The sequence below is a fragment of the Faecalibacterium sp. OF03-6AC genome (assembly GCF_003478175.1).
GTDB lineage: Bacteria > Bacillota > Clostridia > Oscillospirales > Ruminococcaceae > Faecalibacterium > Faecalibacterium taiwanense.
Genome location: NZ_QUEN01000001.1, coordinates 57,672 through 115,342 on the forward strand (window position 1 = coordinate 57,672; position 57,671 = coordinate 115,342).

Consider the following 57,671-nt stretch of genomic DNA (forward strand, 5'->3'; position numbering starts at 1 on the left):
TGTGGCAAAATACCATGCCCGCATCATATTGATATAGTATTCCGTGCTGCGCACATCGGCCACCCATTCCAGATATTCCAGCCGGAATGCATCGTCCAGATAATAGCGCATCAGCATCTCCATGCCATAGCGCACGGTGTACACCTCGCCCGAATCCAGCCAGCGGCGAATGGGCACCAGCAGTTTCTTCTTGTGCTTTGCAAACACTTTGGGGCAAAAGCAGTCACAGGTGGCCCAGTTGTTGATGTAGGGCAGGAACGCTTCCGTTTCAGCCAGCGCCCTGTCGTAGTCCCGGATAAGTTCGATCAGAAACGCGTGGAGGTTGTTCTCTTCGTAGTATCCATGCGGCAGGGCCTGTAAAAACACTTCTGCCTGCGCTGTGCCCGCGAGCTGTTTTGCCAGCCTGCGCAGAGCCGGAACGCGCACGCCAATCACCGTTTCCGGCGGCACGGTGGGCATCAACGCACTGTGAAAGGTGCGGTATGCTTCATCCTGCAAGGCAAACAGCCGCGCACGAATGATCTCTGCTTCCGGCTCCATCCTCTCTCCCTCCGTTCTTTTCTATTGTAGCAGAGCCGTATGGAAAAGCAAGGCCGTTCCGGCATTCTTTTCCGGTGCTTTAAGGAACACACAAAAATTGGGCTGGACATTTGTGCCAGAACATGCTATAATATCGTTCGTAAATGCGGGCATCGTACATCGGCTAGTATATCAGCCTTCCAAGCTGAGGAGGTGGGTTCGATTCCCATTGCCCGCTCCATGCAAAAAAGCGCCGTGGCCTTTTGGGTCACGGTGCTTTTGTTTTGCTTTATCGGTCCCACTTATCGCACAGGGCATTGATCTGGTCGGCAAACCTGGCAAGGTCTTTGTTTGCGCCGCCCTCGTTGTGCTCGATGACCCGCAGCAGGCGCTTGCCGGCGCTGACCAGCCGCTGGAACACACTGGCGGCACGGCTCTGGCCTTCATTCGCCTTGTGCTCAATGCGGACGCGCATGCCCTCCTGCAGGCAGACGGCCCCTTCGGCTCCGATGGCCCACTGTGCGCCGTTGTAGGGTGCGCAGGCAGTGAAGCCCTGTTCCGTCAAGGTCTCCACAAAGTGGTCCTCGGTCTCATCTTCGCCGTGCATCACGAACACGCGCTTTGGTTTCTGCTCAAAGGAGTTCACCCACCGCAGCAGGCCTTCTCTGTCCGCATGGCCGGACATGCCGGTGAGCTGGCACAGCTCTGCCTGCACCTCAATGGGTTCACCGAACAGCTTTACCGTCGTGGCACCTTCCAGCAGGGTGCGGCCCAGTGTGCCCACCGCCTGATAGCCCACGAACAGGATGGTGCACTCCGGCCGCCACAGATTATGCTTGAGGTGGTGGCGGATGCGGCCCGCTTCGCACATGCCGCTGGCCGAGAGGATGACCTTTGGCACGCGGTCTGCATTGATCATGCGGGATTCATCGCTGGTCACCGTGACGCGCAGCCCCGGGAAGGTGATCGGATCAATGCCTTTTTCCAGCAGAGCGCGGGTGTCCGCATCAAAGCAGTCCGGATCGGTATCTTTAAAGATGCGGGTCGCCTCGATGGCAAGCGGGCTGTCAATGTACACCGGGAAGTTGCCGTGCCCCTTCACAAGGCCCTTTTCCTTGATCTCACGGATAAAGTAGAGCATCTCCTGCGTGCGGCCCACCGCAAAGCTGGGAATGACCACATTGCCGCCCCGGTCAAAGGTGCGCTGCAGGATCTTCGTCAGCTCGCTCACATAGTCCGGCTTCGGGCCGTGGCTGCGGTCGCCGTAGGTAGATTCCATAAAGGCGTAGTCCGCCTCTTTGATGTAAGCAGGATCCTTGATGATGGGCTGATCCAGATTGCCGATATCACCGGAGAATACCAGCTTGGTCGTGGTCTCACCCTCGGTGATCCAAAGCTCTATGCTGGCCGAGCCAAGCAGATGGCCCACATCCACAAAGCGGGCTTCAATGCCCGGTGCAAGCTGGAAGCGCTGCTCATAGGCCTTGCCCACAAACAGCTTCATGGCTGCTTCAGCATCCTGCACAGTATACATCGGTTCCACCGGTTCTGCGCCGGAGCGCTGGCCCTTGCGGTTTTTCCACTCCGCTTCAAATTCCTGAATATGGGCCGAGTCCCGCAGCATGATGCCGCACAGCTCCACCGTGGGGTTCGTGGCATAGATCTTGCCGCGGAAGCCGTTGCGCACCAGCAGCGGCAGCATACCGGTATGGTCGATGTGTGCATGGGTGGCCAGCACCCAGTCGATCTCGCCGGGTGCCACCGGGATGGGCTGGTTCTCGTATACGTCCTTGCCCTGCTCCATGCCGCAGTCGATCAAAAAGCGCTGTCCAGCCGCTTCGATCAAAGTGCAGCTGCCGGTGACCTCATGGTTCGCGCCCAGAAATGTGATCTTCATAAAAACACCTCCGGCTTTATTTCTTCTGTACCCTTAGTATAGCATATTTTAAAGGTACACGCCGCACAAATTGCATGGCTTTTCTCAGGCATTCTGCCGAAAGGTTGAAAAAATTTTTATACAATCTTGACAAACCACCCCTTCCTGTTATAAACTTAAACTTGTATGACGTTCGTTCGTATTTTATGAGTTTTAATAATAGAGAGGTTGAATTTTATGGTTCGTAACGATTTGCGCAACGTTGCCATTATCGCTCACGTTGACCACGGCAAGACCACCCTGGTGGATGCAATGCTGCGTCAGAGCGGCGCATTCCGCGATAATCAGGTCGTGGCTGAGCGCGTCATGGACAGCGGCGATATCGAGCGTGAGCGCGGCATTACCATTCTGGCCAAGAACTGCTCCTGCACCTACAAGGGTGTCAAGATCAATATTGTCGATACTCCGGGCCATGCCGACTTTGGCGGCGAGGTGGAGCGCGTTTTGAAAATGGTCAACGGCGTTCTGCTGCTGGTGGATGCCGCCGAGGGCTGCATGCCCCAGACCCGTTTTGTGCTGCAGAAGGCTCTGCAGCAGAACCTGAGCCTGGTGGTGGCCATCAACAAGATCGACCGCCCCGATGCCCGCATCAAGGAAGTCATCGATGAGGTGCTGTACCTGCTGATGGATCTGGGTGCCACCGATGAGCAGCTGGACTGCCCCATGCTGTTCTGCTGCGGCCGTGATGGCACCGCAAGCCTGGACCCGGATGTGCCCGGCACCGACCTGATCCCCCTGTTCGATACTCTGCTGAGCACCATCAAGCCGCCTGAGGGCGACCCCGAGGCTCCCTTCCAGATGCTGGTGTCCTCTGTGGACTATAACGACTTCGTGGGCCGCATCGGCATTGGCCGCATCCAGAACGGCGTTGCCAAGGTGGGCGAGGAAGTTGTCGTCTGTGACTGGCACAATCAGGATCTGAAGATGCGCGGCCGTCTGACCAAGCTGTACGACTTTCAGGCCAATGGCCGTCAGCCGTGCGATAACATTACCGCCGGCGATATCGTGGCCTTCTCCGGCCTGCCCGACGTGACCATCGGCAATACCCTGTGCAGCCCCTCCAATGTGGAGCCGCTGCCCTTCGTGAAAATCAACGATCCTACTGTTGAAATGACCTTCTCCGTCAACGACAGCCCGCTGGCCGGCCGCGAGGGCAAGTACGTCACCAGCCGCCAGATTCGTGACCGTTTGCAGAAGGAACTGCTGAAGGATGTCGCTTTGAAGGTGGAGGATTCCGCCACCACCGATTCCTTCCGCGTTATGGGCCGTGGTGAGATGCACCTGTCCATCCTGATCGAGACCATGCGCCGTGAAGGTTATGAGCTGCAGGTCTCTCCCCCGCACGTTCTGACCAAGGTCATCGACGGCAAGACCTATGAGCCTATGGAGCATGTCGTCATCGATGTGCCCACCCAGTATCAGGGCGCTGTCATGACCGGCCTGGGCCAGCGCAAGGCTATCCTGCAGCAGATGGAATCTCTGGGCACCGACCGTGTGCGTCTGGAGTTCCGTATGCCCAGCCGCGGCCTGTTCGGCTACCGCAACCAGTTCCTGACCGATACCCACGGCGAAGGCATCATCAACCAGATCTTCGACGGTTACGATGTCTGGGCTGGCATGATTGCCAACCGCTCCACCGGTTCTCTGGTCAGCTTTGAGACCGGCGAGGCTGTCACCTACGGTCTGTTCAATGCTCAGCAGCGCGGCACCCTTCTGGTGGGCGCTGGTGAAAAGGTCTACGAGGGCATGGTCATTGGCTACACCGCTTCCGGCGAGGACGTGGATGTCAACGTCTGCAAGACCAAGCACCTGACCAATACCCGTGCATCTGGCTCCGATGATGCTCTGCGCCTGATCCCCATTAGCAAGCTCAGTCTGGAAGGCTGCCTGGAATTCCTTGCACAGGACGAGCTGCTGGAGGTCACTCCTGAAAATCTGCGCATCCGCAAGCAGATCCTGAACCACGAGCAGCGCATGAAGGCCAAGAGCAAGCTGAAATAAGCCTTTCCTTCTTTTATAATATGTACTTTACCGTCCTGCAGCGTTTCAAAACGCTGCAGGACGGTTTTATTTTGCCAAAAATGATTCATTTTTTAAAAAAGGCTTGCAAAAGGCATTCTTATGCGGTATAATATCTCTCGCAGTCACAAATGTGATCTGCCTCTTTAGCTCAGTCGGTTAGAGCACCTGACTGTTAATCAGGGTGTCGCCTGTTCGAGTCAGGCAAGAGGCGCCAGAAGAAAAGGCAATGTTCCACGGAACATTGCCTTTTTTGTTTGTCCCATACTACACCCTTTTTCTGTACAGCCATGCAGTCGTGTTTCTCCTCTGTTTTTGGGCTTCTCTGTCCCAAAAACACAGCATTCATGCGAAAAAAGCATCAAGCATAATGATTTCTTAAAATTTGACTACTTGAAGAAGATGTCACATTGTGGTATACTGCTTATAAGCTTTGGGAATTTGTATCTGTTTTTCCAAAGTCCGGCACACAGATCAAAGGGTAGGTGCTCCCTTCTTTTGATAGCAGCCGACCGGTGTTTTGTCATGGTTCTCCGCAGGACAGGACAAAGCACCGGTTTCTGTGCTGCTGTTTCAGGCTCCGGCTCTTTTCACGTTGTCAGATCTGCGGCAGGCCGCTTCTTCAAAACGCCTGCCGCTGTTTGAATAAATTTGTATATGATCAAAGGAAGCATCTATGCGTTATACCTATGTCCGGCAGCACGACACCACTGACTGTGCGGCTGCCTGCCTCGCAATGGTGTGCCTCCATTACAAAAAGGAAGTTACCATCACCCGCCTGCGCGATATGATGGGTACCGACCTGAAAGGCACGAACCTTGTTGGTTTGCAGAAAGCCGCTAATGAGTTGGGTTTCACCACTGCAGCGGTTCGCGTAGACCGTGAAAATTTCCTCAGCGATTTCTCGCTGCCCTGCATTGCGCAGGTCATCACCGATCAGGGTCTGGCCCACTTTGTGGTCGTCTTTAAAAAGACCACCATCAAAGATGACGGTGAGCGTCGTCGGCACATGCTGAAAGAAGCCGAATCCGCCAAGGAAGATGAGAAGAACGGCAGAAAACACAAGTGCAAGGATTATGTCGTGATCGGCGACCCCGGCAGTGAGCTGAAAAAGATCTCTCTGGATGAGTTCTACAAGAACTTTACCGGTGTTCTGCTGCTGATGAACCCCACCTCGGAGTTCAAGGGCGGTAAGATCGAAAAGGGCGGCATGTTCAAGCGTTACATCGACCTGTTGCTGCCCCAGAAAAAACTCTTTGCCTATGCGATCCTGAGTTCTCTGATCGTTACGATCCTGGGCATCGCCTCCTCCATGTTCAACAAGATCCTGATGGACGAGGTCTTGCCATATGGCTTGGACAATCTGCTGGTCACACTGATTCTCGTGTTCAGCATGGTCAGCATCACCAATACGCTGGTGGGCTTTGTCCGGCAGTGGGTTCTGATCCACCTATCCATCAAGATCGATATTCCGCTGATGCTGGGCTACTTCGGGCATATCTTCCATCTGCCCATGAAGTTCTTTGCCACCCGCAAGACTGGTGATATCACCACCCGTTATTCGGATGCAAACACCATCAAATCCATCTTTACCAGCATTGCGCTGAGCTTGATCATGGATATCTCGATGGCCATTATCACCGGTATTATCCTGTTCCGCATGAATGCGATGCTCTTCTCGATCTCGCTGTTCATGGCTCTGGTCAGCATTCTGCTGGTGCTGATCTACAAGCAGCCTTACAAAAAGATCAACGAAGAGACCATGGTGCAGTCCGCTGCACTGAACAGCCAGATGATCGAAAGCCTGCGCGGCATTGAGACGGTCAAGTGCAACGCCAACGAGGATACCGAAATGGAGAACCTCGAGCGTGAGTACATCAAGAGCCTGAAGATCAGCCTGCGCTCCAGCAAGATCAGCACCACGCAGGGCCTGATTTCCTCCTTCATTTCCACCGGTTTCAGCATGTTGACCACCTATGTGGGTATCAGTCAGGTTCTGAAGGGTGAAATGACACTGGGCGGATTCATGGCCTTCAGCACGCTGTCCTCTTACTTTACTTCCCCGCTGAGCAACCTGATCGGTCTACAGATGCAGATTCAGGAGGCCAGCATTTCCATGAAGCGTCTGGGCGAGATCATGGATTATCCCTCCGAGACGGTCGGCGACGAAGACCGCACCGATCTGGACAAGGTGGAGGGCGATATCGAGTTCAAGGATGTCACTTTCCGTTATGGCAACCGTGCCCCTGCACTGGATCACATCAGCTTTACCATTCCGGCCGGTAAAAAGGTCGCGCTGGTGGGCAGCAGCGGCAGTGGCAAATCCACGATCACCAAGCTTCTGCTCAAGTATTATGAGCCGGAAGATGGCGAGATCGACTTGAACGGTGTGAATCTGGCTGAATACACCAATGACTCTGTCCGCCGCGCAATTTCTTATGTGCCGCAGAACGTTGAGCTGTTCAGCAAGACCATTTATGATAACATCCGCGTTTCCCGTATGGACGCTACGATGGACGAAGTCAAGGAAGCTGCCAAGAAGGCAGATGCTCACGACTTTATCCGTCATCTGCCCCTGCAGTATAACACCTATCTGGAAGAAGCAGGCAACGGCCTGTCCGGCGGTGAAAAGCAGCGCATTGCGCTGGCACGCGCTTTCCTGAAAGATTCCAACCTCTACATTCTGGATGAATCCACCAGTAATCTGGACTTTGCTACGGAAAATCTGATCTTCAACATGATCTACGATCAGCTTGCAGATCGTTCCATGCTGATCGTAGCTCACCGCCTGTCCACCGTTCGTGACTGTGATCTGATCCTTGTGATGGATCACGGCAAGATCGTGGAACGCGGCACGCACGATGAGCTGCTTGCCAAGGAAGGCAAGTACTACGAGCTGTGGAACATGCAGCAGGGTATCTACCGCAGCAAAAAGGCAGAGCCCAAGCAGTCTGTCATGCAGGCCGTGGTGGAAGAGGATGACGACGGTGAGTCGATCACCTATTGATGTGTTGCAGCCGGGTGCGCACCCGGTTACATATGAAAGAGAGTAATTCATGATGGATAGCTTGATTTGACATAGTTTTGCTGTGTCAGATAAAAAAGAGCTAGAAAGACTTTCTGTTTAGTAGAAGTAGATGGTGTTATCCTGAACAGGCCCTGCCTGCTCAGGTGACTATGCCTCACTATGGTGTGCCCGGAGGCAAAACGCCTCCGGGCACATTTTATTCGCAAGATCCCTATTACTTTTATAAGTAGTAGGCGATCGGGAGCGGAGAGGAAGCTACTCTCTGCAGCGGTTTTCTCCCCTTTCTCGATTGCCTATTACTGCCTCTTCTGAGGTAAATCTGAAAAGGAACCGAGGTATTCAACATGAAAGAGATCAAAGTAGCCGAGAACAAGACCCTGAAGCTCACCAATGTGCTCTCCCGTGAGATCCATCCGGAAGAGATGGCCAGCCTGCCCGTGGTGCTGACCCAGATGCACAACTTTATCAAGAGCAACAACGCACAGCCCATTGGCCCCATTGTGCAGGCCATGGTGGTTGGTGAGGACCGTCAGATGCACCTGTACATGATGCAGCAGGCTACCCAGTTCATCGGCCAGATGGAGCAGGACTACCATATGGATGCTATTCTGCGCGTGAAGAACTGCCTGTATGCCCACTACACCGGCCCCATGCCCGAAAGCCAGCTGGCTTCCTACAAGCTGCAGGTCCACGCTTTTGAGAATGAGCAGAAACTGACCGGCACATCCTATACCATCTATGTCAATCAGGATGAGGATGATGCCGTGGTCGATGTCTTTATGGAGACCAAGTAATTATGACGATTAAAGTTCAGAACCTTTCGGATCTGCAGGACCGCCGCATCATGATGGAAAAAAAGCTGCCGCCTTATGGCTACGCTTTTGTCATTCTGGTGGGCATCTTCATGCTGTTTCTGGTGGTGTGGAGCACCCATACCAACCGCATTTATGTCAGCCAGAACGCAGGCACCGTGCAGGCCAGCAATAAAACCTATATCATGTCCAGTTATTCCGGCTCCATTACCGAGATGTATATTTCGGAGGGCAGCTATGTGAACGAGGGCGACCTCGTGGCCCACATCAAGAGCACGGATATCGACATGCAGCAGGATAACCTGGAAAGCCAGCTCAAGATCTACCAGACCCAGCTGGACCAGTACAACAAGCTGCTGCAGTGCGTGCAGGATGATACCAACTACTTCAGCGAGACAAACCCCGAAGATCAGCCCTACTACTATCAGTACGAGACCTACAAGAGCCAGGTCTCCCAGAAGACCTTTGATGCCACGGCCTATCAGGCTGCCGGTTACTCCGATGCTCAGATCAAGACCATGATGGAGCAGAGCCAGAGCGAAGTAGAAGCTCTGTACTACTCCACCATGCAGTCCATCTCCCAGAGCATTACCAGCGCACAGAGCAACGTGGACAACATTCAGGCTCAGCTCGATGCCTTGAACACCGGTGCCAACGATTACTATATCTACGCCCCAACCTCCGGTGTGATCCACATGGATACTCCTTACAAAGAGGGCATGGTGCTGAGCGCAGGCTCCCCGCTGGCCACTGTTGCCAGCGAGAACGACGATCTGGAGATCGTTGCCATGGTCACCGTGAATGACCGCCCGCTGCTTCATGTGGGTGACTCGTGCAAGATCGCTATTACCGGCCTTTCGGAGTATTCCTATGGCACCCTGACCGGCACTGTAACGGCCATTGACAGTGACGTGACGGCCAGCTCCAACGCTTCCTACTATAAGATGACCATTAAGCCCGATGCCACTTATGTGGTGAGCCGCAGCGGCGACAAGGTGGATCTTTCCAACGGCATGAGCGTTACTGCCCGTGTGGAGTACGATCAGGTCACCTATTTCGAGTACGCAATGGAAGCCCTGGGCGTTCTGTTCCGCTAAACCGGAGCTGTGCTGACTGCCAGCCGCCGTTATATCACCCAAAGAGGTACACTTACTATGAAATCAACCGCAAAAAAACTGGCCGTCTGTGCGGCAGCGCTCTGCCTGCTGGCCTGCGGCACAGCTGTGTCTGCGGCCGCAGCAAGCCCTGTCTCCGGCCTTGCCCTGAGCGGCGTTGCCATGCCGTGGGATCAGGACGTGCCTGCCGAAAGCATTGAGGCCGGCAGCTATACCGCCAACATGCTGCTGGGTTCCTCTCAGCAGCTGTCTCCTGTGGTGCGTCCGCGCAACTCTACCGACTCGGTTGTCTTTATCTCGGACGATACTTCCATCCTGACCGTGAGCAACTCCGGTGTCGTGCAGGCTGTGGGCGTAGGCACCACCCGCATCACCGCTGCCGCAGGCAACCAGATCTGTGCCTACACCATCGTTGTCTCCATGGATTCTTCCATGATCGTTACTGAGATGGACCTTTCCCTTTCCTCCAACACCATCTATGTTGGCAACTCGGTCTCGGCACAGCTGCAGGTGCGGCCTACTTCGGCTTCCAACTATGCCACCGTCACCCTGACCTCTTCCAATGAGAAGGTCGCCACGGTCAACAATTTCGGCCGTGTTACCGGCATTGCCCCCGGCACCGCCACCATTACCGCTACCTGCGGTTCGGTGACTGCTACCACCAATGTCACGGTCATGAGTATTCCCAACTCCGGCACCGGCACCGGCACCGCCAGCACTGGTTCTTCCAACAGCGGTCAGGTCGTCACGGTGAATCCTTCCTACGTTGTGCTCAAGCCCGGTGCCACCCGCACCCTGACCGCCAGTGTCAAGCCTTCTTCCGCTTCCCAGAAGTTCACCTATAAGTCCGCCAACAGCAACATTGCCACGGTCAGCCCCAGCGGCGTGATCACGGCTGTGGGCACCGGCGCTACTTCCATTACCGTTTCCAATGGCACTGCATCCGCCATGGTCACGGTCATCGTCAACCGTTCGGCTGCATCTTCTTCCGATAATTCTTCGGACAGCAGCTCCACCGAACCGGATAACGATACTCCCATCGAGATCGATCCCGTTGTGCAGGCCATTCAGGACAGTGAGGACAACGAGATCGTTTTCACACAGGCCGAGGTGCCTACCGTGACCGGTGATATCCTCAATGCGCTGCGCACCACCGGCAAGACCCTGTGCGTGGTGGGCGATGGCTACACCATGCAGATTGCAGGCAGCGGTGTCAAGAGCACCACCAGTGAGCTGGACACCATGCTCATCCTGACTGAGTCCGATCAGGGCATCGAGTTCGAGCTGGACAAGGGCAAGGCTCTTCCCTGCTCGGTGCGCATCGATCTGGATGTGAGCACCTATACCCGCCTGTATCTGTACAACGCCGTCTCCAACAAGTGGCAGTACCTGAACAGCTACACCGACGGCATCATCACTGCCGATACTGCAGGCCGTTATCTGCTGACCAACCAGAACCTGAAATTTGCCAATATCAACTGGACCTTCTTCATTGCCGGTGGTGTTGTAGTGGTTCTGATCGGCATTGCATATGTTGTGCTGAAAAAGCGCTACTGGTTCTGGTAATTTTCAAAACCACTCTTTCATGAAACAGCAAGACCCTCTCTGAGTGTGATATGCTCCCCCTAGAGTAGACAGAGTAAAACAAAAACTCTGCGTACTCTGGGGGTATTTTCATGTCAAGGAAGAACAATCACTTTTGCACAAAAAATTCGCCGTCTCCTTGTGGAAACGGCGAACAAAAACTGATATTATTTCTCTGTCTACTTGACGGAGCGCACTTCAATGGAACGCCTGGACTTTGTTTGCGTTATGATGTCTGCCTTCGTTACTTTTCAATGGGCTGCGAGGGCTTCCAGTCCTTGTAGTTCTCGTAGCGGCTCTCGCGGATCTTGGTGTGGGACCAGATCTCGTCCGCCGTGGGCTGCCAGTTGGCCGCATAGTTCTTGCACTTCTCGCACAGGTGCTCCACGCTTTCCGGGGACTGCAGGTCGGTGCTGTGGGCACCAGTCTCGTGCACCATCTTCTGCAGCAGTTCGGGGTTTTCCAGCATCGGGCAGGGACGCAGATGGTTCTTGTTGAAGGGCTGGCCGTTGTGATAAGCCATGAACAGCGGGCTGTGCAGGATCTCCAGGATGCTCTGGTCGTGGATGTTGGCGTTGGAATAGTGGATGAACACGCACGGCTCTGCGTCACCGGCAGAGTTGATGTGGAAGTAGTTGCGTCCGCCGGCAATACAGCCGCCCACAAACTCACCGTCGTTCTGGAAATCCATCGGGTAGAACGGGATATCGCACTCTTCCGAGCGCAGATAGCGGATGCGGTCGATCATATATTTGCGCTGCTCCGGGGTAGGCATCAGTTCCGGTGCTGCCTCGTTGCCCACGGGCATGTAGTGGAAGTAGAAGCCGAAGTGTGCGCCCTTCTCACACAGGAAACGCATGAACTCATCGTTGGTAACAGCTTCGATATTATCGCGGGTGTAGCAGATGGACGTGCCGAACACGATGCCGTGCTCCTTGAGCAGATCCATAGCATGCATAACAGCGGCATAGTGCCCCTCACCGCGGCGGGCATCGTTGGTCTCCGGGGTGCCCTCGATGGACAGCATGAAGGCAATGTTGCCCAGACGCACCACCTCTTTGCAGAAGGGCTCATCGATGAGGGTGGAGTTGGTGTAGATGGCAAACTGCACATCATTGTGCTTCTCGGCCAGCTTGAGGATATCAGCCTTACGCACCAGCGGCTCGCCGCCGGTCAGCATGTACAGGTACACGCCCAGCTCCTTGCCCTCGGTAACGATCTTGTCCATATCCTCAAAGCTGAGGTTATTCTTGTGACCATACTCGCCGGCCCAGCAGCCCACGCAGTGCATATTGCAGGCGGAAGTGGGGTCGAACAGGATCAGCCAGGGGATGTTGCACTGGTACTTCACACGGTTCTCGCGGATGGTCTTGGTGCCGCGGAAGAAAGCCTCGTAGCCCAGATTCAGCGCCATGGTGCGGGCCACATTGGGGTCGGTCTGATCCAGCACACAGTTGATGAGCTTGGACCACTTGCTGTCGGGGTCGGTCAGGGTCTGTCTGGCGTGTTCGTAGGCTTCAGCGCTGAACGAACTGCCATAGAACTGCTTTGCGACATCCACCAGTTGTCCCACGGTTTTCTGACGGTCTTTATCGGCATGAGAAAGCACCACGTCCACCATTTTACCAACGGCAGCACGCTGCATTTTATGAGTCAGGCTCTCAACAGAAGTATTCATTATCCTTTTCCTCCAAACGGTATTTTTCGGAGATCTCTTTTTCTATTTCTATGCCATTACTCTACCATTTTATCCCACAAGTTGCCATAAACAGAAAAAGCGCCGTGATAGAAAACCCATCACGGCGCGGATTATGATAAAATTTTGTCGCTCTTCCGGTTCAACCGTCCTGTTCCAGATGGATCTTATTGCTGGCAAGGCGGCATAACGCGCGGCGCAGATCGCCCTGCAGCATCCGTCCCGTACGTTCTACCATCACAGCAGGATCCGTTTTCATATCCCGGCGGATCCATTCCAGCACCACGCCCACCAGCGCATATTTGTAAAAATCCACCACAAACTGCTTGTCATCGTCCTGCACGGTGATGTCGCGGCATTCGCGATCCGCAAATTCCTTCAGCATAGGGTCCAGAAGCTTGTACAGATACTGCTCCACCTGTTCACGACCCACAGAGCGGTATACGTTCAGTACCAGTGCTTTGTTATCCCGGATCTGGTGCAGGATGTCCAGAAATGCTTCGGTCCATGTATCAAAGCTCTGGCGGCCTTCCATCGTCTTGGCCGCATCTTCCATCAGGATCCAATCCACCAGATCGTAAATATCCTTAAAGTGGTAGTAGAAGGTCATGCGGTTCACGCCGCAGTCCTCGGTGATATCGTTGATCGTGATCTTATTGAGGGGCTTTTCCAGCAGCAGCTTTTTCAGCGATGCTTCCAGTGCCCGCTTCGTTGTTTGTGACACAAAAACCTTCCTTTCCCGACCGTAGAAATTTTTCCCGCTGCGTACGGCGATTGGCAGCTTCGTACATTATAATACCGCAAAAGTCGTTCCGATTGCAAGCATTGATTCCGTCCATTTTGTAAACAATGAATGACTTCCTGCGTTTTCACTCCGGCAGTTTCTCGCTTCAAAAGCCGTTTCTCAGCCCCAAACCCCTTCCGGCGGTGCACAATGCCTGCAAAAGCGGCTTCTTCCGGCAAAAAAGCGGAAAAGGCCCTTGATTTTATATTCCTCTACGCTTAGAATGGGAGCAGACGGCTGTGATTGAAGTGCCGTTTTGAGGGAGGGTACAAACTATGATGGATACCATTGGTTTTCTGGGCTGCGGCAACATGGGTGGAGCCATCGCCCGTGCCGTTTGCAAAGCTGTTGACCCTAAGAAGGTTTTTCTGGCAAACCGCACTGCGGCCAAGGCACAGGCACTGGCCAAAGAACTGGGCTGCAAAACAGCCACCAATGCTGAGGTGGCCGGTGACTGCGGCCTGATCTTTCTGGCGGTAAAGCCCCAGATGATGGAAGCTCTGCTCCAGCCGCTCAAGTTCACCTTTGACGAGCGCCCCAGCCGTTTTGTGCTGTGCAGCATGGCAGCGGGCCTTTCGATCGCCCGTATTCAGGAGCTGGCCGGTGAGGACTTTCCTGTGATCCGCATCATGCCCAACACCCCGGCTTCGGTGGGTGAGGGTATGATCCAGTACTGTTCCAGTAATGTCACCGCTGAGGAAGAAGAAGCCTTCCTCAAGATCATGGCTCCTGCGGGCCGTCTGGATGCCGTGCCGGAAAGTCTGATCGATGCCGCCAGCTGCGTTTCCGGCTGCGGCCCGGCATGGGTGTACCAGTTTATTGAGTCTCTGGCTGATGGCGGCGTGGCCTGCGGCCTGCCCCGCGCCAAAGCGCAGGAATATGCCGCGCAGATGGTTCTGGGCAGCGCAAAGCTGGTGCTGGAAAGCGGAAAGCATCCCGGCGAACTCAAGGATGCTGTATGCAGCCCCGGCGGCAGCACCATTCAGGGCGTGCGCGTGCTGGAAGAGCACGGCCTGCGCGGTGCGGTGATGGATGCCGTGATCGCCTCGTACAATAAGACAAAGGAAATGGGAAAGGGTTAAGGATATCATGCGCATCGTTGTAAAAGTAGGTACTTCTACTCTGGCATACGCCACCGGACGGCTGAACATCCGCCACACGGAACAGCTGGTCAAGGTGCTCAGCGACCTGAAAAACGAGGGCCATGAGGTCATTCTGGTGTCCTCCGGTGCCATTGGCATGGGCGTGGGCAAGCTCTCACTGCCAACCCGCCCAAAGGACACCACCACCAAGCAGGCCTGCGCCGCTGTGGGCCAGTGTGAGCTGATGTACACCTACGACCGGCTGTTCAACGCCTACAATCACACCGTGGCGCAGATCCTGCTCACCGGCGTGGACGTGGAGCACACCGAACGCCGCGTGAACTTTCAGAACACCCTGTCCCGCCTGCTGGAGCTGGGTGCCCTGCCCATCATCAACGAAAACGACACCGTTGCCACCGATGAGATCACCTCCATTGGCGACAACGACACGCTGGCGGCCATCGTGGCCTGCTGCGCCAAGGCTGACATGCTGGTGCTGCTGAGTGACATCGACGGCCTGTACACCGCCAACCCCCACACCCACACGGATGCAAAGCTCATCCCGCTGGTGGAGGAGATCACCCCCGAGGTGATGGCTCTGGCCGATGGTGCCGGTTCGGCCCTTGGCACCGGCGGCATGGCCACCAAGCTGCGCGCTGCCCGCATGGTAACTGGCAGCGGTGCCGATATGGTCATTGCTAACGGCGCACACCCGGAGCTTTTGTACGACATTGCCGCAGGCAGATCCGCAGGCACCCGCTTTGCGGCCTGCAAGGAGGACTGAACACATGACCACACAGGAAATTCTGGAAGCCGCCCGCAGCGCCAAAAGTGCCCTTGCGCTGGCCGATAACACCGCCCGCAACGCGGCCCTGCTGGGCATGGCAGATGCGCTGTGCAGCGCAGACGATCAGGCGGCCATCCTTGCTGCCAACGCTGAGGACATGGCTGCTGCCAAAGGGCACATCAGCGATGTGATGCTGGATCGTTTGGCCCTGACCGCACCGCGCATTGAAGCCATGGCGCAGGGCATCCGCGAGGTTGCCGCTCTGCCCGACCCGGTGGGCCGGGTGCTGAACCGGGTGGAGCGCCCCAACGGCCTTGTCATTGAAAAGACGGCTGTGCCCATGGGCGTGATCGCCATTATCTACGAGAGCCGCCCCAATGTGACCAGCGATGCCGCTGCCCTTGCCATCAAAAGCGGCAACGCCTGCATCCTGCGCTGCGGCAAGGAGGCCTGGCGCAGTGCCAACGCCATCGTCACCGTTCTGCGGCAGGGCCTGAAAAAGGCCGGTCTGCCCGAGACTTCGGTCTGCCTGATCGAGGACACCACACACGCTTCTGCCAATGCTCTGATGACCGCTGTAGGCTATGTGGATCTGCTGATCCCGCGCGGCGGTGCCGGGCTGATCCGTGCCTGCGTTCAGAACGCCAAGGTTCCCTGCATCCAGACCGGCACCGGCATCTGCCATGTGTACGTAGACGACACCGCCGATCTGGACAAAGCTCTGGACATCATCGAGAACGCAAAAGCCAGCCGCCCCAGCGTGTGCAACGCTGAGGAGGTGTGCCTTGTGCACTCTGCCATTGCCGGGGAGTTTCTTCCCCGTCTGGCCCAGCGCCTTGGCCCGGACCGCGCGGCAAAGGGCCTGCACCCGGTGGAACTGCGGCTGGATAAGCGCGCAGCCGCCATCATCTCCGGCACCCCTGCCGGAGAAAAGGACTTTGACACCGAATTTCTGGACTACATCCTCGCGGTCAAGGTCGTGGACAGCGTAGAGGAGGCCATCGGGCATATTGCTGAGCACTCCACCGGCCACAGCGAGGCCATCCTGACCCAGACACAGGCCCATGCCGATCTGTTCACTGCCGCAGTGGACAGCGCCGCCGTGTATGTGAACTGTTCCACCCGCTTTACGGATGGCGGTGAATTCGGCCTTGGGTGCGAAATGGGCATTTCCACCCAGAAACTCCACGCCCGTGGCCCCATGGGACTGGCCGAGCTGTGCAGCTACAAGTATATCATCCACGGCAATGGTCAGATCCGCTAAAGCCCGCTGAACCCACCTTTCCAGTGCGGAAATCGGGAGTGAGCGTTTTCTCCATAATATTCATAATTTAGAAACGAAACTGAAAAGCTTTTTCCGAAACAGGCTGGTGCGATTTGCGCCAGCCTGTTTTTTTGTTTTATTCCCATGGAATGTTCTTTCAATAAAGGCAAAAAGCTGAATTATGTTTTCAATCTGCCTTTCCTATTCGCTCACTGATATAGATGATTGTATCCCAGTTTTCTCCAATTCATACAAAGCAATAATCTCACTTTCTCTATTTTATCTGGTAAAAAGTATAAAAAACTCTTGACAAGCACAGTTTTGTTGCGGTAAAACTATATTGGAAATTTTGATAACGATTTCACGGTGTTTCATTTTCCGTCTATGAATTGTTCGCCGTATACAGTACTATACTGACAGCAAAGGAGAGAGTACTATGACGATTGCCATTCTTGCACACGATTCCCGCAAAGAGCTTGCACTGCAGTTCTGCACTGCTTACAGCGCCATTTTGTCCAAAAACACAATCATCGCTACCGGTACCACCGGACGGATGCTGGCGCAGACTACCGGCCTGCCCGTGCACTGTTATCTCTCCGGGCGCTTGGGCGGTGTGCAGCAGATCACTTCCCGCATTGCGTGCGACGAAGTGGATCTGGTGTTGTTCTTCCGTGACCCGCTGAAAGCAGATGCCGCCAGCATCACCGAGCAGAATCTGCTCCGCCTGTGCGATATGCACAGCGTACCCATTGCCACCAACATTGCCACCGCCGAGGTCTTGCTGCGCGGTATGGATCAGGGCGACCTGGACTACCGCGAGGGGATGCATCCCGCTCTTGTGGAGCCAATGCCCACCGTGCAGCGCCACGCCGTGTGATGAATTGTGTATAGAGTATCGGGAAAGAGACAACGCCGCAGGAAACTTCCTGCGGCGTTGTTGTTTTTTGTTTTGCTTTTATTTCAGGAATGCCTGCAGCTTTTCCAGCCGGCGGACGGCTTCGTCCAGCACATCGGTGCCGCGGGCAAAGTGCATCCGGATCAGGTGGTTCACCGGCTCCCGGAAGAAGCTGGAGCCAGGCACAGCGGCCACGCCCACTTTCCGGATCATCCACTCACAGAACTGCAGATCGGTCCAGCCCTTGAACTGGGGCAGCGCCAGAGAATCGGAAATATCGATCATCACAAAATAGGTGCCCTGCGGAACATTGTGCTTCAGCCCCACACGGTCACTTAAAAGCGGCATGCGCTCTCCCCTTTTCAGTCCTTAAAATAAGCCTTCTGGATGGCCAGCAGCACGCCTGCACGGCTGGCAGCAAAGTTCAGACCGCCCTGCAGGTAGCAGGTGTACGGCTCACGCAGCGGGCCGTCGCAGGAAAGCTCGATGGTGCTGCCCTGTGTAAAGCTGCCGCTTGCCATGACCACCTCGTCGGTATAGCCCGGCTCCGGAGAAGGTTCCGGGGCGGCATAGCTGTCCACGGGGCTTGCAGCCTGAATGCCCTGACAGAAGCCGATGAGCGCATCCGCAGTGCCTGCATCAAAGCAGGTGACGATGTCGTTGTGGTCGTCGCAGTAGCGCGGCACTGGATTCTTGCCCAGCAGCTCCAGCATACACTGGGCGTAAATGGCGGTCTTGATGGCCTCGCACACCACGCCGGGCGCATAGTAGAAGCCCAGATACATATCACGGGGCGTTTCCAGCGTGCAGCCCAGATCCTTGCCGAGACCGGGCGCATTCAGGCGGTAAGCGCACAGCTCCACAAGGTCTTTGCGGCCCGCAATGTAGCCGCCGGTGGGAGCGATGCCGCCGCCGGGGTTCTTGATCAGGCTGCCCACCACAAGGTCTGCGCCCATCTGACAGGGTTCCTGCGTCTGGGTGAACTCGCCGTAGCAGTTATCCACAAAAATAATGATGTCCGGGTTTGCGGCGCGGGCGGTATCCGCAATTTTTCGGATCGTTTCCAAATCAAAGGCATTGCGCTGCAGATAGCCGCGGCTGCGCTGGATGTGGCACACCTTTGCACCGGGGGCCTTTTGGGCGATCAGGTCATAATCCGGGGTGAAGTCGGCTTTCAGCGGAGCTTCATCGTACCGGATGCCGTAATCCATCAGGGTGCCGGTGCCCCTGCCCTTGCCGTCCAGACCGATCACACCTTCCAGCGTATCGTAGGGACGGCCGGTGGCAGCCAGCAGGGTGTCCCCTGCCCGCAACAGGCCGAACAGCGCCACAGCCAGCGTGTGGGTGCCGCTCTGGAACTGGCTGCGCACGAGGGCATCCTCTGCGCCCATCACCTCGGCAAAGATCTGCTCCAGCTTTGCGCGGCCGGTATCCCACAGGCCGTAGCCGGTGGTGCCCAGCATATCGGTGGAGGACATCTGGGTATCCGCAAAGGCTTTCAGCATTTTGAGCTGGTTAAAATCGCGGATCTCCTCCATATGGCGGAAGTAGGGCTGGCACAGCTCCATAGCCTTTTCGTCCAGCGCCAGAACTTCGGGTCTGTAATTGAAAAAGTGGTTCAGCATTGACATTATAACGGTTCCTTAATTTTATAGATTTTATAGAGCGCAGGCTTTCTGTCGGAATGACTCCTTCAGCCGCACTTTGTGCGCCAGCTCCCTCAGGGAGGGAGCTCCTGACGAAACCAGAACGTTTCACTTATGCAGAAAGCTTTTCCGTCCTGCCAAAGGCTCCCTCATTGAGGGAGCTGGCAAAACCGTCAGGTTTTGACTGAAGGAGTTTGTTCATATCTTGCATATTCCCCCAGCTTTTCAAAGCCAAGCCGGGTATAAAAGTGCACCCGCTCCGGGCTGCAGAGAAACACCGGGTGCTCCCCCTTGGCGGCAAGCTTGTTCGCCATCTGCACAATGAGCCGCCCGCCGATGCCCTTGCCCCGCAAAGGCTGGGCTGTCTGCCCGCAGGCCATGTAGGCCTGCCTGTTCGCAAGGGCATAGGCCCCTACCGTGCAGATCGTTTCACTTCCCTGCCGCAGCGCCCACACAAAGGCTTTGCCGCGGGTGCGCTTTGTGCAAAGCTCGGAGTAAAAGTCCTCCTGCTTTGCCGTATCCGCCGGGTAGAGCGCCCGTGCCACATCCATGGCAGAGGGTTTTCTGTCAAGGGTCAGTCCGGCCCAGAGCGTCTCGCCTGCAGCGGGCAGCGGCAGAGCCTTGCCGGGTGCAAGGCCGAATACGGTCAGCGTTTCAGCTTTGCACCACCCGGCAGGCGGTGGGCATTCGTTTTCGTCTAAAATGATGCTCTCACACCCGCAGAAAGCCAGAAAGCTGGCCAGCTCTTCCGGGTTTGCGTGCCCTGCTGCCCATGCGGTGCTGCCGCTGAGTTCCAGCGCCAGTGTAGGCCCTGCATAGAATCGCCACGGCTGGCTTTTGCTAAAAAGGGCAAGATCCAGCGGCAGGGTCGCCCCCAGCACCCATTTCCCCCGGCAGGCATTTAAAAAGCGGGCGCGGTGGGCTTTTGTGCTGACCTGCGCGATCACTTCAGCTCGTTGACGATCTTCTTGAACTCGCGGCCGCGCACCTCAAAGTTGGGGTACAAATCAAACGATGCGCTGGCCGGGGACAGGATGATGATGTCACCGGGCTTTGCGCAGGCACGGGCCAGCTCCACAGCGTGCTGCATGTTGTCGGCATGCTGGATGGGCAGCTCTGCTTCGTTGAAGTTCGGGTCCTCGCGCACAGCCTTTTCGATGCGGGGGCCGGTGGCACCCATCAGCACAAGGTTCTTCACGTGGGCCACCACTTCCGGTGCCAGCGGCTCATAGGGAATGTGCTTGTCGTAGCCGCCAGCGATCAGAATGACCTTCTGGTTAAAGCTGCGCAGACCGGCAATGGTGCGCGTCGGACTGGTGCCGATGGAGTCGTTGTAGTACAGCACGCCGTCCAGCGTGCGCACCGGCTCAATGCGGTGCTCCACACCGGTAAAGGTGCTGCCCACCTTCTGGATGGCTTCCACGGGCACCTCGCCCCACACGGCAGCGGCAGCAGCCAGCAGGTTTTCAATGTTGTGCAGGCCGCGCAGCTTCACGTCCTTCTGGGCCAGGAAGGGGGTCACAACGCCATCCTCGGCCATGCAGAGCATGTTGTCCTCCTTGCGCAGGAAGGCACCGTTGTCGGTATCGTGCAGGCGGGTGAACCACACCTGCTTGCCCTTGCAGTCGGACTGCATGGAACGGCTGATCTCGTTCTCATAGCCCAGCACAGCGCGGCAGGGCTGCTTCTGGTACAGCAGGATGTTGCGCTTGGCATCAATGTACTCCTGCATGTCCTTGTGGTGGTCCAGATGGTTGGGGGTAACATTGGTCACCACGGCAATGTTGGGGCTGGAATGCATGCTGATGAGCTGGAAGCTGGAAAGCTCCACCACAGCTACATCCTCGGGAGCCACCTCGGGCAGCATGGGCAGCAGAGCTGCGCCGATGTTGCCGCCCAGATGCACCTTGCGGCCTGCGGCCTCGTAGAACTTGGAGATCAGGGTGGTGGTGGTGGTCTTGCCGTCGGAGCCGGTCACGGCTACGATCTCGCAGGGGCAGAAGTCGAAGAACAGCTCCACCTCACTGGTGACCATGGTGCCTGCGGCCATGGCATCCTGCAGGGGCTTTTCAAAGTAGCCCACAAAGCCCGGGGTGCGCATGATGATATCCTGACCCTTGAAGCCATCCAGATAGTTTTCGCCCAGACTCAGGTCGATGCCCAGCTCCTTGATGGTGGCAGCGTAATCGCCAAAGTCCTCCACGCTCTTTTTCTGGTCGCACAGGGTCACATGGGCACCCAGCTCCACAAACTCCTTGATCAGGGTCTTGTGGCTGACACCGGCACCAATGAAGGCCACTTTTTTGCCTTTGATGAGTTCAATCAGTTTCTGCTGATCCTTCTGCATAAAAACAGTTCCTCCTCCATAATATCGTATTCAGAACGCACCTCAAAACGGGTGCAGAGATGTTTCGCTGTACCATTATAGTCCATTTAGTCGCAATTGGCAACGGAAAAACGCCCTTTTTGCCCCAAAAAGCAAGGTAAATTCACAATTCTGCAATTGTATTTTGCCGCTGTTTCTGCTACACTTGTCGAAGCAGAGTACTTTTTGTATACAAGAAGCCTTTTTTCGCAAATACCATAGAATGAGGTCATCCCCTTGAAACAGTTCTTCCGTATTACCGCAGCAGTGCTTGCTGCTGCGTTCCTGCTTGCGCTCACCGGCTGCGGCAGCAGTTCCAGTGCGCCAAGCTTTACATGGTTCGTGGATACCATTCCCGCAAACCTCGACCCGCAGGTGGCTTCTGCTGCCCCGGACGTGATCGCCTGCGAGAACCTTTACAGCGGGCTTGTCCGCAAAAAAGCGGATGGCGAGATCGTGCCCGATCTGTCCGAGAGCTGGACGATCTCCTCCGATGGCAAGACCTATACCTTCCAGATCAAGGACGGCCTGACCTACAAGGCCGTCAAGGGCGCTTCCACGGATCACACCATCACTGCCGAGGACTTTGTGTTTGCATTCCGGCGCATCTTTCAGGCACAGACGGGCTCTCCCTATGCGGTAGAGTTTTCTGCCCTTGAGAACAGTGCTGCCGTGCTGGCTGGCACAGCCGATGCCAGCACGCTGGGCGTTTCGGCCGCCGGCCCGCTGACGCTGGTGTTCCGCCTGAGTGAAAAGGACGACAACTTCCTTGCCAAGCTCACCCTGCCCGGTGCCATGCCCTGCGATGAAGCATTTTTTGAGAGCACCCGCGGCACCTACGGCCTGACCGCCAAGACCACCCTTTCCAGTGGCAGCTTCTATCTTTACAACTGGACGGCCAGCGGCCTGTTCCTGCGCCGGGATGTCTCCTCCCCCATGATCGGCAGCCTGCGTCTGGTGCAGAACACCGGCAGCACCGGCAAGAGCGCCGCCCAGCTCATTGCAGACGAAAAATGCTCCGCCGCGCTGGACGACACCGGCGAGGATACCTCGCTGCAGTCGGTGGATTACTCCGACACCACCTGGGCACTGCTGTTCAACAGCGCCGAAGGTTCTGTGTTTGCCGATCAGGAACTGCGGCAGGCGCTTGCCGGCATCGCCCGGGAGAATGTGGAGGTACCCTCTCCCGGTCTGTACACCGCTGCCGAGGGTCTTGTGCCCACCGGCCTTTCCGTGGACGGCATCGATTACCGCAAGTCTGCCGGGAACCCGCTGCCCACCATCACCGACCCCCGTACATTGTACCTGAATGCACGGCAGGGCATGGCCAGCTCGGATTTTTCCGGCGTGACCATCCTGCTGCCGAAGGAAGCCGGCCTGACCGAACTGGCCGAACAGATCAACGGCGCATGGCAGAAGGACTGCTCCCTTTTCTTCTCAGTGGAAGAGGTTCCGCAGGAGGAGTTCGACAAACGCCTTGCAGCGGGCAGCTACACCATTGCGCTGGCTCCCATCCGCGCCGAAGGCGGCAGCGTATACCAGATGCTGCAGCAGTTCACGGCCGAGGGCGGCGGCCTGACCGGCTGGTCCGACCCCATCTACTCTCAGCGTCTGGCCGAGAGTGCCCAGCAGACCGGCAGCGCCCGCTGTGCCCTGCTGGCCGATTGTGAGCGCCAGCTGCTGGAAGGCTGCGCCGTGGTGCCGCTGCTGGGCCAGAACAGGCGTCTGCTGGTGGCGGACGGCATCACCGGCCTTGTGTTCGACCCCTTCACGCCGGTGCTGGACCTGACCGATGCCCAGAAAAACTGACATTCTCCGGCCCTTGACAATCCCGTCCCTCTTTGCTACAATAAATGAGCAACTTGCAGGGTTAGCTCATCCGGTAGAGCGGCTGCTTCCCAAGCAGCAGGCGGCGGGTTCGGGTCCCGTACCCTGCTCCAAAAACAAACGGCAAACCGTGGAATATCGGTTTGCCGTTTTTGCTTACAGCCGCTCCCTGCAAAATACGAAAGGACTCTGCCATGATCTTTGTTCCCCTGCTGCATTACTTCAAATGCAAAAATTCCTACAGCGGCAACGAATACGGCCTGCGATACCGGATGATCCCCGGCAAGCGCACCGTGCCGGACCCGGACGGCGGCGAGGGTGCCGTAAAGGAGGAAAGCATCCTCACCGTGGACTACTGGCCGGACCCCTGGACCATTGAAAAGACCGACCCTGCCCTGCGGGTGCAGAAGGTGTTTCCGCTCACCGACGAGGGCCGGGAGGCCACAGCCGCTTTTTTGCAGGACGCGTTCAATGCCGATCCTGACCGCTGGAAAAACTGCCCCAGCATGATGGACAGCGACCCGTGGGAGCCGCCTGCCGCCGAAGCCGAGCCGGACAAGCCGAAGGAATAAAACATGATCTATCGTTTAAAAGAACTCAAGGGCGATACCATTGCAGTGCCGCAGCTGGTGTTTTCCAAACTGGGCATCGCCGAAGAATACAATGTGCGCGTGGCTCTGTATGTGCTGGCGACCGGCATCACCGACCCGGACAAGATCTGTGCCGACCTCAAGCTGCGCAGCCGCATCAGCGCCGAGAGCGCCCTCTCCTTCTGGGCAGGCGCTGGCCTGCTGGAGCGGTACGAAGAGAACGCTGCACCGGGCGAGGAACCCAGCGCCCCCGCACCCATGACCTGGGCCGAGATCGCTGCGGCCAGCCGCACCGACCCCATGATCTCCAGCCTGATCGACTGCGCACAGACCGGCTTTGCCCGTCCGCTGACCCACAGGGAGATGGAAAAGCTGGTCAACCTTTATATGCAGGAGGGCTTTGCGCCGGAGACCGTGATGCTGTGCACCGCCTACGTTGCCAGCACCGGCCGTAGCACCATGGCCGCCGTAGTGCATGAGCTGAAGGTGTGGCGCACCGAGGGCGTGGAGACCGGTGAGCAGGCCGATGCCCACCTCAAACTGCTGGCACTGCGCCAGAGCCGCGAGCAGTATGTCAGCGGCCTTCTGAACATCCCGGAAAGCGAGCTGACCCTTGGCGGGCGCAAGGCCATTGCACGCTGGTACGAGGTTTACGGCTACGACGATGCCATGGTGCAGGAAGCTGCCGTGCAGGCCGGGGCCAAGCGCGACCTGTGGTACTGGAACAGTATCCTCAAAACATGGAACGCCAAGGGCCTGCGCACCGTGCACGATGTGCGCAGCCCGGTGGCCATTGCGGGTGCCAGCCGAAACCTCCGGGTAGACCGCGAAGCCCCCAGCGGCAACGATTTTCTCAAGAACGCTGCCCGCCGCCGTCCGTTGAAAAAGAAGCCGGAATAAGGAGGAGCCATGCGTACCAAAAATGAACTGTATCAGGAAGCCATGCGCACCGTGGCCGCCCGGCGGCAGATGGCCAGAGCCAGAGCCGAGGATGCCCGCGCCGAAGCCGAAGCCGCCATTCCCGCCCTGCGCCATGCAGAAGAAGAGGTGCGGGTGCGGGGCATCCGCTGCGCACTGGCCGGTGCTGCGGGCAAGGACCGCACCGAAGCTGCCGCCGCCCTTGCCGATGCAAAGCAGAAGCTGACCGCCCTGCTGGCACAAAGCGGACGGCCCGCTGATGCACTGGAGCCGCGCTTTGTCTGCCCCAAATGTCAGGACACCGGCAGCGTGAATGGCCGCACCTGTGAGTGCGTGCACAAGGTGATGCAGCAGCTGCGCCGCAAGGAGATCGAGGCGCTGTCCAGCCTGTCCATTGCAAGCTTTGACACCATGGAGCTGCGCTATTACCCGAACCGTGCCGATGAAAAGGTGGGCGGTTCCATCCGCCCTTACATGGCCGATATGCTGGCAGACCTGCGCAGCTACGCGGAAGAGTTTGACCACCACAGCGAGAGCCTGATGCTGTTTGGCAATGCGGGCCTTGGCAAGACCCATGCGGCCCTTGCCATTGCGGGCATCGTGCTGGAAAAGGGCTACGATGTGATCTATGTTTCCAGCCCGGACTTTTTCTCCAAGCTGGAAGGGCTGCACTTTGGTGCAGACCCGGCAGGCGAGGAGGAAACGCTGATGCAGACCGCTGCCGGGGCCGACCTGCTCATTCTGGATGATCTTGGCTCGGAGTTCAACTCTGCCTTCCTCATCAGCAGCCTGTACAGTCTGCTCAACAACCGGCTGGGTGCAAAACTGCCCACCATCGTCACCACCAACATCACTGACGGTGCTCTGCTGGAAAAGCTGTATACCGAAAAAATTTCCAGCCGCCTTTCTGCCTTTGTCCCCTGCCTTTTTGCAGGCGATGACATCCGCACACAGAAAGCAGCTGAATAAAACAAACGGCAATGCAAATGCATTGCCGTTTGTTTTATTTAAAACTCTAATACAGGACTCATTTCGTTGCGGCGCTGTGCCTGCACGATGCAGTCCTTCTCCGGCACAACGCCCGCCGCGCCCAGCGTGTTGAACACGGTCTGCAGGGCAAGCGCAGGCGTGTTGTTCTCCTGCGAAAGATGGCACAGCGCAAACTTTTTGCACCCTTCCTGAATGAGTTCCAGCAGCTTTGCCGAGCACTCGTCGTTGGAAAGGTGGCCCCGGGTGCTTTCAATGCGTGCCCGTAAGTAATAGGGGTATGGCCCGCTGCGCAGCATGTGCAGGTCGTAATTGCTCTCCAGTGCCACAAGGTCGCAGCCGGAAAGCGCCTCGTGCACCGGCGGCGTGAGCACGCCAAGGTCGGTTGCAATGGTCATGGTCTTGCCGTCCGGGGTGTGGATGCGGTAGCCCACACAGGGCACATCGTGGCTGGTGGGAAAGCTCTGCACGCCAAACGCGCCCACGTCCTCTTCCCTGCCTTCCAGCTCGTGCAGCTCACAGCTGGCCGGTACGATGCCGTTGCTGTCCAGAAAATCCAGCGTTGCCGCTGCACCGTACACCGGCAGCGTGTTCTTTTTGAGGAAGGTGGAAAGCCCCTTCACATGGTCGCTGTGCTCGTGGGTGACAAGGATGCCGTCGCAGTCACTGGCGGCAAGGCCCAGCGCCTTGAGCGCCGCCGAGGTAGTGCGCACGCCCTTGCCCATATCTACAATGAGATACCGCTGCCCGCAGCGCACCACACTGCTGTTGCCGGAGGAACCCGAATATAACGAGATGAATTCTGCCATGAAAAACCTCTGATACACTCAAAAACAGCCCGCCGCATATGCAGCAGGCTGTTTGCTTTTTATAAGTTACAGTGCCTGATCCAGTGCAGCGGGCATACGCTCCACCTTGCTGATGTCTGCACCCAGACCGCGCAGCTTTTCCACGATATTCTCGTAGCCGCGCTCGATGTGGCCGATCTCCTCGATCTCACTGGTGCCGTCTGCCATCAGGGCAGCCACCACCATGGCAGCGCCTGCACGCAGATCCAGTGCGCGCAGCGGTGCAGGGGTGAGCTTATCCACGCCCTCAAACACAGCCACCTGACCGTCCACCTGCACGTTGGCACCCATCTTGCGCAGCTCGTCCACATAGCGGAAGCGGTTGTCCCACACGCTCTCGGTCACGGTGCTGGTGCCCTTGGCCACGCTCAGCAGCACGCCCATCAGGGGCTGCATGTCGGTGGGAAAGCCGGGATGCGGCATCGTGTTGATCTTCAGCGGCAGAATATCGCCGGTGCGGCGCACACGCACAGCATCGTCAAATTCTTCCACCTCCACGCCTGCACGGCGCAGCTTTTCGGTAATGGGTTCCAGATGCTTGGGAGTGACGTTCTTCACCAAAACATCGCCACCGGTGGCAGCAGCAGCCACCATGTAGCTGCCAGCCTCGATCTGATCCGGGATGATGCTGTAGGTGCAGCCGTGCATCTTTTCCACACCGCGCACCTTGATCACATCGGTGCCTGCGCCGCGGATGTTCGCACCGCACATATTCAGGAAGTTTGCCAGATCCACCACATGGGGTTCCTTGGCACAGTTTTCCAGAATGGTCTGGCCCTTGGCCATTACAGCGGAGAGCATACCGTTCATGGTAGCGCCCACGCTGACCTTATCAAAGAAGATGTGTGCACCGTTCATCTCCTTGGCGCGCACGGTGATCATGCCGTAGTCCACGCTGTCCTCTGCGCCCAGAGCACTGAACACCTTCAGGTGCTGGTCAATGGGGCGGGGGCCGAGGTTGCAGCCGCCGGGCATGGCCACCTGAGCCTTGCCAAAACGGGACAGCAGTGCGCCCAGAAAGTAGTAGCTGGCGCGCATCTGGCGGGACAGGTCGTCCGGGACGTTGGTGCCGTTCAGATGGGTGGTGTCGATCTCGTAGGTGTTGCGGTTGATCATTTTGATCTGTGCGCCCAGAACGCTGAGAATCTTCAGGCTCACCGCCACATCACTGATATCCGGCAGATTCTCGATCACACAGACATCCGCTGCCAGAATGGTTGCAGGCAGGACGCCCACCGCCGCATTTTTGGCACCCGAAATGGTAACTTCGCCGTGCAGGGGCTTGCCGCCCGTAATAACAAATTTCTCCAATTTTATGATCTCCTTGTCGGAGGCCCGCAGCCGCAGGCCTGTTAAGGTTCCTGAAAGCATTTTCCATAAAAGCTGCCTGATGTGCATGGGCCATAAGGCCGTACACGTACAGCTATCTTATTATACACAACTTTCACAAAAAAGCAAAGCCCCGCTTGGTGTTGTTTTATTATTTTCTGTTTTGCCCATTTTCGCGCAGGATATTCCAAAATTTTGATTTCTTTTTCAGGTATTTTACAAAAACCAGATCCATTGCTGTTGCGCTTTCTTTACCAGATGTGGTCTTCGCACCGAGTCTCAGTGATCCAGCCCAGCTGATAGGCAGCCACCAGCTGCTTGAGGTCGTGCACACGCTCCCGCAGCACCTCGCCCTCGTCGGTGTCCTCCACGAGAATGCGATGATTTTCGGTTTCCAGAATGTTTTTCTGGGAAATGATATCCAGATTATCCTTCACCGCTTTCTCGGCACTTTCAAAGGGCTGATGGGTACGCAGGGACATGGTGCGGCTGGAATACACCAGCGTGTAGCCCGCAATGCCAGTCTTTTCGTGGTAGGCACGGCAGAAACCGCCGTCGATCACCACCAGCCGTCCGCCGCCCTTGATGGGGCTTTCGCCGTTCTTTTCCCGCACCGGCACATGGCCGTTGACGATGTGGCTGGCACCGGGCAGGCCAAACTCGGCCAGAATGCGGCGGCAGACGGCCTCATCGTTATACCATGTATAATAGGGGTCCTTCACCTCGGTGTGGGTGGAAGCGTCCTCTACATAGAGCCGCTCGAAAGTGGTCATGGCACTGCGGCCAAACAGCGGCGAAAGCTTGCCGCACCACAGATACCACAAAAAATCCTGTCCGCTCTGGCGGGCAGCGCTGCCTTCCGGCGCATAGTAGCCCCGGCGGGCACGGGCATCGCAGTAGTCCATCAGTGCGCGGCCGGAGTAGCGGTGGCCCTCAAAGCGCTCCATGGCAAAGGTGCCGCGGCTGGTCATGGGCACAGCGCCATGGTAGAGCAGGTTGCCGTTCTCAATGTGGTACACGCTGCCCTTTGCATAGAGAAATTCCACATGCTGCTGCAGTTTTTCGCTCTGGCGGAAGGACTGCACCAGCTTGCGCAGCACCAGCTGTTCATCCGGGTGCAGTGCGGCCGGGTCGGCGGGGTCCACCGTGGGGAACGAGGTATCCCGCAGCGGATACTCCTTTTCGCCGATCTTTACCGTGTGCTTTTCCCAGTCGATGCGGCGCAGATAATCTCGCTCCTGCATCTGGAAGTCCGGGTTGCGGTCGATGACATGGCACTCCAGCTTGAACATCAGAATGCTGATGGCCTTGTGCATCACGGCACAGCGGTGCAGCATTCCCCTGGTGTAGGGGCCGCGGGCCGCATCGGTATGAGGCATCCAGATGGAAAGATCATCATTGCCGTAGAACTGCTCGGCCATGCGCTGCAGATGGCGCAGGTTGATGCCGTAGCAGTCCTCCAGCATTCCGTGGTTATGATAAGCCAGCGTGGTCTTGAGCACCGTGCAGATGCAGATGGGGCTGCCCGCAGCGGCACCCATCCATACTACATCGTGGTTGCCCCACTGGATATCCACATTGTGGTGGCGCATGAGCAGATCGAGGATGATATCCGGGCGTGGGCCGCGGTCGAACAGGTCGCCCACGATGTGCAGCTTGTCCACTGCCAGATGCTTGATCAGCTCGCACAGCCGCACGATAAAGCGGTCGGCGCGGCCATTTTCAATGATGCTGCCCACGATCTGGCCGTAGTACAGGTCCTTGTCGTGATCCTCAAAATGGGCGTGGAGCAGCTCGTCCAGAATGTAGCCGCAGCTGGCAGGTAGGCATCTGCGCACATGGTCGCGGGTATGCTTGGAGGACACCAGACGGCAGATATCAATGAGCCTCAGCAGCGTTTCGGTGTACCACTGATCCAGTGCTTCCTCGCTGGTACAGCGTGCCTTGAGCTGGGGCAGCTTTTCGTTGGGGTAATAGATCAGCGTTGCCAGCTCGGCGCGGGTATGCTTCGGCACGGTATCGCCCAGCACCTGATCTACTTTTTCGCGAATGACACCGGAAGCGGAATTCAGAATATGCACAAAAGCTTCATTCTCGCCGTGCAGGTCGCTCATGAAGTGCTCGGTACCCTTGGGCAGCTTGAGCAGTGCCTGCGTGCTGATGATCTCGCTGGCTGCCGCCGCCTGCGAAGGATAATCCCGCGAGAGCAGGGTCAGGTACTTGAGATTATCGCGGATCTCATCGGTTTCGGTGCGCATGGTCTCCTCCATCACAACGTTCTCTCCGCCGCAGTCCGCCACATGGACCTTGCAAAGATGTTGCTTTCTATATGTATTATTTTTTCCTTATCTTATAGTATAGCACGTCCGGGGCGAAAAGTGGTATACTGGGGCTGACAAACTTTCAGCAAAGGACTTTGGATATTATGCCGAAAAGCGATTTCGTCTCCGTTCCCTCTTCCTGCACCCTCTGCCCGCGCCGGTGCGGGGCCGACCGTACTGCCGGGCGCACCGGTTTCTGCGGCGCGGGCGGCACCTTAAAAGCAGCCCGCGCTGCCCTGCACTACTGGGAGGAGCCATGCATCAGCGGCACAAAGGGCAGCGGCACGGTGTTCTTTTCCGGCTGCACCCTCAAATGCTGCTTCTGCCAGAACTATCCCATCAGCGCCGAGGGCCTTGGCAAGGAGATCAGCGTGGAACATCTGGCAGAGATTTTCCTGAATCTGCAGGAGCAGGGTGCCAACAACATCAATCTGGTCACACCCGGCCAGTGGCGGCCCTGGATCATTGCCGCGCTGGATATTGCCCGGGCTAAGGGCCTGCATCTGCCCATCGTATGCAACACCGGCGGCTACGAAACGGTGGAAAGCGTGGAAGCATGGCGCGGATACATCGACATCTGGCTGGCCGACCTGAAATACGTCTCCTCCGCCCTCTCGGCAGAGCTTTCCTCTGCACCGGACTATTTTGCGCAGGCAAAGCCCGCCATTGAAGCCATGATGACACAGGCCGGGCACCCGGTGTTCAATGCAGAGGGCATCCTGCAAAAGGGGGTCATTCTGCGGCACCTTGCCCTGCCCGGCCATGTTGACGACAGCTTTGCGGTGCTTGACCAGATGGCCGCGTGGAACGATGCAGACCCCGGATGCTTCATCCCCAGCGTCATGAGCCAGTACACACCGTTTTACAAAGCCGCAGAGCACGGCATCGGACGGCGCATTACCACCTATGAATACCGCCGGGTGGTCAACTATGCCATGGACAAGGGACTGGCGCAGGGCTACATGCAGCAGAAGAGCAGCGCAAAGGAAGAGTATACGCCTTCTTTCGATTTGACAGGGGTATGAATTCGTCAAATCTCCCAAAAAAGGCTGATTATTTTCTCTTGCGTCCCCGCGGAAGTGCTTGCAATCCCATCCGGGTCGGATTATAATGGATACAACGATGTGTTAACAGAACTCTGATGAGCTGTAAATATCAGGAGGAGCGTTATGGAACATTTCAACCCGATCCTTGGCAACGATACCCCCGGCCAGAAATTCATCACCTGCGGTGAGATCATGCTGCGCCTGACCCCGCCGAACTACGAGAAGATCCGTATGGCATCCGGCTTTGAGGCCAGCTACGGCGGCAGCGAGGCCAACATTGCACTGGCACTGGCTAACCTTGGTGTGGACAGCACCTTCTTCAGCGTGGTGCCCAACAACAGTCTGGGTAAGAGCGCCGTGCGCTGGCTGCGTTCCAACGACGTGCATTGCACCCCTATGATCCTGACCGAGCCGAACGAGACTCCTTCCAACCGTCTGGGTACTTATTATCTGGAGACCGGCTACGGCATCCGTCCGTCCAAGGTCATCTATGACCGCAAGCACAGTGCCATTACTGAGTACGATTTCTCGCAGGTGGATCTGGATGCTTTGCTGGACGGCTACGACTGGCTGCACCTGAGCGGCATCACCCCGGCACTGGCACCCAACTGCCGTGCCCTCATTCTGGATATGCTCAAGGTCGCCAAAAACAAAGGCCTGACCGTCAGCTTCGACGGCAATTTCCGCTCCACCCTGTGGAGCTGGGAAGAAGCCCGCGATTTCTGCACCGAGTGCCTGCCCTATGTGGATGTGCTGCTTGGCATTGAGCCGTACCACCTGTGGAAGGATGAGAACGACCACTCCAAGGGCGACTGGAAGGACGGCGTGCCTCTGCAGCCCAGCTATGAGCAGCAGGACGAGATTTTCCAGCACTTCATCGAGCGGTATCCCAACCTCAAGTGCATTGCCCGCCATGTGCGTTATGCGCACAGCGGCAGCGAGAACAGCCTGAAGGCCTTCATGTGGTACGACGGCCACACCTTCGAGAGCAAGCTGTTCACCTTTAATATCCTTGACCGCGTGGGCGGCGGCGATGCCTTTGCCAGCGGCCTGATCTACGCCATGCTGCACAACTACAGAGCCATGGATATGATCAACTTTGCGGTGGCAAGCAGTGCCATCAAGCACACCATCCACGGCGATGCCAACATCACCGATGATGTGAGCACTATCCGCAACCTGATGAACATGAACTACGATATCAAGCGGTAATCGCTTTTTCCCGGTCTGGTTTCCTGCTTTTGTGCAGGAGACCAGATTTTTTTGTGGGCAAACACTTTTCCTGCCGGTTTTTTCTGTTATACTACAGGTATGTCATTTTGTACTTTATTTCAGGAGGTTTTTCATGCATTCGACCCGTTTCCAGCGCCTGCACCGGAGGTTCGGTGCCGCACTGATGCCATCCAGGATCGCCTTTCTGGCCGTTCTTCTCTATCTGATCTCATTGATCCCGATTTTCCTGTTTTCATCTTACTGTCACCCTCTGGCAGACGATTTTACATACGGACTGCTTGTGCATCGGGCGGTTGTTTCCGGCGGCGGGATCCCGGAGATTCTGTCCGCTGCAGCGGAAACGGTGCGCGACTACTATTTCACTTGGCAGGGGACGTTTTCAGCAATTTTTCTATTTGCATTACAGCCGGGGGCTTTTTCAGAGTCTGCCTATTTTCTCACCCCATTCATCATTATCGGCTGCCTGAGCCTTTCCACCTTCGTCCTGATGCATTTTGTCTATTGCAGGCTTCTGGGCGGAAAAAGCAGTCAGGCCGTGATCCTCTCCGCGCTGACGCTTCTGCTCTCAGTTCAGATGGTGACCAATCAGGCGCAGGCGTTTTACTGGTTCAACGGCGCTTCCTATTATGCGGTCTTTTATTCGTTTTCGCTTCTCTTTTTTGCCGGGATCGGTACCCTGCTGCTGGACGCCGGCAAAAAAGTGCATCCGGTGCTGACTGGGTGCTGTGCATTGCTTGCGGTTCTGATCGGCGGCGGAAATTACAGCACCGCCCTGACCACCAGCTTCATCGCCTCTGTTCTCTGCGCCGCATGGTTATTTTTCAAAAAGCCCGGCCGGTTCCGCCTTGCTGTGATTCTTCTGATCCTGCTGGTTTCCTTTGCAATCAGCGTTCTTGCGCCCGGAAACGCTGTCCGGGCTGCCCGCGAGGCATCCATTTCCCCCGTGCTGGCCATTCTTCTTTCTCTGTCCAACGCTGTTATCTGGGTGATGAGCTGGGTCAATCTACCTCAGATCGTCCTGTTTGCGATCGCCGGGGTGTTTTTCTACTGCCTGCCGGATCGCCGCATCCTTCCGTTCCAGCATCCGGTGCTGGCAAGTACTCTGATCTTTGGCCTTTACGCTTCGCAGTACACCCCGCCGCTGTATGCTATGGGCTACATCGGCTCCGGGCGTCAGATCAACATTTACTGCTACAGCTCCTACTGGTGCATTTTTGCAATCCTCTATTACTGGATCAACTGGTTCAAACACACCCGTTCCGAGCCATCAGGGCTGCCCGCTTTTCTTGCTGTACCATCCCACCGGGCAGCTTTCTTTCTGGCAGGCATCCTCATGCTGGCCGTCGGTCTGGTGGGACCGGAGGATCCTCTGCCCTCTCTCCAGCGGCTTACCTCCGGCAAGGCAATCACTGCCATTGTCGATGGCTCTGCAGACCGGCATGAACAGGCTTATCAGGAACGTCTGGAGCTTCTTCTGACACCTTCTGATGTCTGTGTTCTTCCGGGGCTTCTGCCGCCCTGCCCGCCGTTTGAGGATGATCTTCTTGCCGCATCCGAAGATGACGGTGAATACTGGCAGAACGAAGCTCTGGCGGAATACTTCAATCATGAAAAGGTCGTTCTGGACGCTGCAGGCTGATGCCTGCTTTCTCACAGAGCAAAAAAGGGGCTATTGCAAAATAAAAATGCGCTAGCATCGTGCAAAAGTAGGAACCCGGAACCTGTTCCGAGCCAAGCGGCTCAAGAAGGTTCCGGGTTTCTGTTTTTGTGCTATTTGCTTTTTTAGCGCTTCTTTTTCAGGTAGTATCCAATGCCAATGGCATCTGCCAGCGCCCAGCCGATGGGCACGCTGAGCCAGATGCCGGTAACGCCCAGCGGCGTGGCCGAAAGCAGATAGGCCAGCGCCACGCGGGTGCCCAGCGATGCAATGGTGAGCACCACCGACATCTGCGGCTGGTTGACGGCGCGGTAATAGCCGTACTGCAAAAACAGAATGCCGATGCCAATGTAGCACGCGCCCTCAATGCGCAGGTAGTGCACACCGGCGGCAATAATAGCCCCTTCGCCCGGGTCGATGAAGATGCTCATGAGCGGCGAAGCAAAGGCGCACACCAGCACGCTGATGCACACGCAGAACATTGCGCTGCACAGGCCCGCACTGCGGATGCCCTTTTTGATGCGATCGGTCTGGCCCGCGCCGTAGTTCTGGGCCACATAGGTGGAAAACGCATTGCCGAAGTCCTGCACCGGCATGTAGGCAAAGGAATCGATCTTGACCGCCGCCGCAAACGCCGCCATGATCACGGTGCCAAAGCTGTTCACAAGACCCTGCACCATCAGGATGCCAAAGTTCATGATGGACTGCTGGACACTGGTCATGACGGACAGATTGAGGATGATATCCAGATTCTTTTTGTCCCAGCGGCAGTCGGCCTTTTTGGGGCACAACTGCGGGAATTTTTTGAGAGTGTACAACCCGATGCCAATGCCGGACACGAACTGCGAGAACACTGTTGCGCCCGCCGCGCCCTTCACTCCCCAGTTCAGCACCAGCACGCACACAAGGTCCAGAATGACGTTCAGCACCGCCGAAACCGCCAGAAACAGCAGCGGCACCACCGAGTTGCCAATGGCGCGCAGCAGGTTTGCAAAGTAGTTATACAAAAAAGTAGCCGTAATGCCCAAAAAGATGATGAGCAGGTATTCCTTCATCAGTGGGCGCAGCTCCTCCGGCACCCGCAGCACCCACAGGATTCCGTCCAGTCCCAGATACACCAGCACGTTCAGCACCAGCGAGATGCCTGCAATGAGAACGAACGAAAGGAACACGCTCTGCCGCATCCGGTCCTGCTCGCCGCTGCCATACTGCATGGAAATGGCCGCACCGCTGCCCATGCACAGGCCCAGCAAAATAGAGGTGAGGAAGGTCATGAGGGTATAGGACGAGCCCACTGCCGCCAGCGCGTCTGCGCCGAGAAAGCGGCCCACTACCCATGTATCCGCAATGTTGTACATCTGCTGCAGCAGATTGCCCAGCATCAGCGGCAGAGCAAACAGCAAAATGCTGCCGGTGATGGGGCCTTTGGTCAAACTACGCTGCATTGTTTCCGATTCTCCTTTTATAACGCTGTTTCAGCCGGTGCACTGGCTCTGCCGCCGTCCCGCCTTGAAAGAGATTGCTCTCTTCCTGCAAACTTCTGACGGTACTCTCTGGGCGTGCAGTGCTTGATCTCCCGGAAGGTCTTTGTAAAGTAGCTGGTATCCGAAAAGCCGCAGTCGGCACCGATCTCGCCGATCTTCATGCTGGTGGAAAGCAGCAGCTCGGCGGCCTTTTCAATGCGGTACTGCTTGACATACTGGATGGGTGTGATCCCCAGCAGCTGCCGGAAGCTGCGCAGGCAGGCGCTCTCACTCAGGGCCACACAGTCGGAAATGCGCTCCACGTTCAGTTCCTCAGCATAATGCTCTTCCACAAAACGCAGCATCTGTTTCATGCGCTGGGCCGCGATCTGCTCCTGCTGAGAGACCTTTGTTTTTCCACCCTCGCACTGCATTCCCAGCAGATGCACCGCCGCCGAAAGATGGTACCGCGCCTGATTCTCATAGTCAAAGACCTCTTGGGCCACTGCGTCCCAGACTTCCCGCAAATGGCAGAGCACGGCCTTCTGCCCGTTGTCTGCCTCGTCCAGCAGAAAGAACGCCGGTGCTCCCGGCTGAAGCAGCGGGTGTACGAGCTTTTGCCAGAAGATGGTATCCATACCGCCGATCAGGCGCGGATGGAATACCCCGGAATGCAGCAGGGCATCCCCGGTCTCAGCCTGCTCCACCGCATGGAACACTCCGGAATTGACAAACACGCCCTGCCCGGTCTGCAAAATCAGACGGGCTTTGTTCACGTCCACCGCCAGCGGGCCTTTTACGGCAAGGATGTATTCAAACTCTTCATGCCAGTGCCATGCTACCGAATAGCTTTTGAGGTCTTCTGCATAGCAGGCAATGGGAAACAGTGCGCTGCCGTGCTGCACCAGCTCCCTGCCCTCGCTATCCGCCACAATATCCGGCGGGCAGTTGAGCCCGCCCGCTGCTGCACAGCTGGTCTGAAAAGCCACGATCAGCCATCTCCTTTCGTTCAAGGTGCACATCCGCATCCGCGCCGGTTTTGTTGTATCAATCGGGCGTTTTTATCCTAACATTCAGCCCTGATGTGTGATATTATTACATCAGCAAAGCACACGATGCATTGCAAGTATAACACCCTTCCCTGAGGAACTCAAGGTTTATGGTACAGCTTCTGCTTCCGATCATTTACATCTCGTTCATCAGTCTGGGCCTGCCGGATTCCCTGCTGGGGTCGGCGTGGCCCTCCATGTATCCGGCGCTCGGTGTGCCGGTGTCCTATGCGGGGCTGATCTCCATGATCATCTCCTTTGGCACCATCGTTTCCAGCCTGAACAGCGACCGGCTCACCCGTGCGCTGGGCACTGGAAAAGTGACCGTCCTCAGTGTGGCCATGACAGCTGCCGCGCTGTTCGGCTTTTCGGTCTCCACACAGTTCTGGATGCTCTGCCTGTGGGCCGTGCCCTACGGGCTGGGCGCAGGCAGCGTAGACGCGGCCCTGAATAACTATGTTGCCTTACATTATAAAAGCCGCCACATGAGCTGGCTGCACTGCATGTGGGGCATCGGCACCATGATCAGCCCCATGGTCATGGGCCGGGTGCTGGCAGGCGGCGGGCCGTGGACATCCGGCTACCGGTACATTGCCCTGTTCCAGATCCTGCTGAGCGCAGTGCTCTTTTTCAGTTTGCCGCTATGGCAGGGCCGTACTGCAGGCACTGAAGCCGAAGCTGCTTCGCCGCAGGCGCTGAGCCTTGGACAGGTATTCTGCCTGCCGGGTGCCAAAGAGGTGATGCTGTGCTTCTTCTGCTACTGTGCATTGGAGACCACGGCCGGTCTATGGGCCAGCAGCTACCTCACGCTGACGAAAGGCGTTGCCGCCGGCACTGCCGCCAGCTTTGCCAGCCTGTTCTACATCGGCATCACTGCCGGGCGCGCCGCCTGCGGCTTTTTGACCCTGAAATTCAACGATACGCAGATGATCCGCATGGGTCAGTGCATTCTGGCCGCAGGGGTGCTGGCTCTGCTGCTGCCCGGGCCGCAGGTCCTTGCCCTGAGCGGTCTTGTTCTTGTGGGGCTTGGCTGTGCGCCCATCTATCCCAGCATCATCCACTCCACGCCGGAACACTTCGGTGCGGACAGATCGCAGGCGGTCATCGGCATCCAGATGGCAAGCGCCTATTTGGGCAATCTGGCCATGCCGCCGCTGTTCGGCCTGCTGGCAAACAACATCACTCCGGCACTGTTCCCTTTTTACCTGCTGGCACTGCTGGTGCTCATGGTATTCATGCACGAACAGCTGGTGCGCAAAACAAGCCGCTGCTAATTCTGCCATTCTCCTATTTCATATACAGCAAAAGGCTCCCTGTCCGGTCTCGGGCGGGGAGCCTGCTGTTTTAAAGGAGTTATTTACAGGATGCACCGGCTGATGGCGTTGGCGACCGCAAACAGTTCCTGCTGGCCGATAAAGCCAAACTTTGCCTCGTGTCCGTCCGCAAAGCAGACGGTCAGCTGCGATGCCTGCATCGGGTCGCCAAAGCCTGCCGTCTGGATCCCGAAGTGCAGCACCTTGCGGTACGGCAGCACAAAGATCTGCTGCCGGGTTCCGGTAACGCCCTGCATATCCACCATGATGATGCGGTGGGTGGTAAAGATCACCTGATCGCGCACCGTCTTGTAGGCACCCACGATGCTCTCACCGTCCAGCAGCAGCGCGCGGGCATTTTTGCAGATGTCCTTTTCCTGAAGGCGGATGAGGTTTTCCATTGGCTTATCACGGAATTCCATGGTTTTTGTCCCCTTTCCTGCGTGGTTTTCTGCCCTTATTGTAGCATTCCTGCAGGCGGTTTACAAGATGTGCTCTCGCCTTTTTGGCCGGGCTGTGCTATACTGTATGCCAAAGAGATTCTTATAAAAACGAGGTAACTCCCATGGAGATCATCATTCATCAGGCCATTCTGCACGTGCTGGACACCACCATGGATGCGCCTGTACTCAGCGGCAGCGGCATGGAAATGACCGCCGAAAAGACCGCCTATTTCCAGTACCACATCGAAAAGCTGCTTGCCAGCGACGATATCCGCCAGTGCCGCCCGCTGCCGGATTCCGCCTTTAAAAACGAGCTGGAGCACAACCACGATTTTGTGGACCTCTCCTGCCGCATCGCGGGCGTTCTGTTCGACTACATGCACGCGCACACCACCATTCCGGGGGCAGACCTTGCCGTGGTGGATTTTACCCGCGATGGTGAGCCGTGGCTGGGCATCCTGAAGTTGAACTACAAAAACGGCTACACCCACTACACCGAGACCGTAGAGGGTGCCCCGGTGAACTCCATCATCCAGCAGCGGGCCTGCCTGCCCAGCCAGAGCGGCAAGGTGGAGGAAGGTGCCCTTGTCAATCTGACCGACTACTCCATGAAGCTGCTGGAAAAAAAGTTCGACATCGACGGCCACAAGGATTTTTACCTTTCCACGGTAGTGTTCCAGTACACCACCGCCCAGCCGGAAAAGAAAAAGCTGCAGGCCATTCAGGAAGCCGCCGTGCAGGCCGTGCAGGAAAACTACGCAGATCAGCCCCACGTAGAGGCTCAGGTCGCGATGCTGATCGCCAATCAGGCCGCAGACAACGACAATCAGGTATCCATCCAGCAGGTGCGTCAGCAGTTGGAAGAGGAATATCCCCTTGCCGCCGTGCCCTTTGATGATTATGTGGAAAAGAGTGATGTGCTGGAAGCGCCTGAGCAGCCCGTGACCGTGACCCCTGCGCGCATCCGCCGCATGGAGAGCCGCAGCATCCACACCGCCAACGGCATTGAGGTGAAGATCCCCACCGAACTGCTCAACTCGGACAACGAGGTGGAATTTCTGCACAGCGACGACGGCAGCATCTCGCTGCTCATTAAAAATGTGATCCTGTAAGAAACGATTTAAACTTGTCTCCGCGCACGGATCGCGCTCCGACAATATCAGCGGAATCATTATTTTCATATTTGCAAAAGCCGAAAAATCTGCGGATTTTCCGGCTTTTCTTTTTTTCACAGGAAGGAGCCGTAACGGGAAACAACAAAAAAGCCATCGTTTTTGCATTTCTGCATCAACGATGGCTTCGTGTTGGAGCGGCCGACGAGGCTCGAACTCGCTACCTCCACCTTGGCAAGGTGGCGCTCTACCAGATGAGCTACGGCCGCATATTGGAAACCCTGCTGGGTTTCCTTGACTGGTGCCTCCGATCGGAATCGAACCAATGACACGGGGATTTTCAGTCCCCTGCTCTACCGACTGAGCTACAGAGGCATAAGCGGTGCAATTATCCCTGCACCCTCCCGAGCGATTCTCTCGAATTTCGGGGCCCCCGCGAAAGCTTGCAAAGCAAGATTTTGTGGGGAAGATGAGAAAGTCTGGCGTTCATCACGGCAGTCTTGCTTGCAAGACCGCCCGATGAACTGCAGGACTTTCGACGAAGCGACCCGGATCGGGCTCGAACCGACGACCCCCAGCGTGACAGGCTGGTGCTCTAACCAACTGAGCTACCGGGCCAAATGGTGGAAGTTAACGGGCTCGAACCGCTGACCCTCTGCTTGTAAGGCAGATGCTCTCCCAGCTGAGCTAAACTTCCACAAAATGGAGCGGCCGACGAGGCTCGAACTCGCTACCTCCACCTTGGCAAGGTGGCGCTCTACCAGATGAGCTACGGCCGCACATTCCATGTGTTTGTGCCGGACTGTTTACCGGCGACGCTGATTATTATACCGTACCGCCCGGCAATTGTCAACCACAAATTTGCATTTTCTGCAAAAAAGTTGGAAACCCGCCTGTCTGTATTCAAAAAGCTTCACTTTTGCGGGCTTCACCTGTGTCATTATTCAAGTTTGTCACGGCATACACGAAGAAAATTGATTTGCTTTCCCTTTTGTAAACTATTATAATGGAACGTGTCATTTTGTCGCCTGTAAGAGCTGCGTCTGTTATGCCGCCGAGGGCATACAGGCGCGTTTTCGTGCGCAGAAATAGGAAAAGCCAGCATAAAGGAGCAAACACAATGTATAAGATCACTGAAAAAGTCGCGCTGAATCCCACCGTGACGAAGATGGTCATTGAAGCCCCGCTGATCGCCAAAAAGGCAAAACCGGGCCAGTTTATCATTGTGCGCCCGTTTGAGGACAGCGAGCGCATCCCCCTGACCGTGGCCGGTTACGACCGTGAAAAGGGCACTGTGGACATCATTTTCCAGATCGTGGGCGGTACCACGATGGAGCTGAACAGCCTGCAGGTGGGCCAGAGCGTCCACGACTTCGTTGGCCCGCTGGGCCGCGCCACCGAGGTGGAAGGCCTGAAGAAGGTATGTGTCGTGGGCGGCGGCGTAGGCTGCGCCATCGCTCTGCCCATTGCCCGTGAGCTGCACGAGCAGGGCTGTGTGGTGCACAGCGTGGTGGGCTTCCGCAATAAGGACCTGCTGATCCTTGAGGATGAGTTCAAAGCCTGCAGCGATGAGCTGCGCATTATGACCGACGACGGCAGCTATGGCACCAAGGGTGTTGTTACCGCTGCACTGGACGAGCTGGTGGCCGCCGGCAACCAGTACGATCTGGTCATCACCATCGGCCCGCTGATCATGATGAAGTTCGTGGTCAAGACCTGCCAGAAGCATGGCCTGAAGAGCATCGTTTCCATGAACCCCATCATGATCGACGGCACCGGCATGTGCGGCGGCTGCCGCCTGACCGTGGGCGGCGAGACCAAGTTCGCCTGCGTGGACGGCCCCGACTTTGACGGCGATCTGGTGGATTTTGATGAGGCAATGGCCCGCGGCACCATGTACCGCCCGTTTGAGGCACACGCCCGTGAAGCGGCATGCAATCTGCTCAATCAGGAGGTAAAATAAGATGGCTTTCAATATGGACCCGAAGAAGTGCCCCATGCCCACGCAGGACCCCAATGTGCGCAACAAGAACTTTAAGGAAGTTGCACTTGGCTACACCGAAGAAATGGCCGTGAACGAAGCAAAGCGCTGCGTGCACTGCAAGAACAAACCCTGCCAGACCGGCTGCCCTGTGGGCATCGATATCCCCGAGTTCATCGGCCATGTGGCCGAGGGCGACTTTGAAGCCGCTTATCAGGTGATCAACCGCTCCTCTTCCCTGCCCGCTGTCTGCGGCCGTGTATGCCCGCAGGAGAGCCAGTGCGAGGGCAAGTGCACCCGCGGCATCAAGAACGAGCCGGTGGGCATCGGCCGCCTGGAGCGCTTTGTTGCCGACTGGCACCGTGAGAATGTGCACACCGCCCCCATCGTGCCCGAATGGAACGGCCACAAGGTGGCCATCATCGGCGCAGGCCCTGCCGGCCTGACCGCCGCAGGCGATCTGGCAAAGCTTGGCTACAAGGTCACCGTTTACGAGGCCCTGCATGTGGCCGGCGGCGTGCTGATGTACGGCATCCCCGAGTTCCGTCTGCCCAAGGCCATCGTGCAGCAGGAGATCGACGGCCTGAAGAAGATGGGCGTTGATTTTGAGTGCAATATGGTCATTGGCAAGGTGCTCACCATCGACGAGCTGATGGGCGAGTACGGCTACGAGGCCGTGTTCGTAGGCTCCGGTGCCGGTCTGCCCCGCTTCATGGGCATCCCCGGCGAGAGTCTGAAGGGCGTCTACTCCGCCAACGAGTTCCTGACTCGTTCCAACCTGATGAAGGCTTATCTGCCCACCAGCAAGACCCCCATCCGCACCGGCAAGAAGGTCGCCGTTGTGGGCGGCGGCAACGTGGCTATGGACGCTGCCCGCAGCGCCCTGCGTCTGGGTGCCGAGACCGTGTACATCGTCTACCGCCGCGGCATGGCTGAGCTGCCCGCCCGTAAGGAAGAGGTGGAGCACGCCGAGGAAGAGGGCATCATCTTCAAGACCCTGTGCAACCCTGTGGAGATCCACGCCAACGACGAGGGCTTTGTCAAGTCCATCACCTGCATTGAGATGGAGCTGGGCGAGCCGGATGCTTCCGGCCGCCGCCGCCCCATTGAGAAGAAGGGCAGCGAGTTCGAGCTGGATGTGGACACGGTCATCATGAGTCTGGGCACCAGCCCCAACCCGCTGATCCGCTCCACCACCCCGGGTCTGGAAACCAACAAGCACGGCTGCATCGTTACCGACGGCGACGACGGCAAAACCAGCCGCGATGGTGTGTACGCCGGCGGCGATGCCGTGACCGGCGCAGCCACCGTCATCAAGGCCATGGGCGCAGGCAAGGCTGCTGCAAAGGCCATTGACGAGTACATCCAGAGCAAGTAATCCCCTGTGAAGGTGGGCACCGCCCACTGAATACCGGATATGAAAAATCCCCTGTGCCAGCGCACAGGGGATTTTTTGCATCTTATTCTGCGGTCTCCGTTGTGAGCGCCGGGTAGCCCGTCCGCACGCACCGCACAGCGCACCGGGCGCTGCCGCCGGTGGTGCAGGTAAAGAGGGTCAGATCCCATTCATCGGATTCTTCCGTCTTTTCGGTCATTTCCTCAATTTGCGTGGGCTGCAGGTTTTCCACATAGGAGACCTCGTAGGTCCAGCGCATACCGTCCATATCCGTAAAATAGACCTGCGCGCCCTCGGTCAACCACTTGATGGGGCTGAAATGCTTTGCATAGTTGTGGGCGCAGACCACCATGTTATCCGCATAGGTGGAACCGGAGTAACGGCCCGGTGCGATTTTCAGGCCCGCATAGCTCCACTGGCTCATCACCGGCAGTTCCAGCCCGATGGACGGAATGGACAGATAGCCGATGTAATCCCAGCCGTTCAGTTCGGTCACGGTCATTTCCTGCGTGGGGTCCAGCTCCGGCTGCAGCGCCACGGTATCCGATTTTGCTTTTTCCTCAATGGCAGCGTTCAGGGTCTGCTCCAGCTCGCCCAGCACCTCCTGCGAGGCCTTGTCTGCACGGGATGCATCCCACTTGTTATAGGCCAGCAGGGTTGCTGCTGCAAGGATCAGCAGCGCGCCCAGCACCATACACGCTCTTCCGATTTTCTGTCGCATAGCAATGTTTCCTTCTTGTTCCGCAGTAGGTTTCATCCCTTTCAGTATATGCGCAATTGGTATGTTTGTCCAGTAAAAACTTACCGCACTGCCCGGTCCGGCACAAGGCGGCACACAAATCGCACCATCAGCGGGGTCAGCGGCAGCCACACCAGCGTGCACACCACATTGAACAAGGTGTGCGCATTAGCGATCTGCCGGGCGATCACGGCAAGCTCCGGCCCTTTGGGCGAAAGTGCAGCCGTCAGCCGCACATACAACGGCAGACCGGCGCAGAACACCGCCGCGCCGGTCAGATTGAACACTGCATGGGCCGCAGCCACCCGCTTTGCGTCCCGGTTTGCGCTCAAGGATGCCAGCACTGCCGTGATGGTGGTGCCGATGTTATCGCCCAGCAGTACCGGCAGCGCACCCGCAAGACCCAACAGACTGCTGCCGTCCAGCCCGGGGCGGGCTGCAAAGTTCTGCAGCAGGGCAATGGTAGCCGAGCTGCTCTGCACTGTCAGGGTCATGCCAAGCCCCGCCAGCAGTCCCAGCCATGGGTGCTGCCGCACCCGACCCAGCCAGTGCACAAACACCGGGCCTTGCGCCAGCGGTTCCATGGCAGTGCCCATATCAGCAATGCCCTCGAACAGCAGGCCAAAGGCGAACACCGCCCGGCCAATAGCCCGGCCCTTCCGCCCTGCACAGGCAAAGCAGAGCAGCAGCCCGGCCAGCAGCACAAGGCCGCGCACATCTTCCAGCCGGAAAGCCAGCAGCTGTGCGGTAACGGTGGTTCCGATGTTGCAGCCAAAGATCACCGGGACCGCCTGCCGCAGGGTCAGCAGCCCCGCACTTACAAAGCCCAGCACCATCACCGTGACTGCCGAGCTGCTTTGCAGCACCGCCGTGACCGCAGCCCCCGCCAGCACGCCCCGCACCGGGCTGCCGGTCACAGCGGCCAGCAGGCTTTTCAGGCGGCTGCCTGCCGCTGTTTCCAGACTGTGGCTGAGCGCATCCATGCCGTATAAAAACAGTGCCAAGCCGCCAAAAAGTGTAAAAATTCTTGTCAGGTTCTGTTCCACTGCCGCCGCCCCTCCCGCAGAAACGTTTCTTATTCTATTTATGCAGCTGCCGGGCGGTTCAGGCTTTCTGTCGCCCTCCCCTTTTTGTGAACTTTTTTAAAATTATCCTAAACTGCCCTTGCATTCTGGGTGCCGGAGGAATATTATTGTCAGGCGTTAATAGTTAACAGCTGTTAAGCATTTTGCAATGAGGAGGGATAGAATGTTGAACGAGACCGAAGCCGCCGCGAGCTTTCACGGTCTGTGCCATTTTTTGGGGCGGCTGAGCAAGGCATCCCGGGCCGGCATGAAGGCGGCTCTGCGGGGCTGTCCCAAGTGCCACTTTCCCATGCTGGAGGGTCTGGCTCACACGATCAGTACCCGCGGGCAGAACGGAGCGGTGTATGTTTCCGATTTTGCCCGGGAGGCACACCAGCCGCTGCCGGCCATCAGCCGCAGCCTGCGCCAGCTGGAACAGGACGGCCTTGTTCTGCGCGAAGCGGACCCGGCTGACCGGCGCAAAACGCTGGTGCGCATCACGCCGGAGGGCTACGCCGCCTGTGCCCGGTGTGAGGATGCCCTCAGCGATTATTTTGCCTGCGTGATGGCCCGGCTGACACCGGAGCAGGTGCAGCAGATGAATACTTTGCGCGGCGCACTGATGGATGCCATTCTTGCGGAAAACGCTTCCCGTGAAGCAAAAAACAACGAAGGGAGAACCGAACTATGACGAAAATTTTCAAGCAGCTGGCCCGGCACTGGGCCGTCTGTCTTGTGGTGTTCGCGCTGCTGTTCGTGCAGGCGTACTGCGATCTTTCGCTGCCGGACTACACCAGCAGGATCGTGGACACCGGCATCCAGCAGGGCGGCATTGAAAGCCCCCTGCCGGAAACGATACGCCAGAGCACGCTGGACGCCCTCACGCTTTTGATGAGCGAAGAGGACGCCGATGCGCTCCAGAACGCCTACGGGTATTATCTTCAGGACGACGGCGTGCTGAAGCTGCGCACCGACCTGACCGATGACGAGCGCAACGCGCTGGAGGATGCCGTCACCACGCCGGACATCGTGCTGTATATGGCCGCCGCGCAGGCAGCGAACGCCCCCGCCGGGCAGGACACCATGGGCATGACCGGCCTTGCTGACATGCAGGCGGCATCCTCTGAGAGCACCACCACGGATAGCGAGACCGTCACCCCCACTGCCGAAGATCTGGACACCGTATGCGCCCAGTTTGCCGCTATGAGCCAGATGCCCGGCTTCACCCGCGAAGCTGTCCAGCAGCAGCTGACCGGTGCTTTTGCCAGTCTGGATGATACCCTGATGGAGAACCTCAAAAGCCAGTCCATGCTGCTGGTGCAGCTGGAATACGAGGCACAGGGCATTGCCCACGATGTGCAGATGCGCTACCTTTACCGCGTAGGCGGCCAGATGCTGGGCCTGACTTTGCTGATGGTGGCTGTGTCCATTGCGGTGGGCTTCCTCGCCTCCCGTGTGTCCGCCGCCATTGGCCGCGACCTGCGCCGTGAGACCTTTGCCAGCGTCATCGGGTTCTCCAATTCAGAGATTGAGAATTTTTCCACCGCATCTCTCATCACCCGCACCACCAACGACATCCAGCAGGTGCAGTTCGTCTGCGTCATGCTGCTGCGCATGGTGGCCTATGCGCCCATTCTGGGCATTGGCGGCGTGCTGCATGTGCTGAACAGCAGCACCGGCCTTTCCTGGATCATCGTGCTGGATGTGGCCGTTCTGCTGTTGCTCATCTTCTTCCTGATGAGTGTGGCCATGCCCAAGTTCAAGATCATGCAGAAGCTGGTGGACCGGTTGAACCTCGTCAGCCGCGAGATTCTGACCGGCATCATGCCGGTGCGCGCCTTCAGCCGTGAAAAGTTTGAGGAGGAGCGCTTCGACAAGGCCAACAAAGACCTGATGAGCACCCAGCTGTTCACCAACCGTGCCATGGTTGCCATGATGCCCTTTATGACCCTCATCATGAACGGCACCAGCCTGCTGATCGTCTGGTTCGGCGGCAAGGCCATGGACAACGGCACCATGCAGGTGGGCGAGATGATCGCATTCATCACCTACACCATGCAGATCGTCATGTCCTTCCTGATGCTGGCCATGGTGGCCGTCATGCTGCCCCGCGCCGGTGTGGCTGCGGAGCGCATCGACGAGGTGATCCGCACCAAGGCCACCATCAACGACCCGGACGAAGCTGCTGCAAAGCCCACGCAGGAGCACGAAAACTGGCAGGGTGAGGTAGAGTTCCACGATGTGAGCTTCCGCTTCCCAGGTGCGGACAGCGATGCGCTGGAGCACATCAGCTTTACCGCAAAGCCCGGCGAGACCACCGCCATCATCGGCTCCACCGGCTGTGGCAAATCCACCCTGCTCAACCTCATCCCCCGCTTTTATGATGTCACCGGCGGCAGCGTGACCGTGGATGGCATCGATGTGCGCAATATGCCGCAGGCACAGCTGCACGACCTGCTGGGCTATGTGCCCCAGAAGGGCGTGCTGTTCAGCGGCACCATCGACTCGAACCTGAAGTTCGGCGGGGAGCACATCACCGATGCCGATGTGAAAAAGGCTGCTGCCATTGCGCAGGCCACCGAGTTCATCGACGCAAAGCCCGAGGGCTACCAAAGCCCCATTGCACAGGGCGGCTCCAATGTGTCCGGCGGCCAGAAGCAGCGCCTTTCCATTGCACGTGCCATTGCCAAGGACCCCAAAATTTATCTGTTCGACGACAGCTTTTCCGCCCTCGACTTTAAGACCGATGTTGCCCTGCGCCGTGCACTGAAAGCCCAGACCGATAACGCTACCGTTATCATTGTGGCACAGCGCATCTCCACTGTGCTACACGCAAACCAGATCCTGGTGCTGGACGAAGGCCGTCTGGTGGGTAAGGGCACCCATGCCCAGCTGATGGCTTCCTGCCCGGAGTATCAGGAGATCGCCCGCAGCCAGCTGAGCCAGAAGGAGCTGGACCTCGAATCTCTGAATACCGAAAAGGAGGGTGAGTGATATGCCAAGACCCGGACGCATGACGACCGAACGCGCCAAGGACTTCAAGGGCACCCTGCTGCAGCTTGTGCGCACCCTTGGCCGCTACCGCCTTTCGCTCGTTACCGCCATTGTATTTGCCATTCTTTCTACCATCTTCAACATTGCAGGCCCCAAGGTGCTGGCAAAGGCCACCACGGCTCTTGCCACCGGCTGGATCGCCAAGCTGCGCGGCACCGGCAGCATCGACTTTGTGTATATCGGCCGAATCCTGCTGTTTTTGCTGGGCATGTACCTGCTGAGCAGTGCCTTCAGCTTTATTCAGGGCTGGCTCATGACCGGCCTTTCCCAGAAAGTCTGCTACGACTTCCGCAAGCAGATCAGCAAAAAGATCAACCGCCTGCCCCTTGCCTACTTTGAAAAGCGCACCGTGGGCGAGGTGCTGTCCCGCATCACCAACGATGTGGACACGCTGGGCCAGAGCCTGAACCAGAGCATCACCCAGCTCATCACCAGTGTGACCACCATGATCGGCGTGCTGGTCATGATGCTGTCCATCAGCCCGAAGATGACCCTGATCGCCCTGCTGATCCTGCCGGTCTCGCTGGTGCTGGTGCTCATCGTGGTCAAGTTCAGCCAGAAATACTTCAAGGCACAGCAGGCCATTCTGGGCGTTGTGAACGGTCAGGTGGAAGAAGTCTACTCCGGCCACAACGTGGTCAAAGCCTTCAACCGTGAGGCCGTGGTGCTGAACGACTTCAACGCCGCCAACGATAAGCTGTACGAATCCGCATGGAAGAGCCAGTTTCTCTCCGGCCTGATGATGCCCATTATGAACTTTGTAGGCAATCTGGGCTACGTGGCAGTGGCCATCGTGGGCAGCATTTTTGCGGCAAACGGCACCATTACCATCGGTGACATTCAGGCCTTCATCCAGTACGTCAAGAACTTCACCCAGCCCATCCAGCAGCTTTCTCAGGTGTCCAACATGCTGCAGAGCATGGCCGCTGCCGCTGAGCGGGTGTTCGAGTTTCTGAACGAGCCGGAGGAGGATCAGCAGGCAGACCCGGCCCGCCGGGCCGACCCCGGCTGCATCAACGGTCAGGTGACATTCCGTCATGTCCGCTTCGGCTACACCCCGGACAAGACCGTTATCCACAATTTCAGCTGTGAGGTCAAGCCCGGCCAGAAGGTGGCTATCGTCGGCCCTACCGGCGCGGGCAAAACTACCATGGTCAAGCTGCTCATGCGCTTCTATGATGTGGATTCCGGTTCCATCACCCTGAATGGCCACGATGTGCGTGACTTTGACCGCAGCGCTCTGCGCGAGGGCTTCGGCATGGTGCTGCAGGACACATGGCTGTTCAAGGGCACCATCATGGAGAACATCCGCTATGGCCGTCTGGATGCTACCGACGAAGAAGTGATCGCCGCCGCCAAGGCTGCCAACGCCGACCACTTCATCCGCACCCTGCCCGGCGGCTACCAGATGGAGCTGAACGAGGACGCTTCCAACGTGAGTCAGGGCCAGAAGCAGCTGCTCACCATCGCCCGCACCATTCTGGCAGATAACCGCATCCTGATTTTGGACGAGGCCACCAGCAGCGTGGATACCCGTACCGAGCAGCGCATCCAGACCGCCATGGACCGCCTGATGGAGGGCCGCACCAGCTTTGTGATCGCACACCGTCTTTCCACCATCCGGGATGCCGACCTCATCCTTGTGATGCGTGACGGCGACATTGTGGAGCAGGGCACCCACGACCAGCTGATCGAGGCAGGCGGCTTCTACGCCGACCTGTACAACAGCCAGTTCGAGGACGTGGTGGAGTAAAGAACTTTTCCCTTTTTGAATGATTCCCTTATCAACACCGCCCGGCAGTTCTCCGAACTGAGAACCGCCGGGCGGTGTTTCTTTTTTATTCCTGAATCGCTTCCAGCTTCAGGCCGAACAGCTTTTCCGAGAGGGACGGCAGCAGCTGCTGTAACGCGCGGGCATAGGCCATTACCACCGGATCTTCGCGTTTTTTCCCCAGCACGATGCCAAAGCGGTGTCCCCTGTCCCAGTCCAGCACCCGCACAAAGCTGAGGTCGGGTCTGCGATAGTAGACCGCCGGGACCATCTTGAGCGCCGGGTCCCCATAAGGCGCACTGCGGATGCCGCCCACCGGCGTAAACTCCACCCCGCGTTCCATCCCCTCCTGCAGCAGACTTGTCTCGTAGACAGTCTGGTACATCTCCTTGATGGGCAGCCAGCGGTATTGCAGCGCCTGCTCCAAGGTCAGCCTGCCCACCGGCATATCGGCAGGCGGGTGGATGGGGATGCAAAGCTCCGGCACATAGAACAGCGGCACAAAGGTAAGCCCCTGCGCGTAGAACTCTGCGCTTTCCAGCTGAAAGGAAAGATCCGCGTCCCCTTTTTTCAGACTGCGCCAGACCTCGCTGCGACTGGCGCACTGCATCATAATAGACGTGTATTGCAGACACAGCTCGTTCGTCAGAGAAAACAGGTCGTACCCGAACATCCGCATGGCCTCATGGCTCCATGCAATGACCAGATGCCGTTCCGGCGGATTTTCCTGTTGCTGTACCGCACGGGCATGGCGCACTGCCTCCTGATACAGGGCCGTCAACTGCTTTGCCTTGGGGTAAAAGTCCCGGCCTGCCGGGGTAAGGATCACCCGACGCGGCACATGCTGAAACAGTTCAAATTGCAGCTGTCCTTCCAATGTGCGGATCTGCTGCGAAAGCGCCGACTGCGAAAGATACAGCGCCTCTGCCGCTGCCGAAAAGCTGTCCATCTCTACGATCTTCACAAATCCTTCCAGTGCACTCTGGTTCATCTGTGCGTCCTCACTTTCTCACATTAGGGTTTGCTAAATTATAATATAACAAATTTGAATTGTAAAGTGTGCCGCTCTACGATACAATTGTTAAAGATTCAGCAAAGTGGTTTTTACCTTGCTGCGTGATGAGAAGAAAACAAGAAGAGAAAAGAGAAAGAGAGCGTACCTATGAATAAGATTTCCCGCAAGGGCTTTCTGAAGATCGCTGCTGCCGCCGCCATGAGCGGTGTCACTGCCGGCGCACTGGCTGCCTGCAATTCCGCCTCCAGCTCCACTGCCTCCGGTGCTGCCGGTCAGTACATCCCCGGCACCTACGAGGGCACCGCCGAGGGCATCTCCTCCACCGTCAAGGTCACCATGACCTTCTCCGACAGCGCTGTCACCGATGTGGTGGTGGACACCTCCGGCGAGACCGCTTCCTTCGGCGCTGCCGCTGCCGATGAGCTGCGTGAGCAGCTGCTTTCTGCCGGTTCTGCCGAGATTGACGGCGTTTCCGGCTCTACCATCACCTCCGATGCTGTGATGAAAGCTGCCAAGAGCTGCTACGCACAGGCAAAGGGTGAGGCTGTGGTGTCCAGCGTGCAGCTGCCCACAGGCGACGCAAACGACTGGCTGGGCAAAGAGCCTGAGATCGATGAGGCTGCCATCACCGAGACCGTAGACACCGACATTCTCATTGTGGGTGCAGGCAACGGCGGTATGTTTGCTGCCGCCTATGCTGCCAAGAATGGCTTGAACTTCCGTGTCATTGAGCAGAATGCCAACGTACAGGACACCCGCCACTGGGTGGGTGCTGTGGACGGCTTTGGTGCACAGGAGCAGGGCATCCAGATGGACCGCGCCAAGCTGCTGAGCGAGATCTCCCGCTACGCCTCCGGCAAGTGCGACCAGCGCGTTGTCAAGACCTGGATCAACGAGTCCGCCGAGATGATCGGTTTTGTACGCGAGATCATGACCGAGAAGTACGGTGTGAACATGATCTACACCTATGGTGACGAGGCCAAGTGGCCCGCAGAGAACGCCGAGCATAACACCGATTTCATGTACCCTGAGATCGAGTACACCTACGACCGCAGCAGCGGTGTTGCCCGCAACGAGCTGCTGCTGCAGTACATTCAGGAGCTGGGCTACGATGTAGACTTCAAGACCAGCCTTGCCAAGCTGGAAAAGAACAGCGAGGGCCGCATTACCGGCATCATCGCCCAGAGCACCGAAGATGACCACTTTATCCGCTACAACGCCAACAAGGGCGTGCTGCTGGCCTGCGGCGGTTTCCCCGGCAACCCCTACATGATGGAGCAGCTGGACCCGCTGGGCACCAGCGTGACCACCGCCTGCTCCTACTCCCCCGCCGACAAGGGCTACGGCATCCGCGCTGCTGTGTGGGCCGGTGCCAATCTGGACAAGGAAGCCGCTCCCATGCTGTTTGACCGCGGCGTTGTTGCCCCCGGCGTGGATGGCGGCTATGTGGACAGCGACACCGCCTTTGGCGGCAAGGCCTTCCCCGGCAAGATCCGCCAGTACAACCCCGGTACCCAGCCCTTCCTGAAGGTGAACCGCAACGGCGAACGCTTTGCCAACGAGAGCTGCCCCTACAACGATATCGTCTACGCTGCTGCCCACCAGCCGGGCCGCGTCTACGCACAGATCTGCGATGCCAACATTCTGGAGGACGCAAAACGTTTCCACACCATCGGCTGCTCTGCCCAGACCCGCAACGGCGGCGAGAAGTACATTCAGGGTAAGATGGACGAGGCTATTGAGGCCGGAGCATTGTTCAAGTGCGATACGCTGGACGAGCTGGCTGACAAGATGGGCTTTACCGGTGCTGCCAAGGACACCTTCCTTGCTACCGTGGAACGTTACAATGAGCTGTACGATAAGCAGAACGATGAGGATTTCGGCAAGCCCGCTTACCGCCTGAGTGCCATCCGCACTGCGCCCTTCTATGGCTGCTGGCTGGGTGCCTCTCTGCTGACCACCGAGCAGGGCATTGCCATCAACGAAAAGGGTCAGGCGCTGGACAACAACAACCAGCCCATGGAGGGCCTGTATATCACCGGTGATATGTCCGGCAGCTTCTTTGCCAACAACTACCCCTGCCTGATGGCCGGTGTAGCCATGGGCCGCACCCTGACCTTCGCCATGAAGGCCGTCAAGCAGATGGCGGGTCTGGATAACGCCTGATCCAGCGCGGTTTTCCGGCACAACTTAAGCGTTTTTCCATTTCTTCTTTCTTCATGAAGAGAGGCGGTCCCTGTTTGGGGCCGCCTCTCTTTGCTATTTTTTCGCCACGTGCCCCCTACACAAATCCCCACGATTGTGATATGATAAAGCTGAACAGCCGGTTTGTGCCAGACAACCGGCAAAATCGAGGTGTTTGTACAAATGTCTGATCTCCTTGAAACTCTGCAGAAGGAAGGGGTAGACCCCGCTCTGCTGGAAGCAGTCCAGCAGTACCGCGCTGCCCATGCCCTGCCGGACGCACTGCAACCACGCATTCCCTCCCCTGCCTTTACTTATTATGGAAAGGATGTGTGGGAGCAGGCGCTGGCGGCGCTGCTCTGCGGCGAAAATCTGCTGCTGGCAGGCGGAAAAGCCACCGGCAAAAACGTGCTGGCCGAGAACCTTGCCGCCGCCTTTGGCCGTCCTGCGTGGGACATCTCCTTCCATGTGAACATGGATGCAGCATCCCTCATCGGTATGGACACTTTTGCGGACGGTCAGGTGGTGTTCCGGCCCGGCCCGGTATACCGCTGCGCCCAGTGCGGCGGCTTTGGTGTGCTGGATGAGATCAACATGGCCAAAAACGAAGCGCTGGCCGTGCTGCACGCGGTGCTGGACTTCCGCCGCGCCATCGATGTGCCCGGCTACGACCGCATCCCGCTGGCGGAGGAGACCCGCTTTATTGCCACCATGAACTACGGTTATGCCGGCACCCGTGAGCTGAACGAGGCCCTCACCTCCCGTTTCGTGGTCATCCAGATGCCCACCATTACGCAGGACGATCTGGAAAAGCTGCTGCGTACGCAGTTCCCCGATCTTGCTTCCAAGTATGTGCGCCAGTTTGCACTGTTGTTCCTTGACCTGCAGAAAAAGTGCGACAGTGCGGAAATTTCCACCAAGGCGCTGGATCTGCGCGGTATGCTGGATGCCCTGCGGCTGATCCGGCGCGGCATCCCGGCAGGCGCGGCACTGGATATGGGCATCACCAACAAGGCCTTTGACTCCTACGAGCAGGGCCTGATCCGTGATGTGATCGCAGCGCGCATTCCGGCCAAGCTGGATGCCGCCAAGCTCTTTGGCTGATGGATGCCCAGAGTTACACCGCGCAGGAGCGGCGTGCGGCCAATCAGGTCTGGGCTGCTGCAGGAGCCTATGGCTTTGAGCCGCTGTTTCTGGCCCGCTATACCGACGGCACCACCGATTTTTACATGAACACGGTCGTGGGCCTCATCCACAAATATTACGGTGATGCGCTGATTCGCAGCGTCTTTGACGCATGGGACGGTGATCTGCGGCAGACCATGCTGGACGACATGACATGGCTGTATCTGGAAAATGCAGCCTATCGGCTGGAGCTGCCCCGCCGCCCGGTTCTGGAAGCGCTGCGCCATGCCCATGCAGATTACTTTTTTGCGATTCAATACAAGCTCTCCCGTCAGGAGTGGATGGCAAAAAATCAGCTGGTGTACACCATGCAGGCTGCACGCTGGCGGCGTGTGCTGGGCCGTGCCGACCCGGTGATGACCCCTTACGAGTCCGGCCTTGCCGCCGCGCTGGCCCCGGAGCATGTGCCGGAGCCGGAACAGCTGAAAGCCGAAATTTTATCGATCTACGCAAAATTCAACCTGTTCGACGGCACTGTGCACCAGCGAGCAGCTTTGCATCTGCATCTGGACGGCCTGCTGGCAAAGCTTGCCACCAAAGCCATGCCCACCCAGATGATCAAGACGGACCGCGTGACCGTGGAACACTCAAGCTCCGTGGATGCTGTGGGCGGCGGGCTGGCGGTGGACAAGCGCCGGGCCCACATCACCCTGAAGCAGAATGCCGCGCAGGACAAGGCCTACATCGAAAGCTGCTTCGGCCGCTCTCTCTACCCGCCGGAACGGCTGCGCAAGGCTGAGCAGGAGCTTTGCGTGGGCGACCATCTGGGGTGCCATTTGTGGTTCAGTGCCGGTGTGCCCAGCCCGGAGCAGGCTCCCACACCGGAAGCAAAGCATCTGGCCGAACAGGCTGAGCTGCAGGCCGACCGCAACCGCGCTTATTACGCCAAAAATCGGGAACTGCACCGCAGTGTGGTGCTGCGGCTCACCGAGCAGATCCGCAACTGCATCCTTGTGCACCAGCAGCCCAACGCCCGTGTTGCCCGCAGTGGCAACCTGAACGCCTGGCGCATCTGGCGCGCACCACTTTTGAACGATGACCGGGTATTTTTATGCGCCGAGGAGGAAAACCAGCCCTCTTTTACGGTAGACCTTTTATTGGACGCATCCGCTTCCCGCCTGCACTGTCAGGAAGTGATCGCAGCTCAAGGGTCCATTTTGGCCCAGAGCCTTGCAGCCTGCGGTATCCCGGTGCGGGTGTCCAGCTTCAGCAGCCTGCGGGGCTACACCGTACTGCGGGTGCTCAAAGGCTTTGCAGACAAAAAACTGCAGAACATCAACCGATATTTTGCTTCCGGCTGGAACCGTGACGGCCTTGCTCTGCGGGCCGCAGGCGACCTTTTGCAATATGCGCCCGGCCCTGCACCGCGGCACCTGCTCATCGTGCTGACGGATGCTTCGCCCAATGACAGCCGCCGCATCCCGCCCAGTGCAGAAAACCCGCTGGGCTGCGGTTACGAGGACGCTGCCGGTGTGGCTGACACTGCCGCGCAGGTGCGTGCGCTGCAGCGCATGGGCATCCGGGTGTCGGCTGTGTTCATGGGTGAGGACAGCTCTGCCGGTGCCGCTGCACAGATCTACGGCAAAAACATGGCCCGTATCCGCGGCATGGACCAACTGGCTCGCGCGGCCGGGCGGCTGATCCAAAACGAGATCCGTGAACTGGGCGATTGAACCATATTTTACCAGAACAGCCCACAGATGGGAGGCTTCGGCCTTGCCGTCTGTGGGCTGTTTTTGATGCATAACACAACTGATCCACTCTTGCAACAACCATGTTTCGGGTCACTGTTGCAGGATGCGCAGAAATATTTTGTTTTTCTGCAAACTTATAGTTGTTTTTTGTTGCAAAGTATGCTATACTATGTTCAGTCAATAAAACATTCCTGCGTAAGCCGCCTGCTGTGCACCGGGTCGTTTGGCGCAGTGCCCATCCGTTATACAACGAACTGCTGTGTTATAGTTTCAGGAGGGAACCGATCATGGATGCCAACCGTTATTTTGATGCCATGCACAACGCTATGTTAGCTCAGCACCCCGGTGCGCAGCTGCTTTTAACGGTAAAGCTGCAGGACACCTGCGGCAACGATGCCTGCCTGGAGCTGAAGCAGCTGCCCGGTGAGAGCACTTCCATTCTGTGCTACTCCACCATGGGTCGCCGCTGCCTGAACTTCCAGCTGTTCCGCAAGGGCTGGCAGCTGTGCCACAACGCCGATGGCCAGCTGGTGGGCCGCTTTCCTTCCAGCGCCGACGGCCTGATCGACGAGACCGATTTCCGCGCCTACTGCCGTGAGGACAGGCTGGATATGCCCCGCACCCAACGCATCACTGCCGAGCTTCGTCAGTGCGCCGGTATCAATTATCAGGGCAGCATCCCGCAGAACGCCCGCACCGGTGCCGTTATTACCGTGGAGAGTTTTGTAGGGGCCGGTGCCCGCTGGACTTACTGGAGCCAGGATGTTCTGCCCAGCCTGCCGCTGGGTGCCATCCTCTACTGGCTGGCGGATCATCTGGCCGGTGCCGAACGCCGCACCCTGCAGGCCGACCCGCAGGCAGCCCGCCTTGCCGCCCAGTGGCTGGCCGGTGATACAGCCGTGTTCTTTCATCCGTCGGTGCCGATGACCGCCATGAATACGGTCTCTTCCGGCTCTGCACCCGCACGCCGCCGCACCACTGTGCCCGCTGCCCGCAACAAGAGCTGGCAAAGCATCATGGCCGTGATGGCAGGCATGTGAACGAAAAAGCAAGGAAAGACCGATCGTCTCTCCTTGCTTTTTCAGTATTATTCGAGGTACGGGTCCAGCAGGGCATCCACCGTTTTGTTCCGCTTGGGGTTCGGCTTTTTGATCACATGGCCGCGGCAGACCACCAGTTCCAGATGCTGCAGCGCACGCAGGTCTTCCAGCGGGTTGTGCTTTGTCACAATAAAATCTGCGCTCTTGCCCGGCTCAATGGAACCGGTCACGTCTCCTACTCCGGCCAGCTGAGCATTGCGCAGGGTGGCCGTGTAGAGGGCGAACTGGTTGCTTACACCGCAGTATTTGTGGAAGTAGCACAGCTCCCGCCAGAAATCATACTGGGTGATGTAGGGGCAGCCCACATCATTGCCTAATCCCACCGGGATGCCGTTGGCAAGGGCGGTCTTTGCGCTTTCCACCACGCCGTCAAACACGATCTTGCCGTTATACTGGTCCTTTTCCGATGCGCCGGAAACCGCCGTATCAAACAGTGCGTAGGGCAGCGCCGGGGAGATGGTGGTGCACACAAAGGCTCCCCGCTCCTTGTAAAGCCGGATGGTCTCATCATCCATCTTTGCTCCGTGCTCAATGGAATCCACGCCGTTTTCCAGCGCCACCTTTACGCCTTCTGGCGACTCGGTGTGTGCCGCCACGGTATAGCCCAGCTTGTGGGCCTCGTCGCAGACGGCTTTGACCATTTCCGGTTTCATCTTCAGCTCACCGGGGGTTCCCTTTTCGGTGGCATCCAGCACGCCGCCGGTGATCATCAGCTTGACAAGATCCACCTTCTGTCCGCTGGCCTTTTTGAGCTGAGCCAGTGCTTCGGTATTGTTATGGGCCGCAACTGCCACCGAGCCTGCCATATGTCCCCCGGGCA

Annotated in this window: 45 protein-coding genes and 8 tRNA genes (2 of these 53 cut by a window edge); 30 read left to right on the forward strand and 23 right to left on the reverse strand. The window is 57.5% G+C overall.

Features of this window, described 5'->3' with window-relative positions; all coding sequences use genetic code 11:
• On the reverse strand, positions 1–540 hold the 5' portion of the coding sequence (locus DXA66_RS00235) for a DNA alkylation repair protein (RefSeq protein ID WP_118526029.1). The gene continues 156 nt to the left of window position 1, outside the view; 540 of the gene's 696 nt are visible here — the first part of the coding sequence; it begins with the start codon at positions 538–540; its stop codon lies off the left edge, out of view.
• 145 nt (positions 541–685) lie between these two features.
• On the opposite strand from DXA66_RS00235, the gene DXA66_RS00240 reads away from it, so the two are divergent.
• Positions 686–760, forward strand: a tRNA-Gly gene (locus tag DXA66_RS00240).
• Between the two features lie 48 nt (positions 761–808).
• Here DXA66_RS00240 and DXA66_RS00245 read toward each other — a convergent pair.
• On the reverse strand, positions 809–2,416 hold the full coding sequence (locus DXA66_RS00245) for an MBL fold metallo-hydrolase RNA specificity domain-containing protein (RefSeq protein WP_118526031.1): 1,608 nt from the start codon (positions 2,414–2,416) through the stop codon (positions 809–811).
• 216 nt (positions 2,417–2,632) lie between these two features.
• Here DXA66_RS00245 and typA point away from each other — a divergent pair, with 216 nt between their 5' ends.
• From typA to DXA66_RS00275, 6 genes are all read left to right on the forward strand, one after another.
• Positions 2,633–4,456 (forward strand): translational GTPase TypA, encoded by a 1,824-nt coding sequence (gene typA / locus DXA66_RS00250; RefSeq protein ID WP_005945857.1) that lies wholly within the window; start codon positions 2,633–2,635, stop codon positions 4,454–4,456.
• A 158-nt stretch (positions 4,457–4,614) separates the two neighbouring features.
• Positions 4,615–4,691 (forward strand) — tRNA-Asn (locus DXA66_RS00255).
• 459 nt (positions 4,692–5,150) lie between these two features.
• A complete protein-coding gene (locus tag DXA66_RS00260; RefSeq protein WP_118526033.1) occupies positions 5,151–7,481 on the forward strand; it encodes a peptidase domain-containing ABC transporter in 2,331 nt (776 codons plus the stop codon).
• A gap of 365 nt (positions 7,482–7,846) precedes the next feature.
• Positions 7,847–8,296, forward strand: a complete 450-nt coding sequence (locus DXA66_RS00265; protein WP_097777610.1) for a hypothetical protein — start codon at positions 7,847–7,849, stop codon at positions 8,294–8,296.
• 2 nt (positions 8,297–8,298) lie between these two features.
• Positions 8,299–9,411, forward strand: coding sequence for an HlyD family secretion protein (locus DXA66_RS00270; protein WP_118526035.1), 1,113 nt, complete (start codon positions 8,299–8,301; stop codon positions 9,409–9,411).
• 57 nt (positions 9,412–9,468) lie between these two features.
• Positions 9,469–10,995, forward strand: a complete 1,527-nt coding sequence (locus tag DXA66_RS00275; protein WP_118526037.1) for an Ig-like domain-containing protein — start codon at positions 9,469–9,471, stop codon at positions 10,993–10,995.
• Positions 10,996–11,257: 262 nt separating this feature from the next.
• On the opposite strand, the gene DXA66_RS00280 is transcribed toward DXA66_RS00275, so the two are convergent.
• Both DXA66_RS00280 and DXA66_RS00285 read right to left on the reverse strand, forming a co-directional pair.
• Positions 11,258–12,691 (reverse strand): radical SAM protein, encoded by a 1,434-nt coding sequence (locus DXA66_RS00280; protein ID WP_118526039.1) that lies wholly within the window; start codon positions 12,689–12,691, stop codon positions 11,258–11,260.
• Positions 12,692–12,851: 160 nt separating this feature from the next.
• Positions 12,852–13,433, reverse strand: a complete 582-nt coding sequence (locus DXA66_RS00285; RefSeq protein ID WP_118526041.1) for a TetR-like C-terminal domain-containing protein — start codon at positions 13,431–13,433, stop codon at positions 12,852–12,854.
• A 335-nt stretch (positions 13,434–13,768) separates the two neighbouring features.
• Between DXA66_RS00285 and proC the strand changes: the two genes are divergently transcribed.
• The 4 genes from proC (at position 13,769) to DXA66_RS00305 (ending at position 17,503) form a co-directional block, all read left to right on the forward strand.
• Positions 13,769–14,575: a pyrroline-5-carboxylate reductase gene (gene proC / locus DXA66_RS00290; RefSeq protein WP_118526043.1), complete on the forward strand. Its 807-nt coding sequence runs from the start codon at positions 13,769–13,771 to the stop codon at positions 14,573–14,575.
• A gap of 7 nt (positions 14,576–14,582) precedes the next feature.
• Positions 14,583–15,359: a glutamate 5-kinase gene (gene proB / locus DXA66_RS00295; protein WP_118526045.1), complete on the forward strand. Its 777-nt coding sequence runs from the start codon at positions 14,583–14,585 to the stop codon at positions 15,357–15,359.
• A 4-nt stretch (positions 15,360–15,363) separates the two neighbouring features.
• Positions 15,364–16,626: a glutamate-5-semialdehyde dehydrogenase gene (locus DXA66_RS00300; protein ID WP_118526047.1), complete on the forward strand. Its 1,263-nt coding sequence runs from the start codon at positions 15,364–15,366 to the stop codon at positions 16,624–16,626.
• Between the two features lie 436 nt (positions 16,627–17,062).
• Entirely contained in the window at positions 17,063–17,503 is a 441-nt protein-coding gene (locus DXA66_RS00305; RefSeq protein ID WP_118526049.1) for a methylglyoxal synthase, read from the forward strand.
• A 78-nt stretch (positions 17,504–17,581) separates the two neighbouring features.
• On the opposite strand, the gene DXA66_RS00310 is transcribed toward DXA66_RS00305, so the two are convergent.
• From DXA66_RS00310 to murD, 4 genes are all read right to left on the reverse strand, one after another.
• Positions 17,582–17,869, reverse strand: coding sequence for an aminotransferase class I/II-fold pyridoxal phosphate-dependent enzyme (locus tag DXA66_RS00310; protein ID WP_347562826.1), 288 nt, complete (start codon positions 17,867–17,869; stop codon positions 17,582–17,584).
• A gap of 14 nt (positions 17,870–17,883) precedes the next feature.
• Positions 17,884–19,146 (reverse strand): methionine gamma-lyase family protein, encoded by a 1,263-nt coding sequence (locus tag DXA66_RS00315; RefSeq protein WP_118526051.1) that lies wholly within the window; start codon positions 19,144–19,146, stop codon positions 17,884–17,886.
• Positions 19,147–19,340: 194 nt separating this feature from the next.
• The gene (locus tag DXA66_RS00320) at positions 19,341–20,114 is read right to left on the reverse strand and encodes a GNAT family N-acetyltransferase (RefSeq protein WP_118526053.1); all 774 of its coding nucleotides are present in this window, start codon (positions 20,112–20,114) and stop codon (positions 19,341–19,343) included.
• Complete coding sequence (gene murD / locus DXA66_RS00325) at positions 20,111–21,514, reverse strand: UDP-N-acetylmuramoyl-L-alanine--D-glutamate ligase (protein ID WP_005945808.1); 1,404 nt, start codon at positions 21,512–21,514, stop codon at positions 20,111–20,113. Before murD ends, DXA66_RS00320 begins: the two co-directional genes overlap by 4 nt.
• Before the next feature lie 255 nt (positions 21,515–21,769).
• On the opposite strand from murD, the gene DXA66_RS00330 reads away from it, so the two are divergent.
• The 5 genes from DXA66_RS00330 to DXA66_RS00350 all read left to right on the forward strand — a co-directional run bounded on the left by DXA66_RS00330 (position 21,770) and on the right by DXA66_RS00350 (position 25,836).
• A complete protein-coding gene (locus tag DXA66_RS00330; RefSeq protein WP_118526055.1) occupies positions 21,770–23,341 on the forward strand; it encodes an ABC transporter substrate-binding protein in 1,572 nt (523 codons plus the stop codon).
• A gap of 55 nt (positions 23,342–23,396) precedes the next feature.
• A tRNA-Gly gene (locus DXA66_RS00335) sits at positions 23,397–23,472 on the forward strand.
• Between the two features lie 81 nt (positions 23,473–23,553).
• The gene (locus DXA66_RS00340) at positions 23,554–23,931 is read left to right on the forward strand and encodes a hypothetical protein (protein ID WP_118526057.1); all 378 of its coding nucleotides are present in this window, start codon (positions 23,554–23,556) and stop codon (positions 23,929–23,931) included.
• A 3-nt stretch (positions 23,932–23,934) separates the two neighbouring features.
• Entirely contained in the window at positions 23,935–24,849 is a 915-nt protein-coding gene (locus tag DXA66_RS00345; protein ID WP_097777598.1) for a DnaD domain-containing protein, read from the forward strand.
• Positions 24,850–24,858: 9 nt separating this feature from the next.
• Positions 24,859–25,836: an ATP-binding protein gene (locus tag DXA66_RS00350; protein ID WP_097777597.1), complete on the forward strand. Its 978-nt coding sequence runs from the start codon at positions 24,859–24,861 to the stop codon at positions 25,834–25,836.
• A gap of 38 nt (positions 25,837–25,874) precedes the next feature.
• On the opposite strand, the gene DXA66_RS00355 is transcribed toward DXA66_RS00350, so the two are convergent.
• The 3 genes from DXA66_RS00355 to DXA66_RS00365 all read right to left on the reverse strand — a co-directional run bounded on the left by DXA66_RS00355 (position 25,875) and on the right by DXA66_RS00365 (position 30,301).
• Complete coding sequence (locus DXA66_RS00355; protein ID WP_118526059.1) at positions 25,875–26,663, reverse strand: MBL fold metallo-hydrolase; 789 nt, start codon at positions 26,661–26,663, stop codon at positions 25,875–25,877.
• Positions 26,664–26,729: 66 nt separating this feature from the next.
• On the reverse strand, positions 26,730–28,013 hold the full coding sequence (locus DXA66_RS00360) for a UDP-N-acetylglucosamine 1-carboxyvinyltransferase (protein WP_242959267.1): 1,284 nt from the start codon (positions 28,011–28,013) through the stop codon (positions 26,730–26,732).
• A 269-nt stretch (positions 28,014–28,282) separates the two neighbouring features.
• Entirely contained in the window at positions 28,283–30,301 is a 2,019-nt protein-coding gene (locus tag DXA66_RS00365; protein WP_097777594.1) for a fructose-1,6-bisphosphatase, read from the reverse strand.
• A gap of 155 nt (positions 30,302–30,456) precedes the next feature.
• Between DXA66_RS00365 and DXA66_RS00370 the strand changes: the two genes are divergently transcribed.
• The 3 genes from DXA66_RS00370 (at position 30,457) to DXA66_RS00380 (ending at position 34,270) form a co-directional block, all read left to right on the forward strand.
• Positions 30,457–31,377, forward strand: a complete 921-nt coding sequence (locus DXA66_RS00370; RefSeq protein ID WP_118526061.1) for a radical SAM protein — start codon at positions 30,457–30,459, stop codon at positions 31,375–31,377.
• Positions 31,378–31,521: 144 nt separating this feature from the next.
• Entirely contained in the window at positions 31,522–32,610 is a 1,089-nt protein-coding gene (locus DXA66_RS00375) for a sugar kinase (RefSeq protein ID WP_118526063.1), read from the forward strand.
• Positions 32,611–32,743: 133 nt separating this feature from the next.
• Positions 32,744–34,270, forward strand: a complete 1,527-nt coding sequence (locus DXA66_RS00380) for a DUF6056 family protein (RefSeq protein WP_118526065.1) — start codon at positions 32,744–32,746, stop codon at positions 34,268–34,270.
• Positions 34,271–34,413: 143 nt separating this feature from the next.
• On the opposite strand, the gene DXA66_RS00385 is transcribed toward DXA66_RS00380, so the two are convergent.
• Together DXA66_RS00385 and DXA66_RS00390 are read right to left on the reverse strand one after the other, a co-directional pair.
• Entirely contained in the window at positions 34,414–35,733 is a 1,320-nt protein-coding gene (locus tag DXA66_RS00385; RefSeq protein WP_118526067.1) for an MATE family efflux transporter, read from the reverse strand.
• A gap of 17 nt (positions 35,734–35,750) precedes the next feature.
• Positions 35,751–36,740 (reverse strand): AraC family transcriptional regulator, encoded by a 990-nt coding sequence (locus DXA66_RS00390; RefSeq protein ID WP_243089001.1) that lies wholly within the window; start codon positions 36,738–36,740, stop codon positions 35,751–35,753.
• 170 nt (positions 36,741–36,910) lie between these two features.
• On the opposite strand from DXA66_RS00390, the gene DXA66_RS00395 reads away from it, so the two are divergent.
• Positions 36,911–38,074 (forward strand): sugar MFS transporter, encoded by a 1,164-nt coding sequence (locus DXA66_RS00395; protein WP_118526071.1) that lies wholly within the window; start codon positions 36,911–36,913, stop codon positions 38,072–38,074.
• 83 nt (positions 38,075–38,157) lie between these two features.
• Here DXA66_RS00395 and DXA66_RS00400 read toward each other — a convergent pair whose 3' ends face one another.
• Complete coding sequence (locus DXA66_RS00400) at positions 38,158–38,535, reverse strand: PH domain-containing protein (RefSeq protein ID WP_118526073.1); 378 nt, start codon at positions 38,533–38,535, stop codon at positions 38,158–38,160.
• Between the two features lie 143 nt (positions 38,536–38,678).
• Here DXA66_RS00400 and DXA66_RS00405 point away from each other — a divergent pair, with 143 nt between their 5' ends.
• Complete coding sequence (locus DXA66_RS00405; RefSeq protein ID WP_118526075.1) at positions 38,679–39,668, forward strand: nucleoid-associated protein; 990 nt, start codon at positions 38,679–38,681, stop codon at positions 39,666–39,668.
• Between the two features lie 193 nt (positions 39,669–39,861).
• On the opposite strand, the gene DXA66_RS00410 is transcribed toward DXA66_RS00405, so the two are convergent.
• The 5 genes from DXA66_RS00410 to DXA66_RS00430 all read right to left on the reverse strand — a co-directional run bounded on the left by DXA66_RS00410 (position 39,862) and on the right by DXA66_RS00430 (position 40,447).
• Positions 39,862–39,937, reverse strand: a tRNA-Gly gene (locus DXA66_RS00410).
• A gap of 30 nt (positions 39,938–39,967) precedes the next feature.
• Positions 39,968–40,043 (reverse strand) — tRNA-Phe (locus DXA66_RS00415).
• A 169-nt stretch (positions 40,044–40,212) separates the two neighbouring features.
• A tRNA-Asp gene (locus tag DXA66_RS00420) sits at positions 40,213–40,286 on the reverse strand.
• Positions 40,287–40,289: 3 nt separating this feature from the next.
• Positions 40,290–40,365 (reverse strand) — tRNA-Val (locus DXA66_RS00425).
• A 6-nt stretch (positions 40,366–40,371) separates the two neighbouring features.
• A tRNA-Gly gene (locus DXA66_RS00430) sits at positions 40,372–40,447 on the reverse strand.
• A 341-nt stretch (positions 40,448–40,788) separates the two neighbouring features.
• Here DXA66_RS00430 and DXA66_RS00435 point away from each other — a divergent pair.
• Together DXA66_RS00435 and gltA are read left to right on the forward strand one after the other, a co-directional pair.
• A complete protein-coding gene (locus tag DXA66_RS00435) occupies positions 40,789–41,631 on the forward strand; it encodes a sulfide/dihydroorotate dehydrogenase-like FAD/NAD-binding protein (protein WP_044954207.1) in 843 nt (280 codons plus the stop codon).
• A gap of 1 nt (position 41,632) precedes the next feature.
• Complete coding sequence (gene gltA / locus DXA66_RS00440) at positions 41,633–43,027, forward strand: NADPH-dependent glutamate synthase (RefSeq protein ID WP_118526077.1); 1,395 nt, start codon at positions 41,633–41,635, stop codon at positions 43,025–43,027.
• A gap of 82 nt (positions 43,028–43,109) precedes the next feature.
• Here the strand turns inward: gltA and DXA66_RS00445 are convergent, their stop codons facing one another.
• Both DXA66_RS00445 and DXA66_RS00450 read right to left on the reverse strand, forming a co-directional pair.
• Positions 43,110–43,766, reverse strand: a complete 657-nt coding sequence (locus DXA66_RS00445) for a sortase (RefSeq protein WP_118526079.1) — start codon at positions 43,764–43,766, stop codon at positions 43,110–43,112.
• An 80-nt stretch (positions 43,767–43,846) separates the two neighbouring features.
• The gene (locus DXA66_RS00450) at positions 43,847–44,830 is read right to left on the reverse strand and encodes a Na/Pi cotransporter family protein (RefSeq protein WP_118526081.1); all 984 of its coding nucleotides are present in this window, start codon (positions 44,828–44,830) and stop codon (positions 43,847–43,849) included.
• Between the two features lie 202 nt (positions 44,831–45,032).
• Between DXA66_RS00450 and DXA66_RS00455 the strand changes: the two genes are divergently transcribed.
• Genes DXA66_RS00455 through DXA66_RS00465 form a run of 3 tightly spaced genes read left to right on the forward strand, consistent with a single transcriptional unit; the run spans position 45,033 to position 49,655 of the window.
• Positions 45,033–45,539: a MarR family winged helix-turn-helix transcriptional regulator gene (locus DXA66_RS00455; protein WP_242959263.1), complete on the forward strand. Its 507-nt coding sequence runs from the start codon at positions 45,033–45,035 to the stop codon at positions 45,537–45,539.
• Positions 45,536–47,842, forward strand: coding sequence for an ABC transporter ATP-binding protein (locus DXA66_RS00460; protein WP_118526085.1), 2,307 nt, complete (start codon positions 45,536–45,538; stop codon positions 47,840–47,842). Before DXA66_RS00455 ends, DXA66_RS00460 begins: the two co-directional genes overlap by 4 nt.
• A gap of 1 nt (position 47,843) precedes the next feature.
• Positions 47,844–49,655: an ABC transporter ATP-binding protein gene (locus tag DXA66_RS00465; RefSeq protein WP_118526087.1), complete on the forward strand. Its 1,812-nt coding sequence runs from the start codon at positions 47,844–47,846 to the stop codon at positions 49,653–49,655.
• Positions 49,656–49,740: 85 nt separating this feature from the next.
• Here DXA66_RS00465 and DXA66_RS00470 read toward each other — a convergent pair whose 3' ends face one another.
• Positions 49,741–50,664, reverse strand: a complete 924-nt coding sequence (locus DXA66_RS00470; RefSeq protein ID WP_118526089.1) for a LysR family transcriptional regulator — start codon at positions 50,662–50,664, stop codon at positions 49,741–49,743.
• Between the two features lie 171 nt (positions 50,665–50,835).
• On the opposite strand from DXA66_RS00470, the gene DXA66_RS00475 reads away from it, so the two are divergent.
• The 4 genes from DXA66_RS00475 (at position 50,836) to DXA66_RS00490 (ending at position 56,791) form a co-directional block, all read left to right on the forward strand.
• On the forward strand, positions 50,836–52,854 hold the full coding sequence (locus DXA66_RS00475; protein ID WP_118526091.1) for an FAD-binding protein: 2,019 nt from the start codon (positions 50,836–50,838) through the stop codon (positions 52,852–52,854).
• A gap of 201 nt (positions 52,855–53,055) precedes the next feature.
• Positions 53,056–53,976 (forward strand): AAA family ATPase, encoded by a 921-nt coding sequence (locus DXA66_RS00480; RefSeq protein WP_118526093.1) that lies wholly within the window; start codon positions 53,056–53,058, stop codon positions 53,974–53,976.
• Entirely contained in the window at positions 53,976–55,730 is a 1,755-nt protein-coding gene (locus DXA66_RS00485) for a hypothetical protein (RefSeq protein WP_118526095.1), read from the forward strand. Before DXA66_RS00480 ends, DXA66_RS00485 begins: the two co-directional genes overlap by 1 nt.
• A gap of 308 nt (positions 55,731–56,038) precedes the next feature.
• Positions 56,039–56,791, forward strand: coding sequence for a hypothetical protein (locus DXA66_RS00490; protein ID WP_118526097.1), 753 nt, complete (start codon positions 56,039–56,041; stop codon positions 56,789–56,791).
• 47 nt (positions 56,792–56,838) lie between these two features.
• On the opposite strand, the gene DXA66_RS00495 is transcribed toward DXA66_RS00490, so the two are convergent.
• A protein-coding gene (locus DXA66_RS00495) for an amidohydrolase family protein (RefSeq protein WP_118526099.1) crosses the window boundary here: on the reverse strand, positions 56,839–57,671 show its 3' portion. It continues 451 nt past the right edge of the window; the window shows 833 of its 1,284 coding nt (coding positions 452–1,284); its start codon lies off the right edge, out of view; it ends in the stop codon at positions 56,839–56,841.

Coding starts and splice junctions, on each gene's coding strand:
- proB (WP_118526045.1), top strand. CDS start 14,583: ATGCGCATCGTTGTAAAAGTAGGTACTTCTACTCTGGCATACGCCACC.
- DXA66_RS00485 (WP_118526095.1), top strand. CDS start 53,976: ATGGATGCCCAGAGTTACACCGCGCAGGAGCGGCGTGCGGCCAATCAG.
- murD (WP_005945808.1), bottom strand. CDS start 21,514: ATGCAGAAGGATCAGCAGAAACTGATTGAACTCATCAAAGGCAAAAAA.
- DXA66_RS00490 (WP_118526097.1), top strand. CDS start 56,039: ATGGATGCCAACCGTTATTTTGATGCCATGCACAACGCTATGTTAGCT.
- DXA66_RS00455 (WP_242959263.1), top strand. CDS start 45,033: ATGTTGAACGAGACCGAAGCCGCCGCGAGCTTTCACGGTCTGTGCCAT.
- DXA66_RS00375 (WP_118526063.1), top strand. CDS start 31,522: ATGGAACATTTCAACCCGATCCTTGGCAACGATACCCCCGGCCAGAAA.
- DXA66_RS00340 (WP_118526057.1), top strand. CDS start 23,554: ATGATCTTTGTTCCCCTGCTGCATTACTTCAAATGCAAAAATTCCTAC.
- DXA66_RS00385 (WP_118526067.1), bottom strand. CDS start 35,733: ATGCAGCGTAGTTTGACCAAAGGCCCCATCACCGGCAGCATTTTGCTG.
- DXA66_RS00345 (WP_097777598.1), top strand. CDS start 23,935: ATGATCTATCGTTTAAAAGAACTCAAGGGCGATACCATTGCAGTGCCG.
- DXA66_RS00315 (WP_118526051.1), bottom strand. CDS start 19,146: ATGCTGAACCACTTTTTCAATTACAGACCCGAAGTTCTGGCGCTGGAC.
- DXA66_RS00370 (WP_118526061.1), top strand. CDS start 30,457: ATGCCGAAAAGCGATTTCGTCTCCGTTCCCTCTTCCTGCACCCTCTGC.
- DXA66_RS00275 (WP_118526037.1), top strand. CDS start 9,469: ATGAAATCAACCGCAAAAAAACTGGCCGTCTGTGCGGCAGCGCTCTGC.
- DXA66_RS00460 (WP_118526085.1), top strand. CDS start 45,536: ATGACGAAAATTTTCAAGCAGCTGGCCCGGCACTGGGCCGTCTGTCTT.
- DXA66_RS00445 (WP_118526079.1), bottom strand. CDS start 43,766: ATGCGACAGAAAATCGGAAGAGCGTGTATGGTGCTGGGCGCGCTGCTG.
- DXA66_RS00245 (WP_118526031.1), bottom strand. CDS start 2,416: ATGAAGATCACATTTCTGGGCGCGAACCATGAGGTCACCGGCAGCTGC.
- DXA66_RS00280 (WP_118526039.1), bottom strand. CDS start 12,691: ATGAATACTTCTGTTGAGAGCCTGACTCATAAAATGCAGCGTGCTGCC.
- DXA66_RS00405 (WP_118526075.1), top strand. CDS start 38,679: ATGGAGATCATCATTCATCAGGCCATTCTGCACGTGCTGGACACCACC.
- DXA66_RS00305 (WP_118526049.1), top strand. CDS start 17,063: ATGACGATTGCCATTCTTGCACACGATTCCCGCAAAGAGCTTGCACTG.
- DXA66_RS00260 (WP_118526033.1), top strand. CDS start 5,151: ATGCGTTATACCTATGTCCGGCAGCACGACACCACTGACTGTGCGGCT.
- DXA66_RS00355 (WP_118526059.1), bottom strand. CDS start 26,663: ATGGCAGAATTCATCTCGTTATATTCGGGTTCCTCCGGCAACAGCAGT.
- DXA66_RS00350 (WP_097777597.1), top strand. CDS start 24,859: ATGCGTACCAAAAATGAACTGTATCAGGAAGCCATGCGCACCGTGGCC.
- gltA (WP_118526077.1), top strand. CDS start 41,633: ATGGCTTTCAATATGGACCCGAAGAAGTGCCCCATGCCCACGCAGGAC.
- DXA66_RS00265 (WP_097777610.1), top strand. CDS start 7,847: ATGAAAGAGATCAAAGTAGCCGAGAACAAGACCCTGAAGCTCACCAAT.
- proC (WP_118526043.1), top strand. CDS start 13,769: ATGATGGATACCATTGGTTTTCTGGGCTGCGGCAACATGGGTGGAGCC.
- DXA66_RS00470 (WP_118526089.1), bottom strand. CDS start 50,664: ATGAACCAGAGTGCACTGGAAGGATTTGTGAAGATCGTAGAGATGGAC.
- DXA66_RS00395 (WP_118526071.1), top strand. CDS start 36,911: ATGGTACAGCTTCTGCTTCCGATCATTTACATCTCGTTCATCAGTCTG.
- DXA66_RS00480 (WP_118526093.1), top strand. CDS start 53,056: ATGTCTGATCTCCTTGAAACTCTGCAGAAGGAAGGGGTAGACCCCGCT.
- DXA66_RS00270 (WP_118526035.1), top strand. CDS start 8,299: ATGACGATTAAAGTTCAGAACCTTTCGGATCTGCAGGACCGCCGCATC.
- DXA66_RS00400 (WP_118526073.1), bottom strand. CDS start 38,535: ATGGAATTCCGTGATAAGCCAATGGAAAACCTCATCCGCCTTCAGGAA.
- DXA66_RS00310 (WP_347562826.1), bottom strand. CDS start 17,869: ATGCCGCTTTTAAGTGACCGTGTGGGGCTGAAGCACAATGTTCCGCAG.
- DXA66_RS00475 (WP_118526091.1), top strand. CDS start 50,836: ATGAATAAGATTTCCCGCAAGGGCTTTCTGAAGATCGCTGCTGCCGCC.
- typA (WP_005945857.1), top strand. CDS start 2,633: ATGGTTCGTAACGATTTGCGCAACGTTGCCATTATCGCTCACGTTGAC.
- DXA66_RS00465 (WP_118526087.1), top strand. CDS start 47,844: ATGCCAAGACCCGGACGCATGACGACCGAACGCGCCAAGGACTTCAAG.
- DXA66_RS00300 (WP_118526047.1), top strand. CDS start 15,364: ATGACCACACAGGAAATTCTGGAAGCCGCCCGCAGCGCCAAAAGTGCC.
- DXA66_RS00365 (WP_097777594.1), bottom strand. CDS start 30,301: ATGGAGGAGACCATGCGCACCGAAACCGATGAGATCCGCGATAATCTC.
- DXA66_RS00380 (WP_118526065.1), top strand. CDS start 32,744: ATGCATTCGACCCGTTTCCAGCGCCTGCACCGGAGGTTCGGTGCCGCA.
- DXA66_RS00435 (WP_044954207.1), top strand. CDS start 40,789: ATGTATAAGATCACTGAAAAAGTCGCGCTGAATCCCACCGTGACGAAG.